Consider the following 57,671-nt stretch of genomic DNA (forward strand, 5'->3'; position numbering starts at 1 on the left):
TTTTCTTGCTTGAGCTGCCTTACCCACTTATCCATTGTCGATTTACCAACACCCATGGCTTTTGCAGCTTCAACAACGGTGTAGTTTTGATCGAGAACAAGTTGCGCTGCTTCGAGTTTGAATTCCGCACTGAAAGTGCGTCTGGTACGCTTGGTCATAGTTTCACCTGTCATGCTATGAGGTGTATTTTAACACCTCTAATCAGGTGGCCAAATTCACCGTACCACTACACATCGTTCTAATAGGTGCTTACAATGTGGTCACAAACCATCATCTATCTTCAGGAGAAACCACGCGGATTTCACCTGATTACAGACGAAGTTGTCGAACAACTCCCTCAGATTCACTCTGTTTCCGTCGGGCTGCTCCATTTGTTTATTCAGCATACATCGGCCAGTTTAAGTATTAATGAAAACGCGGATCCGACGGTTCGGCATGATATGGAAGCTCACTTTAACCGCAGCATTCCGGAAAGAGCGCCATACTATCGACACACTTATGAAGGTGATGACGATATGCCCGCTCATATTAAATCATCCACACTGGGGGCAAGCCTGACGATCCCGATTACTCAAGGAGAACTGGCAATGGGAACCTGGCAGGGAATCTATCTGGGAGAGCATAGAAATCATGGCGGGCAACGAAAGATCGTGGCAACCATTTCTGGAGAATAGCCACATTTCTACGCTAAAAAATGAACTTGATGAGTGAAATAATCACTCATCATCAAAATCAAAGGCAGGCCCGGCATAGTTATCAAAACGGGAATATTGGCCTTGGAAGGTTAAGCGTACCGAACCGATCGGACCATTCCGCTGCTTACCGAGAATAATTTCAGCGGTGCCTTTCATGGCACTATCCGGATGATAGACTTCATCACGGTAGATAAACATAATTAAGTCCGCATCCTGCTCGATAGAGCCTGATTCCCGCAGATCCGAGTTGACCGGCCGTTTGTCCGCCCGTTGCTCCAGAGAACGGTTTAACTGGGAAAGCGCGACCACCGGTACATTTAACTCTTTCGCCAGCGCTTTCAGAGAGCGCGATATTTCTGCAATTTCCAGTGTCCGGTTATCGGACATTGCCGGAACCCGCATCAATTGCAGGTAGTCCACCATGATGAGTGATAACCCACCGTGCTCCCGGGCAACCCGGCGCGCCCGAGAACGAAGTTCCGTGGGAGTCAGACCTGAACTGTCATCGATAAACATATTCTTCTTTTCCATAAGAATCCCCATGGTAGAAGAAATTCTGGCCCAATCCTCATCATCCAGATTACCGGTTCGGATTTTAGTCTGATCGACACGAGATAAAGATGCCAACATCCGCATCATGATCTGCTCGGAAGGCATCTCCAGAGAAAATATCAGTACCGGTTTATCTTGCTCCATCGCAGCATTTTCACATAAGTTCATCGCGAAGGTTGTTTTCCCCATCGATGGACGCGCAGCGACAATGATTAAATCTGAAGGCTGTAATCCTGCAGTTTTCTTATTTAAATCAGTAAAGCCGGTATTAACCCCGGTGACACCATCCTGAGGACTTTTGTACAAAATTTCGATTCTCTCCAACGTTTTCTCCAGAATCGAATCGACATTTTGTGGTCCTTCATTTTCATTGGTTCGGGACTCAGCAATTGCAAAGACTTTACTTTCAGCAAAGTCCAACAGGTCTTCTGAGCTGCGTCCTTGCGGATCATAACCGGCATCAGCGATCTCATTGGCGACACCAATCAGATTACGCACTAAAGCTCGTTCAGCAACAATATCTGCGTATGCATTGATATTCGCAGCACTTGGCGTGTTTTTAGCAAGATCGGTCAGATAGGCAAATCCACCGACATCATCCAGTTGTTCTCGTTGTTCAAGATATTCGGAGAGTGTAATCAGATCGAGAGGTTTCCCACCTTCCAGAATCGATTTAATCCCATCGAAAATCAAACGGTGTGGACGGCTGAAGAAGTCACTGGTCACAACACGTTCGGCCACAGTATCCCACCGCTCATTATCCAGCAATAACCCCCCCAGAACAGATTGCTCTGCTTCTAGTGAATGGGGAGGCATTTTGATACCTTCAACTTGCGCATCAGTTTGCTTACGATTTCTGTTTTCAAACTTGGAATCAACCATGACTTTTCTCAATACCACGACAAAGTGTGCCCATTATAACGAGAATATCGGATTTGTAATTATCTCATGCAGAATTAACCCAGAACTGACTATTGACTGGACAATTCACTCTAGTATTGTCTCTAGCTTAATGGTCATTCTTTAGAGGTTTCGTGTGTTTAGGTATTGGCTGATGACCTTCAGTCTTTGTTTTATCAGTGCTGTTCATGCAGAAGAAGAGTCAACAGAGCAAGAAATGCCTGCGCCACTACAAGGTCAGGTCGAGCTCGGCTACCAAAGACATACTGGTAATACGAATACAGAATCGCTCAATGTCAATATATTGGCTGAGTACACGTCAGGAAGACACCGGACGACAGGCAAATGGGAATTTTACCGACTGGATAAATATGGCGGTGAATACAAGAGAAAATCGACCTACACCCTACAGTCCGACTACAAAGTCAGTCCGAAAGGCTATATATATAGTAGCTTTAACGGGATTGATTCCAAATATAGCGCTTATTTTAAGGACTATACCTTCTCGGCAGGTTATGGTTATCAGTTGACACATACCGATGCACTGACCATCGAGCTTGAATTGGGTCCGGGGTATCGCTATCAGAAACCCAACCTAGATGAACTCGACGACGATGACCTGATCTTTCCTGAAACGGTGAGAGAACCCATTGCCCGGGGCAATGCCAGAATTGATTGGAGTCTGACAAAAACAGTGACGCTTGGCAGTGATATCACCGTTGTCTCCGGGGACAGTAACACACTGATGACAACCAATATCAACCTGACCAATGATATCACTCAAAATCTTGCTTTAAAGCTGGATTACTCGCGCTCCTATCACTCACGCGTTCCTGATAGCCTCAAAAAAGCAGACAGTGCGACATCAATTAATGTTGTTTACCATTTCTGAATGCTAAACAGCGTTACCGTTTCTCATAATTGCCAGACCGGCACTACCGTTAAAAACGTGGGTTAGAGATAAAAAAAACACCAGCATAAGCTGGTGTTTTTTATACTGGACTGGCCGAAAAATTATTCAGCAACAACCTGTAGTTTAACTTCTGCAAACACTTCAGAGTGAAGTTGAATGCTGATGTCATACTCACCAACGTTGCGTAGAGCACCTTCAGGAAGACGAACTTCACTTTTGCTCACTTGAACGCCAGCAGCAGTCACTGCATCAGCAATATCGCGAGTACCGATAGAACCGAAGAGTTTACCTTCTTCACCAGCTTTTGATGCAATTACAACCGCTTCCAAAGCGTTTACTTTGTCGGCGCGTGATTGTGCAGCTGCCAGTTGCTCAGCAACTTGAGCTTCTAATTCGGCACGACGGTGCTCAAACATCTCAACGTTTGCTTTAGTTGCCATAACTGCTTTACCTTGAGGGATAAGAAAGTTACGGGCATAACCAGATTTCACGTTGACTGTATCACCAAGACCACCTAGGTTACCGATTTTATCAAGTAGAATAACTTGCATTGTTTAATCCTCTTTCTTAATAAACGGTGCCGATTACTGATGTTTGTCAGTGTATGGCAGTAGAGCTAGGTAGCGAGCACGCTTAATAGCACGAGCTAGCTGACGCTGATATTTAGCGCTGGTACCAGTGATACGGCTTGGTACGATTTTACCAGCTTCAGTAATATAGTTTTTAAGAGTTGCTACATCTTTGTAATCAATCTCTTGGACGCCTTCTGCAGTAAAACGACAGAATTTACGACGACGGAAGAAACGAGCCATGGGCTATCTCCTGATCTAAATTTGAGTAATCTCTTGAGCATGAAGTACCAATTTACCGACACCATTTCGGTCGGTCTGATAAGTCACAAAGCCACTTACCTTGATACTGCTGCCCTGTACTAAATTGTGAGTGAAAGACTGTGACCGCTGACCACTGACCACGACAGGCATTCGACAATAAACCTGTCTGGATAAATCCGCTTCAACAGCAACCGAACGATGTTCTAACCAAAAGCGACAATGTTCGATACCTGACGGACTCTGGCTTCGAATGGGATGCTTGACAATCGTACCGCTAAGTTCCATTCGATTGGTCATAAAATCAATTACTCAGCAATGTCTGCACTGTTTTCTTCTGACTTCACTTCATCACGCTTAGAACGCTCTTCACGAGCTTTCAGCATGATTGATGGTTCAGTCACAGCAGACTTAGTACGCATAATCATGTTACGCAGAACTGCATCGTTAAAACGGAAAGCAGTTTCCAGTTCATCAACAACTGACTGCTCAGCTTCTACGTTCATCAGAACATAGTGAGCTTTGTGCAGTTTGTTAATTGGGTATGCAAGTTGACGACGTCCCCAATCTTCCAGACGGTGAATTGTACCGCCAGCTTCAGTGATAGAACCAGTGTAACGCTCGATCATGCCAGCAACTTGCTCGCTTTGATCTGGGTGCACCATGAATACGATTTCGTAATGACGCATGTTTGCTCCTTACGGATTATTCAGCTTCCACGTTTGGCCCGGTCGTCCAGAGGAAGCAAGGAACGGTAAAGTAAGTGACCAGGAATTTAAGAGGTCGAATAGTACAGAAAGGAAGCAGTATTAGCAAGAGAAATATAACGATGAAGCACCATAAAATAAAGGACGGGCATCTTGCTCGTCCTCTGTATCTATCACACTAATCTTCATCAACAAATTGCGCCTGAAGATAATTCTCTAATCCCGTCATTTCAATCAAACCGAGCTGGGTTTCGAGCCAGTCTACATGTTCTTCTTCATCTTCTAAGATGTCTAGAAACAGATCTCTGGAAACATAATCACGAATATCTTCAGCATAAGCAATGGCCTCTTTCAAATCAGGGATAGCTGCCATCTCTAATTTCAGGTCACATTCGAGCATTTCTTTGGTATCTTCGCCAATCAGCAGCTTTCCCAAATCCTGTAAATTGGGGAGCCCTTCTAAAAAGAGTATCCTTTCAATCAAATGGTCAGCATGTTTCATCTCATCAATTGATTCATGATATTCTTTGTCCGCCAGCTGTTTGAGCCCCCAATCTTTATACATGCGTGCATGTAAGAAATATTGGTTGATTGCAATCAGCTCATTGGCCAGAATTTTGTTCAAGTGTTGAATAATTATTGGATCGCCTTTCATGACAAAACCTCCTCGTTGGCTCTATTAACTTTAGAACCCGACAGAGAAGTGTCAAATTTAAATCTGTAAAAACAGATAATTAGTTTCAACCCACTTGCTTATATTGAGATGCAACCGTTTCGTTCAAGATCTCCTTTGCCTGACGGACACACTTTCCGCATTGAGTCCCTAATGCAGTACAGCGCCGAATTCCTTTCATATCGCTGATTCCATCTTCAAGCACGAGCTGACGCAGCTTTTTATCAGAAACAGAATGACAGAGACAAACAATCATAATGGCACACACTACATAACAACACACAATACAAATATAAACGATAATCGTTATTATTTCTATAATTAACTTTTATTTTGCATACATCATCTGTAATACCATGGCGGCTCACCTCAATCGTGGTTTCAGCGCTGTAATAAAAAAGGGAAGCCGATGGCTTCCCTTTCTCTAACTTGTGTTAGCTCAAATCATTATGCAATGATTTTTGCGACAACACCAGCGCCAACTGTACGGCCACCTTCACGGATCGCAAAACGAAGACCTTCGTCCATCGCGATTGGGGCAATCAGTTCAACTGTCATCTGAATGTTATCACCTGGCATCACCATCTCTACGCCTGCTGGCAACTCGATGCTACCTGTCACGTCCGTTGTACGGAAGTAGAACTGTGGACGGTAACCTTTGAAGAATGGCGTATGACGACCACCTTCATCTTTTGACAACACGTAAACTTCTGATTCGAACTTAGTGTGTGGCGTGATTGAACCTGGTTTTGCCAGTACCTGACCACGTTCTACTTCGTCACGCTTAGTACCACGAAGTAACACACCAACGTTCTCACCTGCACGACCTTCGTCAAGCAGCTTACGGAACATCTCTACACCTGTACAAGTTGTCTTCGTTGTGTCTTTCACACCAATGATTTCAACTTCGTCACCAACTCGGATGATTCCTTGCTCTACACGACCTGTTACAACTGTTCCACGGCCTTGGATTGAGAATACATCTTCGATTGGCAGCAGGAATGCTTGGTCAATCACACGCTCTGGCTCTGGGATGTAGCTGTCAAGAGCTTCTGCCAACTCAACAATCTTCTTCTCCCACTGCTCTTCACCGTTCAGTGCACCCAGCGCTGAACCTTGGATGACTGGTAGGTCATCTCCTGGGAAATCGTATTCTGACAGCAGTTCACGAACTTCCATTTCTACCAGCTCAAGCAGCTCTTCATCATCTACCATGTCACATTTGTTCATGAAGACGATGATGTAAGGAATACCAACCTGACGGCCTAAGAGAATGTGCTCACGAGTTTGTGGCATTGGACCATCTGTCGCAGCAACAACTAGGATACCACCGTCCATCTGTGCTGCACCGGTGATCATGTTTTTAACATAGTCCGCGTGTCCAGGACAGTCTACGTGTGCGTAGTGACGTGTCGGTGTATCGTACTCTACGTGTGAAGTAGAAATTGTAATACCGCGCTCACGCTCTTCTGGGGCGTTATCGATTGACGCAAAGTCACGTGCTGCTCCGCCGTATACTTTAGAAAGCACTGTACAGATTGCTGCTGTTAGTGTTGTTTTACCGTGGTCAACGTGGCCGATAGTACCAACGTTTACGTGCGGTTTCGTACGTTCAAATTTTTCTTTAGACACGATCGTGTTCCTTCCTAGTTATGATTCACTCTAAGTAACGTACACTTAAAGTGCGCCAGAAATTGCTATTTTATGCGTCAACGTACGTCAACGCAATAGATTCGTTATTAACCACTATTTGCGACAAATAAAGGTTAACCACGCTCAGCGACAATTGCATCAGCAATGTTTTTCGGCACTTCTGCGTATTCAGAGAATTCCATCGAATACGAAGCGCGGCCTTGAGTCGCAGAACGCAGGTCTGTTGCGTAACCAAACATCTCAGAAAGTGGTACTTTGGCATGAATAATTTTCAGTCCCGCAGGGCCATCATCCATACCTTCAATGAGACCACGACGACGGTTCAAATCACCGACCACATCACCCATCCAATCTTCCGGAGTGGTTACTTCAACTTTCATCAGCGGTTCAAGAATAACGGGGTTTGCTTGCAGCGCACCTTTCTTGAATGCCATTGAGCCAGCGATCTTAAACGCCATCTCACTTGAATCGACATCGTGGAATGAACCATCAAAGAGTGTTGCCTTGATATCCAATACCGGATAACCAGCAAGCACACCGTTGTTCATTTGCTCCTCGATACCTTTTGCGACTGGGTTAATGAATTCCTTCGGAATTGCCCCACCCACAATTTCGTCAACAAAGACAAAACCTTCACCCGGTTCTGAGGGCTCAATTTTCAGCCATACATGACCATATTGACCACGTCCACCAGACTGACGAACAAACTTGCCTTCGACTTCCGTTCGACCACGAATGGTTTCACGATAAGCAACCTGAGGTTTGCCCACGTTGCAATCCACGCTAAACTCACGCTTCATCCGGTCAACAATGATATCCAAGTGAAGTTCACCCATACCAGATATCAGAGTCTGACCCGTTTCAGCATCAGTTTCAACGCGGAATGATGGATCTTCAGCCGCCAGTTTTCCTAGCGCAATCCCCATCTTTTCCTGATCCGCTTTAGAGCGTGGCTCTACAGCGATTTGAATCACAGGTTGAGGGAACTCCATTCGTTCCAGAATAACCTTATGATTCTGATCACAAAGCGTGTCACCAGTGGTGACGTCTTTCAAGCCAATCGCGGCAGCAATATCACCGGCACGAACTTCTTTGACTTCTTCACGTTTGTTTGAATGCATCTGAACGATACGTCCAACCCGTTCACGCTTTTGTTTGACCGAGTTATAAACTGCATCACCAGAATTTAATACGCCGGAATAAACCCGAACGAAGGTCAAAGTACCCACAAATGGATCCGTTGCGATCTTAAATGCAAGTGCTGAAAACGGTTCAGTATCATCGGCATGACGCTCAATCTCATTTTCATGATCATCAACACCTTTAATTGATGGAACATCAATAGGTGATGGTAAAAATTCGATGACGGCATCCAGAACAGCCTGAACCCCTTTGTTTTTAAATGCACTACCGCAAGTCGCCAGAACAATTTCATTATTCAGAGTCCGAGTCCGCAAACCAAGTTTAATCTCGTCTTCGCTTAACTCGCCCTCTTCAAGGTATTTGTCCATCAATTCTTCATTGGCTTCAGCAGCGGATTCCACCATATGGCTACGCCATTCTTCAGCCAGCTCGAGCATATCCGCCGGGATATCCTCATAAGTGAAAGTCATGCCCTGATCTTCATCATTCCAGTTAATGGCTTTCATCTTGAATAGGTCAATAACACCTTTAAATTCATCTTCTGCACCGATATTTAACTGAATCGGTACAGGTGTTGCGCCTAGTCGATCTTTAATTTGATTTACCACACGCAAGAAATCTGCACCAGCACGGTCCATCTTGTTCACGAAAACTAATCTCGGAACATGATATTTATCCGCCTGACGCCATACTGTTTCAGACTGAGGTTCAACACCAGAGGCACCACAAAAAACGACCACAGCACCATCAAGTACACGAAGAGAACGCTCAACTTCAATCGTAAAGTCAACGTGTCCGGGAGTATCGATAATATTGATGCGATGATCGGGGAATTGCGCCTGCATACCACGCCAGAATGTGGTCGTTGCTGCAGAAGTAATGGTGATACCGCGTTCCTGCTCTTGCTCCATCCAGTCCATGGTTGCTGCACCATCGTGAACTTCGCCGATTTTATGAGACAGGCCGGTGTAGAACAGTATACGCTCAGTAGTGGTTGTCTTTCCTGCGTCTACATGAGCACATATACCGATGTTACGGTAGCGCTCGATAGGAGTTTTACGAGCCACGGTTGTATCCTCTTAACTAAGGTGGACCTTAGAAAATAGAAAAAGTACTGCGGGAACCCCGCAGTACAGAAGGTATTACCAACGGTAATGAGCAAACGCTTTGTTTGCTTCAGCCATACGGTGAACGTCTTCACGTTTCTTAACCGCAGAGCCTTTGTTTTCTGCAGCATCCAGCATTTCAGCAGCCAGACGAGCAGCCATAGATTTCTCACCACGCTTACGCGCAGCTTCAACTAACCAACGCATAGCAAGTGCGTTACGGCGAACCGGACGAACTTCTACAGGAACTTGGTAAGTTGATCCACCGACACGACGAGACTTAACCTCAACCGCTGGGCGAACATTTTCAAGAGCTTCTTCAAATACAGCTAAGTGATCTTTACCAGATTTCTCAGCCATAGAATCTAGTGCAGTATAAACAATCTTTTCTGCAACTGATTTTTTTCCGTCAACCATTAGGATGTTGACGAATTTTGCCAGCAGTTCAGACTTGAACTTCGGATCTGGAAGGATCTTACGCTGACCAATTACGCGACGACGTGGCATGGATATTCTCCGTTGTCTTCTTCAGGTTATCCAAAACTTTTCAGTTTCTTCAAAATTAATATTTAAATTAGTGTTTGGCCTTACTTAACGCTTATTTCAACAGAGAAACATTAAGATTTAGGACGTTTCACACCGTACTTAGAACGACCTTGTTTACGGTCGTTAACGCCTGCACAGTCAAGCGCACCACGAACAGTGTGGTAACGAACACCCGGAAGGTCTTTAACACGACCACCACGGATCAAAACAACACTGTGCTCTTGTAGGTTGTGACCTTCACCACCGATATATGAAGTAACTTCAAAACCGTTGGTTAAACGCACACGACATACTTTACGAAGTGCTGAGTTAGGTTTTTTTGGTGTAGTAGTGTAAACACGAGTACATACACCACGTTTTTGTGGGCACGCTTCCAGTGCTGGCACGTTGCTTTTTGCAACTTGCTTCACACGAGGTTTGCGAACCAACTGGTTAATAGTTGCCATTAACTAGCTCCTGATTTACTTAAAGTAAGCTTTGTGAAAAATCTATACCCTATACAAATAGGGACGCAAAATTCTATGCACCGCGGGTAGATGTGTCAAGAAATATACAGTTTTTTTTTAGGATGGCAGGAAAACTTATTCCCAAGTCATTGCACTGTGGTGTTGTTCGGTCAATTCAACAAACCCCAGATAATTTGTCATGACCGTCGAGGGAGCGATTCGGTGGCAAATACCGCGCGCTTTTGCATCAGCTTCCAAAACAAACACGTTTTTTCCTTTCAGCCATTCGAATGCATAGTGCAAAGGGTTTGCCGCATAAACCGCGTCTTCGATCAGTAAGATGCTATCTTGCTCAGAATAGAAAGGATGAACTTGTTTTAATGCAGCGTCTGTTTTAATCACATGTAGCATAAGGTTTCTCAAAAACTCAAAACTTTATCTGCCTGATGCAGAATCTCTATCATGGTGTCATCGTGCACAATGGTCACAGGAATGATCAAATCATCTTCCGTCACGCCCCGTTGCCCTAATGCAGTCTCAGAGACAAAGACCTGATCAATATCATACAGATCGAGGAGTTTAAGCATCGGTGCATAATTCTTGCTGAGAATATCGTCTGTTTCCTGTCCCTGTAGAAGTTGTAAAACACCATCGCCCATGAAAACAACAGCAATGTTTTCACAATAAGCAGAGGCAGCCAACAGCGCATCAACCCCTTCTCTTCCGGAGCTGCGACCATGAGGCGCATGACGAAAAACATAAATCAAACGATTCAAAACTGGATAATCCTATCTTGGGTCAACATTGCCTCGGCTAAACTCCCCAGACCGGTCTGCACAAATCCATCTGCCAGATTATCTTTAAAGACACAATGTTGAGTCGCTTCTTTTTCACTCAAAATTCCGCGTCTCAAAGACGCAGCGACACAAGTTTCAAGGCTGACACCATGTTCTTGCGCCAAATTTTGCCACGCTTTGGCCAGATCGAATTCATCATTGGCAGGAACAGACAACGAGGTGCCGTTAGTCACACCATCCTGATAGAAAAATACGCTGACAAGCGTGTGTCCTTTCTGGATCAAAGCGCGAGCGAACTGATAAGCACTCCGGGCTGACTGAGTCCCGTAGAGTGGCCCATTCACAACCAACGTGTAAGTCAGAGTACTCACTTATCATCATCCTCAGTTTTACGCTGACGAATATAGAGATATACCGTATGTTTCGATATATTCAGACGATCAGCGACGCGGTTGATCGCATCTTTAATATCGAAGATGCCTTTATCGAATAACGCCATCACTATCTGCCGGTTTTTAGTATTATTCGACACGGATTTATCCGCATTGATTTCTTCAATCGTTCGCTCGACAGTCTGATCCACCAGCTCTTCCACATCACTGGCAAAATTGACGGATGATGCTGCGTCCTGTGCATCTTGATTGGGCATAAATGACTGCAATATCTGAGAAAATGGTGCATCAAGATTGACATTAATACATAGCAACCCAATCACACGATTATCACCGTTACGGATCGCAATCGTGATGGATTTCATTAATACACCACCTTTTGCCCGGGTAAAATAAGAACGGGAAAAATTCCGTTCAGACCCTTCAATATCTTTCAGCATTTTCAATGCTAAATCCGTAATCGGTGAACCAACCTGACGGCCGGTGTTTTCACCATTGGCGATTTTGATGGCAGAAGTATTCAGATCTTCCAGTGAATGCAAGACGATTTCACAAAACGGGCCGATCAGGCTTGCCAGACCATCCACAATTGCCTCATAAGAACGGAGAATGATTTTATCATGCTCTGTAAACGGTTTTACATGCACAGATTCAATTTCCAGTAACATGTCAGCATTGAGTGTCTCTGTCGTCGCCACGTTGTTCCAGCCTTCGAAAATATCAACAAATGAATGTAAGTTTATCAGAAAATTTTAAAGTATCGCTAAGCTATCGTAGCAACAACTGATTTAAAACAAATTTATGTCACCAAACTCAAAAAAAAGGCCTGATAAATCAGGCCTTTTTGATTGGAAATAAATCGCTTAAACAGTAATGTCACTGCAACCGCTTATTATTTACTATCTTTCTTTGCAGCATCCGCTTTTTCGACTTTCAACAATTCAACTTCAAATACCAGTGTTGAATCGGCAGGAATCGACGGTGTATCTCTGTCGCCATAAGCCAGTTCAGGTGGAATGACAAACTTGTACTTCGCGCCAACTTTCATCAGCTGGACACCTTCGGTCCATCCTGGGATGACTCGATCCAGTGGGAATGTTGCCGGCTCACCACGATCATAAGAGCTATCGAACTGAGTACCATCGATCAACGTTCCTTTATAGTGAACTTGCACGGTATCGGTTGCTTTTGGTGACTCACCCGTTCCTTTCGTCATCACTTGATACAGCAGACCTGACTTGGTTTTCTTCACGCCGTCTTGTTTCTCAAACTCTGCACGGAAATCATCACCGGCTTTCTTGTTCGCTTCTGCTTTCTCTTTGGCTTTTGTTGTTGCCAGTGTATTGAGTCGCTTATCAAAATCTTCCAATGCTTTACGAGCATCTTCATCTGTCATCGCTGAATTATTCGCAAATGCATTTTGAATCCCTTGCAACACAATATCTTTGTCCAGATCAATGCCATATTCTTTTGGCTTTTCAAGGCTTGTGCTTAGGTAATTCGCGAAAGAGACACCAATCGCATAAGCTGCTTTTTCATCATCTGACTTAAACTGAACCGCTGCTGGTTTGGCAGCATCCTGAGTCGCAGCTTTAGTTTCTTGTTTTCCTTCATCCTGACAGCCTGCTGCAAGCATGACAGCGGCAGCAAGAAACGACACTTTTAACAATGATTTCATTCAATTCTCCAAATACGTGGGCAAACCTTTTGTAATTACTCATAATTTCTTGACTAAAATTGATGAGCAACACATTGTTATACAAATATAACGTGATGTGATTCGAATGTCTTTAACTCTCAATGGAAATTCAGACTGATGCGAATATTTTCCCTTTATCTATTCATGTTAATTGTCAGTGTGACGTTAAATGGGTGCTTTTTCTTCACATCTCCCATCCAGAAGTGGGAGATCACCCCAGAAGGAGCGACAGCTTTCGGCCTGAGTCGGGACGGAAGATTTGCCCTGAGCTATTCACAACAAAATCAGCTTCAGCTCTGGGATCTTTCAGAAAACAAGCGACTCGCACTACTTGGCCCCCTCGATCAACAAAATAGCACTGTGACCAAAATCAAAATTTCAGATAATGATCGCTATGCCGTAACAGCCGGGCAGAATAATTTCGCCGTCTGGGACTTAGCTTGGACACAGTCTAAAGGGCTCTGGTCTATTTCAGACGGACTCATCAGAGATATTGATCTCTCAAAAGATGGCGAACAAGTTCTCATGGGTCTATCCAATGGTAAAGCCATTTACGTGGACTTAGTCAGCGGAAGGCGTATGGAGTTCCTCGCCCATAATGAAAAAGTTAACTCTGTTGCATTATCGCCCAATGGTCGCTTTGCTCTCACTGGTGGCAACGACTATCAAGCTTATTTGTGGGACACGAAATCAGGTCAGATACTAAGAAAATTTGAGCATGAACAACGCGTCGTGCGTGTCGCATTGCAGAGAGACGGAGATTTTGCATTTACATCCGATGGCGGAAACGAGGCCCGAGTCTGGGATTTACATACTGGCGAGGAAGTCTCTCACCTCCACAGTTTTGCCAGACAACTGATTTTTTCTGCTGTGCGATTTTCTGATGATGGGTCACAACTCATTACTGGCACGCCATCTGGTTATGTCGCTGTCTGGGATACGCAAAGCGGCGAACAACTTGATAAATTTTCAACAGAGCCGCCAAAAGTAGATCCACCGCCCCGCTCTGTCGTGTATGATGTTGCCTTTAATCAACAACATCATGTCATATCAGCAAACTCTGCTGGTATTGCAGAAGCTTGGGAATTGGATGAGTAATAAAATGGCCCCAGAAGAAGCAGAACGACTAGAAGCTCGAATCAATGATTTGGAGTGCCAGTTGGCATTTCAGGAAGATACCATCGAAGCACTCAATCAAGCACTCAGTCAACAACAGCAGACCATTTCCCGGATGCAAGACCAAATGAAGTTCATGGCCGGGAAGCTTAAAAATGTTAGCGAATCACCGCTTGCCGACTCATCTCAAGAAACACCGCCGCCGCATTATTGATATGCCCCAGATGAATCGGAATCACATCTATATGAGATAAAAATAGACAATTACAATACCGGCCACAACCAGACAACCACCGATTCGCCGCAGTAGAGAATTAGGTTGCTGGCTTAACTGGGAGAGCATTCGGCGCCAGCCATTGGGTGTCAGAAGCGGACCGATTCCTTCGGCAATCAGTAATAAACCGACGGCCAACCATATTGAATGAGACATAAGATTTGATTCCAAAAATAAAGGCTCCGAAAGGAGCCTTTATACTATGCTTGCTACAGATATACTATGCTTGACACTTATTTCGTGTTTTTACCTTTTGAGTTTTTCATATAACGGAAAAACTCACTGTCCGGATCAAGCACCAGAATATCACTTTTCTGGTTGAAAGATTCTTCATAAGCCTTTAAAGAACGCAGGAAGGTAAAGAATTCCGGATCTTGGCTGTATGAATCCGCATAGATTTTAGCTGCTTTCGCATCTGCTTCACCACGCGTTACACGAGCCGTTTTATCAGCCTCAGCCAGAATCGTTGCCACCTCAAGCTCAGCCTGAGCCTTGATGATTTCCGCTTTCTCACGACCTTGTGAACGGTGTTTACGAGCGACAGACTCACGTTCCGCTCTCATCCGTTTGTAAATCGATTCGCTAATCTCATCAGGCAAGTTGATCTTTTTCATCCGAAAATCAACAACGTAGACACCTAAATCTTTCATCGCGCTTTCACGTGTGCTCAGCAATACTTCTTCCATAATCTGGTCACGCTGACCATCGATTTTCAAAGCTTCTTTTGCCGCTTCCGTTGTCACGACTTCTGAATTTTCGCTGTCAGGTAAGACATTATTATCATCCAACGGGCCGGATACGATCTGTTTAATCTCTCGAGAACCGATCTCCGAACGTAATACGTCCGTTACCTTTCTCTCCAACAGTGCTTCAGCCGTTAAAGAACTCCCGCCTCCCGTAGCCAGATAATAAGTACCGAAATTCTGAATCCGCCACTTCACATAAGAATCGATGATGACGTCTTTTTTCTCTGCGGTAACAAAGCGGTCAGAACGTCCATCCATGGTCTGGATTCGAGCTTCAAGCACTTTGACCCGGTCAAATAAAGGCATTTTAAAATGCAGACCTGGATCATAGATACGGGCAATTTCACCATCTTTTAAGACACGTCCAAAACGAACGACGATGCCGCGCTCTCCTTCATGAATGACGAATACCGACATAAGGAAAACAATCAGAAGCAGCACCAATACAGGGATTATTAACTTACGCATTCTTAGTATCTCCCTTGTCGTGATCCAGAGCGTGGCTGTGCATCATCTTGATTACTACTTTTCTGCGACTCAAGTTCGATATGGTCATAAAGTGGCGATGACTTCAAATCTCTCTTGGTTTGCGTTTCTCCCTTCCCCGACAATTTATCAATTGGCAGATAGAGCAAATTACCACTCGACTTAGAATCAATCAGAACTTTCGATGAATGAGAATAGACAGCCTGCATGGTATCGATGTACAAACGGTTTCTTGTTACTTCCGGAGCCGCCTTATATTCCGGCAGTAATTTGGCAAACTGAGCAACCTGACCAGAAGCTTCATTCAGCACTCGTTCGCTATAACCTTGCGCTTCTTTCTTCAAACGCTCAGCACGACCGGTTGCCTTAGGAAGCACCTCATTTTTATAGGCTTCTGCTTCACGAATGAAACGCTCTTCATCTTCTCGGGCTGCAATTGCGTCATCAAACGCATCTTTAACTTGCTCCGGAGGACGAGCAGACTGAAAGTTCACATCGACAATCGTTAAACCCATATCATACTTCTTAATGATGTCATTCAATGTGTTTTGAGTCGTTTCGCGGATCTGCTGACGGCCACTGGTTAAAATGCTATCCATCAACGAGTCACCAATAACGGCACGCAGTGCTGAGTCAGTGGCTTGACGTAAACTATCGTCAGCACTCGTGACTTGATAGAGATATTTATATGGATCCGCTACCCGGTACTGGATATCCATTCCGACGGTAACCACATTCTCATCTTTTGTCAGCATCAGACCCGTTGCCCGTAATGAACGGATCGCCTGAACATTGACGGGTTCTACTTCATCAATAAAGCGTGCTCGCCAGTTCAAACCGGGATTGACGATATGGTCAAACTTACCCAGTCTCAGTAAAACACCCCGCTCGGCTTCACCGATAGTATAAAATCCGGAGAAAAACCAAATTGCAACGGCGATGACAGCAATGATTCCAAATCCAATGGAACCACCGCCGGGAAAAGAGGATCCTTTATTACCGCCTCCTTTCTTACCAAACTTACCGCTAATTTTCTGGCTCAGTTTATTGAACACTTCATCCAGATCCGGTGGCCCTTGATCACGGCCGCCACGGTCACCGTGGTCCTTATTACCCCACGGATCTTTATCACGGTCATTATTACCGTTGTTATTACCAGGCTCATTCCACGCCATTAGTAATCTCCATCATTTGATATGACGTTACACTCTAGCAGTCCTTTAAGTAACTATAAAGTCAGATAAAACTGCGTGTTCTCTTTTTTCTAGTCTAGACCAATCCGCTTGTTGCATACGAATAGAAATTAATAAATTTCCTTGTTGATCATATGATTCCTGCAAAATCGATCGATTCTTGAAGAAAAAACTGCGCATACGCCCCTGGTGTTCAGGTGGGATACACAGTTGATACTGAACGATTTTTCCGGATAACCGCTCTGTCAGCGCTTGAAAAAGCAGCTCAATACCAAGACCTTCCATTGCTGAAACCCAAACGATTCGAGGGATGCCTTCATCATCTCGTTCAATTCTGGGTTGCTGACTTTCCATATTGTCGATCTTGTTCATCACCAGCAGAACCGGAACTTCATCTGCTTCAATTTCAGCAAGCACATCATCGACGGCTCTTATATTGTCACGAAAACGCTCATCACTTGCATCTACAACATGTAACAAAATGTCAGCTTCCTGAGTTTCTTGTAATGTTGCTTTAAAGGCAGCCACTAAATCATGGGGCAAGTGACGGATAAATCCCACCGTATCGGCTAAAATTGCATTCCCCACATCTTCGAGTTGAATTCTTCTCAACGTGGGATCTAATGTTGCAAATAACTGATCAGCTGCGTAAACACCAGCTTCGGTAATACGGTTAAACAGTGTTGATTTACCGGCATTGGTATATCCGACGAGCGATATCGTCGGTACTTCGGCACGGTTTCGGGCGCGACGCCCTTGTTCTCGCTGCTTGGCAACTTTTTCTAAGCGACGTAGTATCGCTTTAATCCGCTCACGCAATAAACGTCGGTCTGTTTCTAGCTGTGTTTCCCCGGGGCCCCGAAGACCAATCCCACCTTTCTGACGTTCAAGGTGTGTCCAGCCACGAACCAGTCGTGTTGACAGATGACGAAGCTGAGCAAGTTCAACTTGTAGCTTCCCTTCATGGGTTCGTGCTCGCTGAGCAAAGATATCCAGGATCAATCCAGTACGATCAATCACTCGACATTGACACAACTGTTCAAGGTTGCGCTCTTGGGCGGGAGAAAGGGCATGGTTGAAAATCACAACTTCAGCTTCAGTTTGCATTACAGCTTGTGCAATTTCCTGAGCTTTACCCTCACCGACATAATATTTGGGGTGTGGAGCCTGACGACTACCTGTTATCACTTGCAGTGTCGTGACTCCAGCGGAACTAACCAGCATTTCACATTCGCTGAGATCTTCCCACTCCCCTTCTTGCGTAAAGTTGATATGAACAAGTACGGCTCGCTCACCGGCTTCATAACGGTCAAACAAGCTATCAACTCCTTATAAGATATTGTATATGATTAATCGTCTGACTTATCTGATGCACGCTCGTTAGCAGGACGATCACCATGATGGCTGACCGCACGAGCCGGAACAACCGTTGAAATTGCGTGCTTATAGACCATTTGGTTGACTGTGTTTTTCAACAGAATGACAAACTGATCAAACGATTCGATCTGCCCCTGCAGTTTAATACCATTAACCAAATAAATGGATACAGGAATACGCTCGCGACGTAATGCATTTAAGAATGGGTCTTGTAGAGATTGCCCCTTAGCCATTTTATTTTCCTTATTTTCTATTTGTATTAATTATTTAGCTAGTGGTACACCAAGCTTTGTGCAGCCTTTGCATCCGAGCTAAACGAATAAAGTAACATCCTGAGACACCCAAGTTATGGCGCTTCTGAACCAAAATTTCAAGTGACATGTCCATAAAGGATGTACGACACAAAAACGATCACATTATACACAGCGTACTCGATAAGAAGCTATCGAATTCGATATAATTTCATACGCTTGTTCAATATTCTCGCTATCCAGCCAAGTCAGATCATTCCAGCTACGGAGCCATGTGATCTGACGTTTGGCTAATTGACGAGTGGCACATATACCACGATAAATTGCTTCATCAAGCGAACAACTTCCGTCTAAATACTCCCACATCTGCCGGTAACCGACACAACGAATAGAAGGTAAATCAGCATGGAGCTCCTGACGAGCATATAACGCTTTGACCTCATCTTCAAATCCGGCTTCGATCATCTTGTTAAAGCGAATTTCGATTCGCCGATGAAGCTCGGAGCGCTCCTGAGGTGCAATCGCGAACTGTACCACATCAAATGGTAGCACTTCTCCCTTCGTTCGCGTCAATTCCGTCAAAGTTTTTCCAGAAATTCGATAAACTTCCAATGCTCTGGATAACCTTTGCGGATCATTGGGATGGATCCGCGCAGCCGACTCAGGATCAATCTCAGCCAACTGTTGATGCAATGCCGACCACCCTGAATCGTCAGCTTCTCGTTCAATCTGCTGTCGAATCTCAGCATTGGCTGCCGGTAAAGGAGATAACCCTTCAAGTAATGCTTTAAAGTACAGCATCGTGCCACCGACCAAGAGCGGGATCTTACCGTTTTGCACGATTTCATGCATATGCTGAAGCGCATCCCGACGAAAGTCCGCAGCTGAATAGGCGGATTCCGGCTCTAAAATATCGATTAACCGATGGGGCGCCAATGCCAGCTCTGCTGCCGTAGGCTTGGCCGTCCCGATATCCATGCCCCGGTAAATCAACGCGGAATCAACGCTAATGATTTCAATCGGAAAATTCTGGCATAAACGGATTGCTAAATCAGTTTTTCCTGACGCGGTAGGCCCCATCAAAAACAGGGCCAGAGGTCGTTGTTGGCTCATGAGTAAAATGCTGTAATTGTTGCCGAAAAATCCACGGGGCGAACAAACGCCCTATCATCTAAAGGCAATTGCTCGGAATATAGCTGCTCAACTTCAGCAATGAGTTGAATCGCTTGTGACAAAGTGTAGTCACTTTGTGCGGTATTCGCATAGTCAGCGAGCCACTCAGTCACACTAGCTAACGCTGCGGATTGATCGTTCTGGTTTAAACAAGAGGTGTAAGATAACAGATCTGGAATTAATTTCTGCAAATTCTGCTGGCGCAGCGGTTGCGGGACACTCATCACCATTAAGGTATCTGCTGAACGCTTTTTCAACTCAATCCCAAGTCGCAAAAAAACATCCTGATATTGTGTCGCACAGGATAACTGTTGCTGTGACAACTTCAACGATAAGGGAACTAACAGCGGCTGCCCTTTACGGGGTTGTGATATAGCGTCAAGCTGTTTTTCCAACTTCAGGCGATTGGCTTTTTCAAGTGCGACCATACAACAGGATGTCCCGGAGCTCATTAACAGAAACTTCCCTTGAATCACCGCTACCGCTTTCCCCAGCACCATGACTTCATCAGCCACCATGTCATCATCGTACACTTGCAGGCTATCTTGCTGAACCGCGACAGAGGATTGCGCATCCGAGGTCTCATGAGAGACGTTCATTAATTGCTGATAGAGCTTCGCCTCTTGTCGTGAGGTCGATTTGGCCTGACTCCGATTCCCTGCACTGCCAAAACCGGCAGAAGAAGCCGCAGAGCCGGATTGTTGCCAAGACCGAGAAGGCACACTTTCCCGCACTTCATCTTTGGTAGCGTCTGAACGTTCCTTCTCCCTCCCCGGATAAGATGGTGTTTTATCAATCGCATCTAATAGTTGAGGTGAAATTTTAGCCGATACGGTCCCATCATCCGTCGTTTGATGGTGAAACGCAGACTGAGTAACCTCTGGCTCATCAATGTGTTGCCCCTCAACAAGTGCACTGCTGATAGCCTGATAGATAAAATCATGAACTAAACGAGCCTGATGGAAACGCACTTCATGTTTGGCCGGATGGACATTGACATCAACCTGTCTCGGATCTAACTCAATATACAGCACATAAGCTGCATACTGTTCTGGACTCAGACTTTTTTCATAACTTTGCCGGATGGCATGATTGATCAGTTTATCTTTCATCATCCGGCCGTTGACATAACAATATTGCAAGTCACTTTGTTGTCTCGCACCTTCAGGCGTTGAGATCCATCCATGCAATATCAGCCCTTGATGTTCCAGTTCAACTTTCAACATATGCCGGACAAACGGCTGACCACAGACGGCAGCAATACGTTTTTCTTTTTGCAGTTCAGTCTGAGCAGCCCGATACTGACGCACCATTTTGCCATTATGTTTCAGAAAAATAGTCACATCAAAACGGCTCAATGCAATCCGCTTGAGCACTTCCTCAATATGGGTAAATTCCGTTTTTTCTGTCCGTAAAAATTTTCTTCTGGCCGGTGTGTTAAAAAACAGATCCAAGACTTCAACCGTTGTACCAACCGGATGAGCGGCAGGCTGAAGCTGTACCGCCATATCCCGGCCTTCACTATAAGCCAGCCACGCCTCATCCTGCATTGCCGGACGCGATGTTAACGAAAGACGGGAAACCGAACTGATACTTGCCAGCGCTTCTCCCCGGAACCCCAGACTGATAATGGCTTCCAGATCATCGAGAGAATGAATTTTTGAGGTTGCGTGACGACTGAGCGCCAGCGTGAGTTGATCTTTTTCGATGCCGTGTCCGTTATCTCTGACACGGATCAGTTTTGCGCCCCCTTTTTCAATATCGACATCAATTCGGGTAGCACCTGAATCCAGACTATTTTCAACCAACTCTTTTACGACTGAGGCAGGTCTTTCAACAACTTCTCCGGCCGCAATCTGGTTTGCCAGCCGAGCAGGTAAAATCTTTATCGTCATAGGATTATCTATTGGGAATAATGAGTATCTGTTTAATCTTTAACTGATCAGAATGGAGCTGGTTTGCCTGACGGATACTGTTGATACTCACACCATAGTCTTTTGCAATCTTACTTAAATACTCACCCCGTTTGACTTGGTGTTTGCGTAACGGCCTATCTTTCAGGCTCACCGTAATTTTCAGCTTCTGACCAACATGCAACACGGATGAGCGAAGCCGGTTCTCTTTACGTATGGCAGCAACACTCACTTTATATTTATTGGCTATTGCTCCCAAGTATTCGCCTGATTTAACCGTATGCGTAATCACTTCGGTTTCAACCGGATTTTTGATTTCAGGCACCACAATCGGGTTCGTATGGCTGCTTGGTATCACGAGAACCTGTCCGACTCTCAACGTTGATGAGTTCAAATGATTCTCACGACTTAATGTTGCCGTGGTGACCCCGTACCGCTGGGCGATGACTGACAAAGACTCCCCCGCTTGAACCACATGTTTTCTGGCTTTTTTACGGCTGGCAAACAATGTTCCCTCCGGTGGTCTGTCCTCAAAGTAGTTCACAACGGCTTTTGCCATAGCTTCCGAGAGCTTATTCTGATGACTACTCTGAAATAACAGCCGCTCTTCTGTCGGGTTGGAAATAAAACCCGTTTCAATCAGAACAGACGGAATATCCGGAGATTTAAGAACTGCGAGGCTCGCATTGACCGGTGTTTTCTTATGTAGCCGAGCCACCTTTCCTAATTCTTTCAAGATGTCTCTGGCAACGGTGTAACCTTCTTTCTGCGAATGACTAAATTGTAAGTCCAATAAGGTTTGACTAATATTTTTATCGTTATTTCTTTTCGCCAAAACCTGTCCGGCACCACCAAGCAACTCAGATTGCCGTTCATGATCTTCGACCCACTTGGCAATTTCTGTATTGGCACGACGGGTATTCAGGACAAAAACAGAAGCGCCTCTGGGTTGTGGTGATGTAAACGCATCCGCATGAATGGAAATCAACAAGTGTGCTTTATTTTTTCTGGCTATCTCGGAACGCCGGTTTAAATTAACAAAATAATCCCCTTTACGGGTCAAGACTGCTTTCATTCCGGGGACAGCATTCAATTGAGCGGCCAACTTTTTCGCCACACTTAACGTCACATTTTTTTCGTATTTCCCCCCGGGTCCGATAGAACCGGGATCTTCTCCACCATGTCCGGCGTCAATCGCCACTACAATATCTGCATTCCCTTGATATTGAGACGCATCTCTCGCGACCTGAGCAGCAGAAGAGGAGGAGGACGCTCCGGAATCAGAACTTGATTCATCATGAGGCAAGTCAATTACCAGGCGATGCCCATATTCCTGTTTTGGCGTCGGCGCCAGTTTAAATATCTGTGGCGAGACTTTTTTCTTGAGTTCGAACACCAGACGATAAGTGCCTGACTTTGGCGGAGAGCTCTTTCTGATTTTTTTCAGCACATCACTATCACTGACCGAGATAGGGAGCTTAGTCCGGACGCCAGTATCCAGCAAATCAACCACCAGTCGATGAGGATGGCTCAGCGTAAAATAGCTGTAATTTGCTTCTCCGCTCAGATCGATAACAACACGAGTTTCATCAGGAGAGGGCCAGACTCGAATACCTTGAATTGAATTTGCCAGCGCAAACTGGCTGACAGATAAGGTCACTAACCCCAAAAAGACAAAAATAAAAGAATAAAGGTACTTAACGTTTCTCATAACTCCAACTGACTCAGTAACGTTCGTCCATATTCACTATTTGCAGACAGAACAACCACCCGGCTCTCTCCATCATAGCGAATATCTATCTCTATATCAGCCGAGGGTAACAGACCTGCACCTTTTTCCGGCCACTCAACCAAGCAAATTGCATCCGGAGAAAAATAATCTCGGATCCCCATAAATTCGAGTTCCTCAGGATCAGCTAATCGATAAAGATCAAAATGATAGACTTGCCATTGCGCTAGCTGATAAGGCTCGACCAAGGTATAAGTCGGGCTCTTTACATTCCCCTGATGCCCTAAAGCTTGAATAAACCCTCGACACAAAGTTGTTTTCCCGGCCCCTAAATCACCATGCAAATAAAAGGTTGTCTGACGATCGCATATCAAAGCGAGATGACTGCCCAATCTAACAGTTTCAGTCTCATCCTTTAATAAAAGTGTCTTCGTCTGCATCAATCCGATCTCTTATTGTTAATAAATTCAATTTAAGGGTCTCCGATAGTAAACTGGGTTGGAATCAAGAGACAAGTATTCTTCTGTAAGGGATTGGAAAAAACGTTTCTGAGCCCACGATGAATCCCTAAGACAGTTCACTGGATCTGCCCATATGGATCCGTTAAGATCCTTGTCCCGTTTTACCGAGTGAGCGTCATGGACTATCAGGCATTAGCAGATAAAATCAAGATCTGGGCTCAGGAACTTGGATTTGAAAAAGTTGGTATCTGTGATGTTGATCTCACCGAACATGAGGCCGAGCTGCAACGCTGGCTTGATGCCGGATATCACGGTGAGATGGACTGGATGGCGCGTCACGGTATGTTGCGGGCAAGACCGCAAGAACTTCATCCGGGAACAATACGCGTCATTAGTGTTCGCATGAATTACTTACCGCCACAAGCCCATTTTGCCAGTAATCTGGATACCCCCACCCATGCCTATATCAGCCGCTATGCCTTGGGGCGAGATTACCATAAGCTGGTCAGAAAGCAGCTGAAAAAGCTCGGAGATAAAATCAGACACGAAGTCGGAGAGCTCAATGATAGACCTTTTGTCGATTCAGCCCCGATACTAGAACGCCCGCTCGCTCAAAAAGCCGGACTCGGCTGGACAGGGAAACATTCACTCATTCTGGATCAAGACGCAGGTTCATGGTTTTTTCTCGGTGAGCTATTGGTCGATATTCCGCTGCCGGTTGATCAGCCCAGCCAAAACCAATGTGGTCAATGTCGAGCGTGTATTACTTCTTGTCCGACTGGCGCAATCGTTGCTGACGGTGTCGTTGATGCGAGACGTTGTATTTCATATCTGACCATTGAGTTTTCCGGAATCATCCCACTTGAATTTCGCAAAGCGATCGGTAATCGCATTTATGGCTGCGATGATTGTCAGTTGGTATGCCCTTGGAATCGCTCAGCCTCTCTCACCAGTCAGTCCGACTTTCATCGCCGAGATGTGTTTTCTCACCCCGATCTGGTTGAGCTCTTTGAGTGGGAGGAAGAAACTTTCTTACAAAATACTGAAGGTTCCGCTATTCGACGTATCGGCCACCAGCAATGGTTAAGAAATATTGCAGTCGCAATGGGAAATGCACCGTATTCAGAACGAATTGTGCTAGCCTTAGAAAAGCGTCTGGGAGAAACAGAGTTACTCGATGTTCATATTCGCTGGTCACTGGAACAACACCAACAGAAACAACAGCAAGCAGAAAATCGTAAACATCAACGACTGATTCGTATTATTCAGAAGGGATTACCCAGAGATGCGTAGCACGCTCTCTTGCAGCGCTTCCCCCATCAGAATGGCAACTTATTTTGACATGATGCCCAAATATTTTGATGTGGAAAAAACTTTCACTTTCACTTTTTTTGTTTGTTATCGGGAGAGTTAACCACATTACAAAGACATGACAAGGATCAATGCATTACACACGAAAGATCAATCTCAAATGGTAATAACTGATGCAAGAAATAACAAAATCACTTTAAAAACAAATAGTTATAGAAATAAGCATTTCCGACTATAACTCAGTTATTTTACAAGATCTTTTGCTGTCCCCTTTCCCTATATCGCCAAAAACAGATTACCCACCAACTTATCCACATTTTATATTCTGTGGATAACTCTGTTAACGAAAATTCGAAATCACATCTGCAGCACTGATTTCATCAGGGTTTGTCAGTGTACAGAATGGGTAAAAAACAGGAATAATCGAGTCGCCTGTTTGATTGGATATACTTGTAAGGAGTTTATGCTTCGCAGCATGAAGAAAGAGCGTGACAACTTCAGTGTCAATTGAACTGGAGCGACACACGGGGTTCGAACCCGTGACCTCAACCTTGGCAAGGTTGCGCTCTACCAACTGAGCTAGTGTCGCATATTATTTACTAAATTAAAATTGGTTGCGGGAGCCGGATTTGAACCGACGACCTTCGGGTTATGAGCCCGACGAGCTACCAAACTGCTCCATCCCGCGTCCATGATACTATCGCTTGAGCGATAATATGAATTTTGGAGCGACACACGGGGTTCGAACCCGTGACCTCAACCTTGGCAAGGTTGCGCTCTACCAACTGAGCTAGTGTCGCATATCATTTACTAAATTAAAATTGGTTGCGGGAGCCGGATTTGAACCGACGACCTTCGGGTTATGAGCCCGACGAGCTACCAAACTGCTCCATCCCGCGTCCATAATATTATTGCTTAAGCGATAATATGTACTCTGGAGCGACACACGGGGTTCGAACCCGTGACCTCAACCTTGGCAAGGTTGCGCTCTACCAACTGAGCTAGTGTCGCACAAAACAACGCTTTACGTCGTTTAGGGCTGCGAATTATAAGAGCATTTTTTTCTGATGCAAGCTTTTAATCTAAAAAAATTGAGTTTTTTTCTAGATTGCAGAAAAAGCGAGCAATCTCGCATTGTAATGCTCTCAAATCATTCAAATCGTCAATATTGTTTTGCGATAATATTGCAATTCAGCAATTGATTCCCGGATGTCATCCAACGCTAAATGACTTCCCTTTTTCTGAAATCCATCCAAAATTTCTGGCTGCCAACGTTTTGCCAGTTCTTTCAGTGTACTCACATCCAGATAGCGATAATGAAAATAAGCTTCCAACTCAGGCATATACTTCACCAGAAAACGACGATCCTGACCAATACTGTTCCCACAAATTGGCGATTTCCCCTGCGGAACCCACTGTTCTAAAAACTGAACCGTTAACCGAACGGCTTCGGCTTCGGTCACCGTGCTTTGCCGAACTCGTTCAACCAAACCACTTTGAGTGTGTGTTGTCACACACCATTCATCCATTTTGGCCAACTCTTGCTCTGACTGATGAATTGCAAGCACCGGGCCTTCAGCCAGAATATTTAATTCGCTATCTGTCACGATCGTAGCAATTTCAATAATCTTGTGTACTTCCGGATCGAGACCTGTCATCTCTAAATCAATCCAAATCAGATTCTGATCATTTAAAGCCATTACACTTACCTGTATAGGTTTGATAATAAAAAATGTACTATACCCAAATTATACGCGGTGAGATAGTTTGAACCCATGAATGCGGTGAGCAGTATCGGTGGTTCAAACAACTCAGCTTTAACACAGTGAAAGTAATATTGTGGGTAAAAAGAAAAAATTAACGAAAGGACAAGTCCGTCGTGTCCGACATAATCAGACCAAACGCTTAAAGCAAGAGACAACGGTAGAATGGGATGAATCAATGCTGGGTTCGGCCAAACAAGGGCTGGTTATCAGTCGTTTTGGCCAACATGCCGATATCGAAGATTTACAAACTCAGGAAATTCATCGCTGTAACCTGCGCCGGGGCATCGAAACCCTAGTCTCTGGCGATCGGGTTATCTGGCGCTCCGGGCTGGAAACCATGGCCGGTATCTCCGGTGTGGTTGAGGCGGTTGAACCAAGACATTCGATTCTTACCCGCCCTGATTACTATGACGGTCTCAAACCTGTTGCCGCCAATATTGATCAGATTATTATTATTTCTTCGGTGCTTCCTGAACTATCGTTGAATATCATCGATCGATACTTGATCGTCGCTGAAACACTGAACATCCAACCGCTTTTGGTTTTGAATAAAGTCGATTTACTCAGTGCTGAGCAGAAGCAGGAATTCCGGGAGTGGATGACAACGTATGAAAAACTTGGCTATGCATCTCTCTTTGTCAGTCGAAAAACAGGAGAAGGGCTGGAACAGCTAGAGGCCTGCCTGCAAGACAAAATCAATGTGTTTGTCGGTCAGTCCGGGGTCGGAAAATCCAGCCTCGTCAATGCCATTTTACCCAATCTCGAAGAGGGGATTGAAGAAGGGGATGTTTCTGCCAACTCAGGATTAGGACAACATACCACCACCGCAGCAAGGCTCTATCATATTCCGACTGGCGGTGATTTGATTGACTCTCCCGGGGTCAGAGAATTCGGGCTATGGCATTTAACTCCGGAAGAGATCACGCAAGCTTATATCGAGTTTCGCCCCTATTTAGGCGGTTGTAAATTCCGTGACTGCAAACACGATGATGACCCCGGCTGTATTATTCGTGAAGCGGTCGAAAACGGTGATATCAGTGAAATCCGCTATGAAAATTATCACCGGATTCTGGAAAGCATGACCGAAAATAAAGCCAATCGACAGTATTCAAGAAACAAAAAAGCGGATCTGTAAAATTGTAATACTGACATCCCGATGGATATTCAGTAACATGCCGCCGTTTAACTGATATGGAGTCTCTGAGACCGGATGAAAACCATGGATAAATTTAAAATTGGATTACAATACTGGTTACCTCAACACGCACTCACACGCCTGATGGGGAAACTTGCTTCCGCAAAAGCCGGAATATTAACGACGTCGGTCATCCGCTGGTTTATCAAACACTATCGAGTCAATATGCATGAGGCCTTGCATTCGGATCCGGCTCATTTTAAAACCTTTAATGACTTCTTTGTCCGTGAACTGAAGCCGCAAGCCAGACCAATCGCCGCAGGAGACGATGTATTAGTCTACCCTGCCGATGCTTGTATCAGTCAGTTTGGCCCGATGATAGACGGACAACTCATTCAGGCCAAAGGCCACACTTATTCAGCCCTTGAACTCCTTGGCGGAGATCCCGAACTGGCTGATCAGTTCGCTGGCGGCGGGTTCGCAACATTGTATTTATCGCCGCGTGATTATCACCGCGTTCACATGCCTTGTGATGGTGTCTTGCGACAAATGATTTATATCCCCGGAGATTTATTTTCGGTCAACCCGCTCACGGCCGAAAATGTCCCAAACTTATTTGCCCGCAATGAACGCGTCGTCTGTATCTTCGATACGCCATTTGGTCCCTTGGCTCAGGTTCTGGTTGGCGCAACTATCGTTGGCAGCATTGAATGTGTTTGGGATGGTTGTATCACTCCGCCACGCGGTAATTCGATTTATCGTTGGGATTATCCATCAGAGGGAGAAAAAGCGGTTCACCTGAAGAAAGGTCAGGAAATGGGACGCTTTAAACTTGGCTCTACCGTCATCAATCTATTTGCCAAAGATCAGATCCGTTTTGATGATGCAATGGACGTAACCCTACCGACATTAATGGGCGATGTGTATGCCCACCGAAAATCACAATAACCTGCCTCTGTCCCAGTTAAGTCACTTAGCTGGGACTCATAATGAAATATTTTCAAGCAACGTCACGATTCAGGTATAAACCCATCGGCGCAGCAAGCAAGCTATTTTCTCTCCTTGTTTATGTTGGATCACATCCTTAGAAACTGAGTCTCCAAAAACATTAACTCTCTCTAAGACCGATTCCCGTCTATAAATTATTCTAATGAGTAGATTTCAACTATCGGTGCTGTTTATGAAAAAAGTCGATCTCAACCAACTCGCCAAATTGTTTTTCTGCTTTCTGCCACCACTCATTCTGCTGTGGATACCGATTGATGCGATCCCTATTCCGGAAATGACCTTGATCCAACATCGGCTGCTCGCTATTTTTTTGCTGGCTGCCTTGTTATGGGTTCTGGAACCTGTGCCGGTTTTCGCCACCTCGATTCTCATCATCACCCTTGAACTGATTATGATTTCAAATAAGGGCTTACATTGGTTTCGTAAGCCACCGGAAGGCCATGCATTTGGTGAACTGATTCCTTATACCGATATATTCAGTGCTTTTTCATCACCGATTATTATTTTATTCATGGGCGGCTTTGCATTGGCGATTGCGGCCTCTAAATATGAGCTGGACAATAACCTGGCTCGTGTGCTGCTCAGACCATTCGGGACACAACCCAAATTCATCATGCTCGGGCTGATGCTGATTACCGCCTGTTTCTCGATGTTTATGTCCAATACCGCAACAACCGTCATGATGCTTGCGCTGCTAGGGCCGATCGTTGCTTCCGCCCAACCGGGAGATAAAGGTATCAAAGCGTTAGTGCTCTGTATCCCAATCGCTGCCAATACCGGTGGGATTGCCACACCAATCGGCACGCCACCCAATGCCATCGCACTCCAGTATCTCATCGGTGAACATAACATTAGTTTTTTGTCCTGGCTGCTTATGGGGCTGCCATTTGTCCTGATACAGATGACGATTGCATGGTTTTTACTCCAAAAGTTTTTTCCATCATCCCAAAGTCATCTGACTCTAAACCTAGAGGGACAATTTAAAACGACATGGCGTGCCATGACCGTTTATATCACTTTCGCTGTCACGATTTTATTGTGGATGACCACATCACTACATGGCATGAACACTTATGTCGTCGCAATTATTCCACTGGCTGTCTTCACTTTGACTGGCATCATGGGAAAAGAGGAACTGAAACAGATTAACTGGGATGTGCTCTGGCTGGTCGCCGGGGGGATCGCGATTGGCATAGGTCTGGAAGAAACAGGTCTTGCCAAAGCGTTAGCTCACTCAATCAACTATCAAAATCTATCGCCAATGTCCGTGGTGATTTCGTTATCTCTGGTCTGCTGGCTGATGGCCAATTTTATGTCCAATACGGCAACCGCAAACCTATTGATGCCTATCGCTGCGGCGATCGGGAGTTCAATGACCAGTCTGCAAGCCATCGGCGGATTACAAGGGCTTCTTGTGGTCGTTGCATTTTCCGCGTCTCTGGGCATGATTCTCCCCGTATCAACCCCGCCCAACTCATTGGCTTACTCTACCGGTTTAATCGAAAGTAAAGACATGGCGAAAATCGGGACGCTCATCGGCATCATTGGTTTACTGATCGTTTATACCGCGGTCTGGATGCTCACCTGACATATGACAATATCCGCTTGAGCATCACGATAATTGCCCTTCAAAGGCGTGTTACTTTACAGTGGAGTAACACGCCTTTGAGCAATATCTCCCACCCACGAATCCCGTAAAAACGCTTTTAAATAAACAGCATAAACTGCTTTGTTTTCATATCCGCTTCAGGCATATTGATGCGCTATTTTGCGACTTTCGATACAGAGACACATATATGGGTTACGAGTGGTTAGCACTTGCTGCTGCTTTGTTATGGGCTATCGCCAGTATACTTTCAGTCACACCGGCACGACATTTGGGCACGTTTTCCTATAGTCGCTGGCGAATGGGCTGTACTTCCCTGATGCTGGGGATGTTTGCTTGGTTCACCCAAGGGTGGGCCACCGTCGAATCTGCACACATTATCCCAATGATGCTATCCGGCTTAATCGGTATCTTCATCGGCGATACCGCACTGTTTGCCTGCCTGAACCGAATGGGTCCGAGGCAAGCCGGACTACTTTTCTCCTGTCATGCAGTGTTCTCTGCCATTCTTGGTTATTTCCTGTTTCAGGAAACCATGACCTCCGGCGAGTTTCTTGGTTCAGTACTGGTATTTAGTGGCGTTGTCATCGCCATATTTTTCCGAAAAGCTCAACCCGGCACGCTCGAAATGATCCATGGTAACGTCTGGGTAGCAGTTGCGTTGGGGCTGCTTGCAGCACTTTGTCAGGCTCTCGGTGGCATTTTGGCCAAACCGGTGATGCAGACAGCGATCGATCCGATTGCTGCTTCAGCCCTACGTATGATTTCAGCATTTATTGCACACAGTGTGTTATTGCTATCCGGTGCCCGGATCGCGAAACCCGCTCAAGCGATAAACGGTAAGATATTTGCGACAACTCTGCTGAATGCTTTTCTTGCGATGGCGCTGGGAATGACACTGATTCTATACGCGCTCCGGGAAGGTAATGTGGGGATGGTTGCGTTGCTTTCATCCACAACACCGATTATGTTATTGCCGATCTTATGGTTTTATACCAAACAGCGTCCGAATCGATTTGCCTGGGCCGGTGCCATCATCGCAGTTCTCGGGACTGGCATGTTAGTGTATTAATGCTAGCGAGCAAAACGCAGTACAAAAACAACAAAAATAAAATAGTGTGATTTCTTATCTGTAAGGTACTATGGATTGAATTGATAGGGAGAATCATTGATCTTAACCCTCATCACACTGGATAAAATGTAGTAAAATTACGTTAGTTTTTCATTTAGATTTCAATATTTGACGAGGTCATCACTATGTCATCAAAGAAGCCAATGGCTCTGGTCATTCTTGACGGTTGGGGTTACCGTGAAGACAACGCAAGTAACGCCATCAACAACGCGAAAACCCCTGTACTGGATAGTCTGGTTGCCAACAACCCGAATACACTGATCTCTGCTTCCGGTCTGGATGTCGGCCTGCCCGATGGTCAAATGGGGAATTCAGAAGTCGGTCATACCAATATTGGTGCCGGACGGATTGTTTACCAAGATTTGACGCGGATTACCAAAGCTATTGCCGATGGTGAATTCCAGACCAATGAAACACTGGTCGCTGCCATTGATAAAGCTGTTTCAGCCGGAAAAGCCGTGCACCTGATGGGTCTGATGTCTCCGGGTGGCGTTCACTCTCACGAAGATCATATTTATGCAGCCGTTGAACTGGCAGCAGAACGCGGCGCAGAAAAAATCTATCTGCACTGTTTCCTTGACGGACGCGATACACCACCACGCAGCGCTGAAGATTCACTAAAACGCTTTGACGAACTCTTCGCAAAACTCGGTAAAGGCCGTATTGCTTCGTTAGTCGGACGTTACTATGCAATGGATCGTGACAATAACTGGGATCGCGTCCAAAAAGCCTATGACCTGCTGACGCAGGCCAAAAGTGAGTTCGTTTACGACAGTGCTGTAGCTGGTCTTGAAGCAGCCTATAGCCGTGAAGAAAACGATGAGTTTGTTCAGGCGACCGTGATTCAGGCTGAAGGGGAAGCATCAGCAGCCGTAGAAGATGGTGATACAATTATCTTCATGAACTATCGTGCTGACCGTGCCCGTGAAATCACACGGACGTTCGTCGCTGACTTCGCTGGTTTTGAACGGGAAAAATTCCCGGCAGTTGAGTTTGTGATGCTGACACAATATGCGGCAGATATCCCGCTTAATTGTGCTTATCCGCCTGAGTCGTTAACCAATACCTATGGTGAGTGGTTATCTAAATCCGGAAAAACTCAGCTACGGATTTCTGAAACCGAGAAATACGCACACGTGACGTTCTTTTTCAATGGCGGTATCGAAACCGAATTCGAAGGCGAAGAACGTCAAATCGTTGCCTCACCAAAAGTCGCAACTTACGATCTTCAGCCAGAGATGAGTTCTGAAGAGCTTACCGATAAATTGGTTGCAGCAATCCGTTCCGGCAAATACGATGCGATTATTTGTAATTATCCCAATGGTGATATGGTTGGTCACACGGGTGTTTACGATGCAGCCGTTCAAGCTTGTGAAGCGGTTGATAAATGTATCGGTCGTATTGTTGAAGCCATCAAAGAAGTCGATGGTCAACTACTCATTACAGCAGACCATGGTAATGCTGAGATGATGGTTAACCCGGAAACCGGCGGAACCCATACAGCGCATACCAACCTGCCAGTGCCGCTGATCTATGTGGGTAACCAAGCAATTCAGCTCAAAGAAGGTGGTAAACTCTCTGATCTGGCGCCAACTATGCTTGCACTGACAGAGATGGACATTCCTGCCGAAATGTCCGGAAAAGTTTTGTTTTAAGATTTGATTCTCTATCAATCAAATCACACAAAATAAACACAACAGCCCTGTAGATAACCTGCAGGGCTGTTATTTTTAGAGCCAGAGAAAGTTTTTTACATTTCAGTGTCGAGGCACACCATTGTTTCTGTATACTGAGGGGCATCTTCTTCAATCAAGCATGATATAAAAGCATGGTGCCGTTTTTGACGATTCGATTTATCACACTTTCGCGTTATTTAAAGCCGCGTCATATTAGTATTTTACTCATCACGCTGTTCTTTCACCTTTACAGCTATGCTGCATCAAATCAAGAGTTGCAAGGCGTTAAAAATGAAATATCTCGCCAGCAACAATCGCTTGATTCTCAAACAAAAAAGCTCGACGACTTACAGAACACGCTGAAGAGTCAAGAACTGACGATTGTTTCATTAGAGAAGCAAATCTCTCAGACTCAAAGTCAGCTCAAACGTTCAACGCACAATTTGACCCAGTTAAAAGAGCGTATCAAAGCACTGACACAACAGAAAGAGACTCAGTCAGAACGATTGAAACAGTTGCTCCATACCTATTACATCACACGCCAGTCAAATCATCTGTCCGGTCTTCTGAAAGATGACGCCGATGAGGATCGTATCAGCCAGTACTACCAACATCTGGCACAAGCACGCTCAGAGACGATCAACAATTTAGAACAAACCAAGCAACAGCTACATCAGCACGAACAGCAACTGACACAAGAACAGGAACAGATCCAGTCGCTCCTTTCCCAGCAGACTCAAAAACGGAATCAGCTGCAAAAAACTCAACAAGAACGCAAAAATACAGTAAACAAAATTCGCTCACGAATATCCGGTGATAAAAATTATCTGGCAGAATTGCAGCGTAATGAATCGAGACTCAAAGCAGAAATTGCTAAAGCCGCTAAACGCAATCAAGTTCCTATGGATGGCTTTGCCCGGCAAAGAGGAAAACTCCCTTGGCCAATCCAGGGAAAATTATTGCACCGTTTCGGCACTCACCAAACAGGCCAGATTAATTGGAAAGGGATTGTCATCAATGCCGCCTATGGACAACCCGTCAAAGCAGTTTATCCCGGGAGGGTGGTTTTTTCTGATTATCTGCGAGGATACGGGCTCGTTGTCTTAATTGACCACGGCCAAGGCGATATGACTTTGTATGGTTTCAACCAGACCCTCCTCAAAAAGGAAGGGGATAAAGTGACAGCAGGAGAAACCATCGCACTGGCAGGTGATACCGGAGGTCAACCCGTTCCCTCACTCTATTTTGAAGTACGCAGAAACAGTAAAGCTTCAAACCCGCTGAGCTGGTTACAATAGCGCAATTTAATCCGATAAAATAAAAATCCACAGACTGCCTTTTGATTGCCAGCACTGTGGATTCTAATCTATCGGGTGAGATTTATTCCGTATGCATCGCTCTGACACCTTCTTCCAGAATCTGCAATTGCTCGGCACCACCGACTGTCGCCCTCGGTTTAACCACCGCAATCACATGTAACATACCTTGATGAATCACTTCTTCCGTCACTTGCGCTTTTTGCGACATCGCAGCGCGATAGCTCAACCAACTCGCTGTAATCATATGCAGTGTTGTGACAAATGATTCCATTTCCGAATCAGCGATCTCAATCAACTCGATCTCGATAAAACGATTGACGATGCTCACCAGATTATGTCTTAGCTTTTCCTGAACAGCGATATAAGACTTGTGTAAATCCTCATCTCTTTGCAGGATTTCCGGTAAGTTTGCGTAGAAAAAACGGTATTTCCACATCAGTGTAAAAATGGAATCTAAATAGTGTTTCAGAAGTGACAAGCTTTCTTTATGCCCATGTGGTGGCGCAAAACGTTCAAGTAATTCACTTGAGTAAAGCTCAAAAATAGCCCTGACAATTTCTTGTTTATTTCGGAAATGATAATACAGGTTTCCGGGGCTAATTTGGATATGGGCGGCAATATGGTTTGTTGTAACTGTTCGCTCACCCAGCTCGTTAAAAAGCTCCAGCGCCGCAAAAATAATTCGATCTTTCGTTTTCATACTAGACATTATCTGACCAATTTCCACATGTTTTCATTATGGTATCGGAAGAAACCGACCCATAATGAGTTGAGGTTATTTGTGGTAGGGGATCGACAATTCATGAACTGCATTCACAAAAATATCAACATTTTCAGGCGGCACATCTAAATGAATACCATGCCCTAAATTGAAGACGTGACCACTCCCCTCACCGAATCCTGCAAGAATTTGTGCCACTTCATCTCGGATTCGCTGTGCCGGTGCATAGAGCATTGAAGGATCCATATTGCCCTGCAAAGCGACTTGCCCACCAACTCGGGCTTTCGCATCTTCAATATTGATGGTCCAGTCAAGTCCAATCGCATCACAACCTGTCGCAGCAATCTGTTCCAGCCACATTCCACCATTCTTAGTGAAAAGCGTGACAGGCACTTGATTACCGTCATGTTCTTTGATCAAACCATCGACGATTTTGTGCATATACTGAAGAGAAAAATCACGATAATCACGCGGTGTCAGTACCCCTCCCCAAGTATCAAATACCATCACTGATTGAGCACCAGCCTTGATTTGAGCATTCAGGTATAAGATGACGCTGTCAGCAAGTTTATCGAGTAAGGAATGTAACGTCTCTGGCTCTGCGTACATCATCTTCTTGATTTTGGTAAACGCCTTAGAACTGCCCCCTTCGACCATATACGTTGCGAGTGTCCACGGACTACCGGAGAATCCAATTAACGGAACGCTGCCCTTTAAATCATGGCGAATCTGACGAACGGCATTCATCACATATTGCAGTTCACATTCCGGATCCGGAATCCCGATTTTGTCCACATCTGCCCGAGATTGGATCGGACGGCTAAACTTGGGGCCTTCCCCCGTTTCAAAATAAAGCCCGAGCCCCATTGCGTCAGGAATCGTCAAAATATCAGAAAACAGAATCGCAGCATCAAAAGGAAAACGACGTAACGGTTGCAACGTGACTTCTGAGGCTAGTTCAGGATTTTTGCATAAAGCCATAAAATCCCCGGCCTGAGCTCTTACTTCCCGATATTCAGGCAGGTAACGCCCTGCTTGACGCATCATCCATATCGGTGTTCTATCAACGGATTGCCTCAAAAGCGCACGCAGATAACGATCATTCTTTAATTCAGTCATTTTTAATCTTCCAAATCAGGGCTTTTATCACTTTTATATCTGATAAATTTTTTAGTTCTTTGCAAGCGAGATCATGTTCCGGACAAAAAGAGAATCAGATTGTTTGCACCAACTCAGCTTGAGTGTTAAAAAAATGTTCAATAATGAAAATTATTAATAATAATAAATAGAGTACTCGCTACTCAACATCTCATAACGACATCTTACTTACCCCTCCGTTTATTCGGAGGTTTTTTTTATTATCTTGACACACCTTCAGCTGCTCGAATATCTGTCAATGTTTGCTCTATCAATGCTCTTGCGATCGTCCCTTTCGGGGCAACCTCCGGCATATTCTGCGGAGAAAACCAGTTCGCATGGCTGATTTCATGCTCATCGATCCGAATAACCCCAGAGGCATAATCAGCCAGAAAAGCAACCATCATACTTGAAGGAAAAGCCCAAGGCTGACTACCAAAATACCGAATATTCTCCACTCGGATACCCGTTTCTTCAAACACTTCCCGGGCGACGGTCTGTTCCAATGTCTCTCCTGCCTCAACAAACCCGGCAACAACCGTATACATACCGCCCTGATGACGAGCATGTTGAGCCAGAAGAATTTCATTATCACGACGAACAGCAACAATAATACAAGGGAAAATACGTGGATAATGGATTGTCCGGCACTCCTGACATTGCATCGCTAACTCACGGTGATGGAAATAAGTTCGTCCGCCACATTGTGCACAAAACCGCTGTGTTTGTGTCATGTGACCATACTGAACTGCCTTACTTGCAGCAAGAAACAATGATTCAGAAATACTCAGTAATGTTCTCAGCGATGCCATCGGCAAACGCTGTTCCAAATCGGCTTCATTCAACCAATAAACAGGATGACCGTCACATTCTGCTATCTTGACGGCTTTCTCTTCAGGAAGAGACCAATGCTCTGCAGTTCCAAAGGGTAACATATTATCCACAGTCCAGAGTTCACTTCCAGAAACAACACACCAGTAAGCGTTTCCGACTTCACTATTTTCTAACATGATCGCTCCTATATCCTTGCAGTCTGACTATTTTACTGGCAATCTAGTTTCATACCAGAGTGGGAAGTGTACCATGTTATAACCCTCTCGTATGAATAAGATATTGTGTCTCCGACATAACTGCCACAGCAGGATCTCCCGACAACTGGGAGCAGATCATGAGGGCATGACCATGCTTAAAAAATTCAAGAGAATACAAGAGCAGTGGGGAGGTTCCAGTGATGTCATTGATCAATGGTTGGACTCCCGACAAACTTTACTCGTAAAATATTGTAAACTTGCCTCATTGCAGCCCTGTACTTCCAAAGCGGCTCTCAGTGAACTCCCGTCAGCCAATGATATTCATCAGTTTTGTCAAAAATTGGTCGATTACATTTCCACAGGTCACTTTAAGATCTACGATACCGTTAAAGCTAAATGGGAATCAACCGGGTTTACGGCGACAGACGAGATCAACCAAACTTATTTCTCAATTGTTGAGACAACCGATCCGCTACTCAACTTTGCAGATAAATATCTGGATATCAGAGATGATGAACATCTGGAAAACTTTGACCGGGATCTATCTCATTTAGGGGAAACATTAGAGGCACGATTTGAACTCGAAGACGAACTGATCCAGATGATTGCAGACAGTTTATCCGTTCCTCCCGGAGCATAACTTATCGATCGTGCGATCTCACCATGCATATAACATGCATATAAGCTGAATGCTGGTATTCAGACTGATATAAAAAAGGCGCCTTCCGGCGCCTTTTTACATATCAACAATGATTACTCATCAGACGAAAAGCCCGCATTCAGCAATGCAGCTAAGTTGTCCGTTGCTTGTTCAGCGGATGGACCTTCTTTCTGCGCATCACGTCTTGCATGACGTTCCTGATGGTAAGCAAAACCAGTACCGGCAGGAATCAATCGACCAACGATGACATTCTCTTTCAGACCACGTAAGTCATCACGCTTACCAGAAACCGCAGCTTCTGTCAGTACGCGAGTCGTTTCCTGGAACGACGCAGCAGAGATGAATGATTCTGTTGCCAAAGATGCTTTGGTAATACCCAACAGTTCACGTTCATAACGTGCAGGTTCTTTACCTTCCGCAACTAATTGGCGGTTAGCAATTTTCACCTGAGAGTACTCAACCTGTTCGCCAGCGAGGAACTCAGAATCACCGGCAAAAGTGATGGTACACTTACGTAGCATCTGACGAACGATTGTCTCAATGTGCTTGTCATTGATTTTAACGCCTTGTAAGCGATAAACTTCCTGAACTTCGTTCGCAATGTACTGTGTCACAGCATGGATACCACGCAAGCGCAAGATATCATGCGGAGACTCAGGACCATCAGCAATCACGTCACCACGTTCGACTTTCTCACCTTCAAACACGTTAAGCTGACGATGCTTAGGAACCATTTCTTCATAAGTATCCCCGCCTTCACGCGTGATGATCAGACGACGCTTACCTTTGGTTTCTTTACCGAATGACACAGTACCTGTGTGTTCAGCCAGAATCGCAGGCTCTTTTGGTTTACGAGCTTCAAACAGATCCGCAACGCGAGGCAGACCACCGGTAATATCCCGGTTACCGCCAGATTTCTGAGGAATACGAGCCAGCGTATCACCGACACCCACTTCCGCACCATCTTCCAGGTTGACAATCGCTTTACCCGGCAGGAAGTACTGAGCTGGCATATCTGTACCAGGAATCATGACATCACGACCTTGTTCATCAACCAGTTTGATTGCAGGGCGCATATCTTTACCGGCAGAAGGACGGGCAGCCGCTTCTGTTACTTCACTTGAAGACAGACCGGTTAAGTCATCCATTTGACGAGAAACCGTCACGCCATCAATCATGTCCACGTATTGAACACGACCCGATACCTCGGTGATGATTGGCATGGTGTGCGCTTCCCAGTTTGCAACAACTTCACCAGTGTCAACTAAGTCACCGTCAGCTTTGCTCAACAAGGAACCATAAGGTAGTTTGTGTTTCTCTTTCGTCCGTCCGAACTCATCGATAATGGTCAGTTCAGTGGCACGAGAAGTGATGACAAGCTTACCGTTTTTGTTCGTTACGAATTTCGCATTATTCAGTTTTACAGAACCTTTGTTCTTCGTCTGAATACTGTTCTCGGCCGCTGCTGTCGATGCTGCACCACCGATGTGGAACGTACGCATCGTTAACTGAGTACCAGGTTCACCGATAGACTGAGCGGCGATAACCCCAACCGATTCACCTTGGTTCACCAAGTGACCGCGAGCAAGATCACGACCATAACATTGAGCACAACAACCGAAGTCAGAATCACAAGTAACAACCGAACGAACTCTCAATTGGTCAACTGAGTTTTCATCGATGATCTGACACCATTTCTCGTCGATCAACGTGTTACGAGGAATCAAAATTTCTTCAGTCCCCGGCTTAAGCACATCTTCTGCAACCACACGACCCAAAGCAAGTTCAGTCAAAGCAACTTTAACATCACCACCTTCGATATGCGGCATCATCTCGACACCTTCGTGCGTACCACAGTCATGCTCAGTGACAACAACATCTTGTGCTACGTCAACAAGACGACGAGTCAGATAACCTGAGTTCGCTGTTTTCAGTGCTGTATCCGCAAGACCCTTACGAGCACCGTGCGTTGAGATAAAGTACTGAAGAACGTTCAGACCTTCTTTAAAGTTCGCCGTAATCGGTGTTTCGATGATCGAACCATCCGGACGCGCCATCAGACCACGCATACCGGCCAACTGACGAATCTGAGCAGCAGAACCCCGGGCACCGGAGTCAGCCATCATGTAAATGCTGTTAAATGACTCTTGCTTCTCTTCATCACCCTGACGGTTGATGACTGTTTCAGAAGACAGGTTTTCCATCATTGCTTTCGCAACACGATCGTTGGTTGAAGCCCAAATATCGATCACCTTGTTATACCGCTCACCGGCAGTCACAAGACCTGACTGGAATTGCTCCTGAATTTCACGAACTTCTTCTTCAGCTTCAGAGATCTCAGTATATTTCGCTGGTGGTACAACCATATCGTCGATACCAACAGAAACGCCTGACAATGCCGCGTAAGCAAAACCGGTATACATAATCTGGTCAGCGAAGATAACCGTATCTTTCAGACCCAGTTTACGATAAGCCTCATTCAACAGATTCGAAATCTGCTTTTTACCCAGTTTTTGGTTCACAAGGCTAAATGGCAGACCTCTTGGCACGATTTGCCACAACATTGCACGACCAATGGTTGTATCAACCATTTTGGTTTCTGTCGTTTCACGGCCGTCTTCATCACGAACAGTTTCAGTGATGCGGACTTTTACGCGTGCGTGAAGCGCAGCAGATTTGGTGCGATATGCTTTCTCTGCTTCAGCCGGACCAGCAAGGTACATGCCCTCACCCGGTGCATTGATCTTTTCACGCGTCATATAGTAGAGACCCAAAACAACGTCCTGTGACGGTACGATGATTGGATCACCTGATGCTGGTGACAGGATGTTGTTGGTTGACATCATCAGCGTACGCGCTTCAAGCTGTGCTTCGAGTGTCAACGGCACGTGAACCGCCATTTGGTCACCATCGAAGTCCGCGTTATACGCCGCACACACCAATGGATGCAGCTGAATCGCTTTCCCTTCGATTAGAACAGGTTCAAAAGCCTGAATCCCCAAACGGTGAAGTGTCGGTGCACGGTTCAGAAGTACAGGGTGTTCACGGATAACTTCATCCAGAATATCCCATACGACCGGCTCTTCACGTTCAACCATTTTCTTCGCAGCTTTGATCGTCGTCGCCAGACCACGAGTTTCTAACTTGCTGTAGATGAATGGTTTAAACAGCTCTAAAGCCATTTTTTTCGGCAGACCGCACTGATGCAGACGCAGGTATGGACCAACGGTGATTACAGAACGACCTGAATAGTCAACACGTTTACCCAGCAGGTTCTGACGGAAACGACCTTGTTTACCTTTGATCATATCCGCAAGCGATTTCAGCGGACGCTTGTTTGAACCGGTAATCGCACGACCACGACGTCCGTTATCCAACAACGCATCAACTGATTCCTGTAGCATCCGTTTTTCGTTACGGACAATAATATCCGGAGCAGCAAGCTCAAGCAGACGCTTCAGACGGTTGTTACGGTTAATCACACGACGATATAAGTCATTCAGATCAGAGGTTGCAAAACGACCACCATCCAAAGGAACCAAAGGACGTAAATCCGGTGGCAAAACAGGAAGCACGGTCAGAATCATCCACTCAGGATTGTTTCCGGAAGCAATAAATGCTTCAACCAGCTTCAAGCGTTTAGTCACTTTTTTACGTTTTGTTTCAGAGTTTGTTGTATTTAACTCTTCACGCATCACTTCAGCTTCATGGTGCATATCCATAGAACCCAACAGGTCCTTGATAGCTTCTGCGCCCATTTTCGCTGTAAATTCGTCACCCCACTCTTCGAGACGATCCAGATACTCTTCTTCAGTCAGTAACTGACCTTTTTCCAGATCGGTCATTCCCGGCTCGGTAACGACGTACATTTCAAAATAAAGTACACGCTCGATATCACGCAGCGGCATATCCATTAAGAGGCCGATACGAGACGGAAGCGATTTCAGAAACCAGATGTGAGCAACAGGAGACGCCAGTTCAATGTGTCCCATACGGTCACGACGAACTTTAGTCTGAGTGACTTCAACGCCACATTTTTCACAAATCACACCACGGTGTTTCAAACGCTTGTACTTTCCGCAAAGACACTCATAGTCTTTTACCGGACCAAAAATACGCGCACAAAACAAACCGTCACGCTCCGGTTTGAACGTCCGGTAGTTGATAGTTTCAGGTTTTTTCACTTCACCAAATGACCACGAACGGATCATATCAGGTGAAGAAAGACCGATTTTGATTGCATCAAATTCTTCGGTCTTGTGCTGTGCTTTCAGAAAGTTTAATAAGTCTTTCACAATCAGCTCCTGTAAGGAGTTAAAAGGCGCTAGGTCGCGCCTTTCTACCAGATAACTCTATTCTAAAACTTAGAACAGAATTACTCTTCGTCTTCTAGCTCAATGTTGATACCCAGTGAGCGAATCTCTTTCAACAATACGTTGAACGATTCTGGCATACCCGGTTCCATGCTGTGATTGCCGTCGACGATGTTTTTATACATCTTCGTCCGACCATTCACGTCATCGGATTTCACCGTCAGCATTTCTTGAAGTGTATAAGCAGCACCATAAGCTTCAAGTGCCCACACTTCCATCTCACCGAACCGCTGACCACCGAACTGAGCTTTACCACCAAGTGGTTGCTGAGTTACAAGGCTGTAAGAACCGGTTGAACGTGCATGCATCTTATCGTCAACCAAGTGGTTCAGTTTCAGCATGTACATGTAGCCGACAGTAACCGGACGCTCGAAAGCATCACCGGTACGGCCATCAAACAATGTCAACTGACCGGATTCAGGCAGATCTGCCAATTTCAGCAGTTGCTTGATTTCTGGCTCTGTTGCACCGTCGAATACTGGTGTCGCAACTGGAAGACCATTACGTAAGTTATTCGCTAAAGTGCGAACATCATCATCTGAAAGGGCGGAAATATCCACTTTCTGACGAATGTCATTACCTAATGTATAAACTTCCTGTAAGAACTCACGCAGTTTGGCAATTTCTTGCTGCTCTTTCACCATCTGGTTGATCTTGTCACCGATTCCTTTTGCAGCTGCACCTAAGTGAACTTCAAGAATCTGACCGATGTTCATCCGCGATGGTACACCGAGTGGGTTCAGTACGATATCAACAGGGCGACCGTTTTCGTCATATGGCATGTCTTCTACAGGGTTAATTTTTGAAATAACACCTTTGTTACCATGACGACCAGCCATTTTATCACCCGGCTGAATACGACGTTTGACCGCTAAATAAACTTTGACGATTTTCAGAACACCCGGGGCAAGGTCATCACCTTGTGTGATCTTGCGGCGCTTCGCTTCAAATTTCTTATCGAAATCAGCTTTTAGCTCATCCCACTGTTCTGCAAGCTGTTCAAGTTGTGACTGAAGCTCATCATCTTCCAGAGTTTGTTCCAGCCATCTCTTGCGCTCAATAGAATCAAGTTTTGCTTCAGAATAACCGCCAGACAACAGAACCGATTTAACACGGGCAAGCAAACCACCTTCCAGAATTTGGAACTCTTCTGTCAGGTCTTTTTTCGCTTCTTTTAGCTGCATATGTTCGATTTCAAGTGCACGTTTATCTTTTTCAACGCCGTCACGAGTGAAGACTTGAACATCGATAATCGTTCCTGAAACAGAGTTTGGTACACGCAGTGAAGTATCTTTAACGTCTGACGCTTTTTCACCAAAGATCGCACGGAGTAGTTTCTCTTCCGGTGTCAGTTGCGTTTCGCCTTTTGGCGTCACTTTACCAACCAGAATATCACCGCCCTTAACTTCAGCACCGATGTAGACAATACCTGACTCATCGAGTTTGGATAGTGCCGCTTCACCAACATTTGGAATATCCGCAGTGATTTCTTCAGCACCGAGCTTAGTATCACGCGCCACACAAGAAAGCTCTTGAATGTGAATGGTCGTAAACCGGTCTTCCTGAACTACACGCTCAGAAACAAGGATCGAGTCCTCGAAGTTGTAACCATTCCAAGGCATAAATGCGATACGCATATTTTGCCCAAGTGCCAGTTCACCCAAATCGGTTGAAGGACCATCAGCAAGCACATCACCACGGGCAACAGGTTCGCCCGGCATCACGCAAGGACGCTGGTTAATACATGTGTTCTGGTTAGAACGTGTGTACTTGGTCAGGTTATAGATATCAATCCCTGCTTCGCCCGGAATCAACTCATCTTCATTGACTTTGATAACGATACGAGAAGCGTCAACAGACTGAACATGACCACCACGTTTGGCAACCGCAGTTACACCTGAATCCACAGCAACATTACGCTCAATACCAGTACCGACCAACGGCTTATCAGCACGAAGGGTTGGTACTGCCTGACGTTGCATGTTCGCACCCATCAAGGCACGGTTCGCATCATCGTGCTCAAGGAATGGGATGAGCGATGCTGCAATCGATACAACTTGGTTAGTCGCAACGTCCATATAGTTGACGTGTTCACGAGGGTGCAGACCCGATTCACCTTTTTGACGAGCGGTGATCAATTCATCAGCAAACGTGCTTTCTTCAGTCAGTTTAGCGTTTGCCTGAGCAATAACGAACTGACCTTCTTCAATCGCAGACAAATATTCCACTTCATCGGTGACAACCCCGTCAACAACACGACGATATGGCGTCTCAAGGAAACCATATTCATTACAACGTGCAAACGCAGATAATGAGTTGATCAGACCGATGTTTGGACCTTCAGGTGTTTCAATCGGACATAAACGGCCATAGTGAGTTACGTGAACGTCACGCACTTCAAACCCTGCACGCTCACGCGTCAGACCACCGGGACCCAATGCAGAAATACGACGTTTATGCGTCACTTCTGACAGCGGGTTGTTCTGATCCATAAACTGAGAGAGCTGAGAAGAACCGAAGAACTCTTTCACTGCTGCCGAAATTGGCTTGGCATTGATCAGATCTTGTGGCATGACGTTGTCCAGATCACCCAGACTTAAACGCTCTTTTACTGCACGCTCAACACGAACAAGACCAACACGGAACTGGTTCTCTGCCATTTCACCGACGCTACGAATACGACGGTTACCCAAGTGGTCGATATCGTCAACTTCGCCGATCCCGTTACGGATAGCGATCAGTTTTCTCATCACTTCGATGATATCGAATTCGTCGAGTGTTCCCAGATCGCCAGCATCAGTCCGCTCAATAGAGCTGTTGAACTTCATCCGTCCAACCGTTGAAAGATCATAACGCTCTTCTGAGAAGAACAGACTTTCAAACAGTGCTTCAGCTGCTTCTTTTGTTGGTGGCTCACCAGGGCGCATCATCCGATAGATTTCAACCAGTGCTGAAATACGATCAGTTGTGCTGTCGATACGCAATGTATCTGACATAAATGAGCCGTGATCAAGGTCATTGGTATAGAGAACCTCAATCTTCTTATAACCGGCTTGAGAAAGATTGGCCAACGCTTCAAGACTTAGCTCTTGGTTCGCTGCAACAATCAGTTCTCCGGTCGATTCATTCACGTAATCTTTCGCTGCAACCTTGCCGACAATATATTCGACAGGCACTTCGATGAATTCAACCGCGTCTTTTTCCAGCTGACGAATATGACGAGCAGTAACACGACGACCTTTTTCGATATAGACCTTTCCGTTTGCTTCAACATCAAAGCTGGCTGTTTCACCACGTAAACGTTCAGGAACCAAAGCCATCATCAGCGTTTGATCTTTCACTTCGAAATGTATTTTTTCGAAGAAAATATCCAAAATCTCTTCTGTTGTTTTGCCTAACGCACGCAGAATAATAGAAGCTGGTAGTTTGCGACGACGGTCGATACGAACATACAAGTTATCTTTCGGATCGAATTCGAAATCAAGCCACGAACCACGGTAAGGAATGATACGTGCGTTATAAAGGACTTTTCCTGATGAGTGGGTCTTACCCTTATCGCTGTCGAAGAACACGCCGGGGCTTCGGTGCAGCTGGGATACGATAACCCTCTCAGTACCATTAATTACAAAAGTACCATTATCTGTCATGAGTGGGATTTCACCCATGTAGACTTCTTGTTCTTTAATATCTTTGACAGTACCCGCTGGTGCGTCTTTATCAAAAATAACCAAGCGCAGTTTAACACGCAGAGGTTTTGAATAAGTTACACCACGAATTTGACATTCTTTCACATCAAAAACTGGCTCACCAAGACGGTAGCTAACGTATTGCAGCTCAGAGTTGCCATTGTAGCTCTGGATCGGAAACACAGAACGAAAAGCAGCCTCTAGACCATATTGTCCTTCAGGATCCTGTTCGATAAATTTGTCGAACGAATCGAGCTGGATCGATAGCAGGTATGGAATGTCCAACACTTGTGGACGAGTACCAAAGTCCTTGCGGATGCGCTTTTTCTCGGTATAGGAGTAAACCATGGGGTTCCTCAGCTCGCTGATAAGTGACCCAAACTGCCCACCTTTGTTACATTAAAGGGAAACGGCAGTGACTAACTAACTGTTTACTGTAGTGACGTTTATCACGTTGAGATAAACGTTTCTTTGCACGAATGTCGAATGACTAAACAGTAGGAAAATTCATCGACACCCTACAGCGCAAAAAGGCCGGTGGTCAATAAACCACCAGCCATTAGCCTTTCGGCTAAGCGATTAAGTAAGAATTACTTAAGCTCAACAGTTGCACCAGCTTCTTCAAGTTGTGCTTTAAGAGCTTCAGCTTCTGCTTTCTCAATGCCTTCTTTGATAGGAGCAGGAGCACCGTCAACAAGTGCTTTCGCTTCTTTCAGACCCAGACCAGTTGCGCCACGAACTGCTTTGATTACAGCAACTTTGTTCGCGCCAGCAGAAGCTAGGACAACGTCGAATTCAGTTTGTTCAGCAGCAGCTTCACCACCAGCAGCAGCGCCACCAGCAACAACAGCAGCGGCAGCAGAAACACCAAATTTCTCTTCCATTGCTTCGATAAGTTCAACAACTTGCATTACAGACATTTCTGCAATAGCGTCTAGGATTTGCTCGTTAGTAATAGACATAACAATTCTCTTCTAAGTCAACAATTAGTTTAATAAGCAACCAGTAAAAAGCAAGCCTTATGCAGCTTCTTGTTTTTGGTCGCGGATAGCAGCGATAGTACGTGCCAGCTTGCCAGCAGAAGCTTCTTTCATGCACATCATCAGACGTGCAATAGCTTCGTCGTAAGTTGGTAGCGTTGCGAGTACTTCGACATCAGCGATAGAACCTTCGAATGCAGCTGCTTTGATCTCAAAATCTTTATTCTCTTTTGCAAAGTCTTTGAAAAGACGTGCTGCAGCACCTGGGTGCTCAGTAGAGAAACCAATCAAAGTAGGACCTACGAATACGTCTTTCAGACATTCGTAGTCTGTGCCTTCAACTGCGCGGCGTGCTAGTGTGTTACGAACAACTCTCATGTAAACACCGGCTTCACGAGCCTGTTTACGCAGAGAAGTCATCGCACTAACTTGAACACCACGAGAATCAGCAACAACTGCAGAAAGTGCACCACTGGCTGCTTCGTTGACTTCAGCAACAATTGCTTTTTTGTCTTGAAGATTTAAAGCCATCTTGGATTTACTCCTGGTTGTCGTTACACCACTCACTATTCTCATCAACAGTGAGAGCTTTTTAGGTGCAGTCCCAGAAGAAAGTTATAAAAATAGAGCTTTCGTCAGTTCGGGCACCATCTACGTAGGTTTGATTAAGCCATCTCAAGGACGACGCCTACGGTCTTGGACGGAGACTGGATTATAGTTCAAAGAACCAAGGTTCAGCCCCAACCACAAATATTAGGCGCAAGATTATACATAAATTTTACGCCTAAGCAAATAAATTAAGCTTGAGTGCTTAAAGTTGCCTGATCAATTGCAACACCAGCGCCCATCGTTGTAGAAAGACTTACTTTCTTCACGTAAGAGCCTTTCGATGTAGATGGTTTTGCTTTTTTCAGTGCAACAATCAGTGCTTCTAAGTTTTCTTTCAATTGTTCAGCATCGAAAGAAACCTTACCGATAGTTGTATGGATGATCCCATTTTTGTCATTACGGTAACGAACCTGACCAGCCTTCGCGTTTTTAACCGCTTCAGCAACGTTTGGTGTTACAGTACCAACTTTAGGGTTTGGCATCAGGCCACGAGGACCAAGGATAGTCCCTAACTGACCGACAACACGCATTGCATCTGGAGATGCAACAACAACGTCAAAATTCAGTTCGCCTTTCTTCACTTGTTCAGCAAGATCTTCCATACCGACAAGATCAGCACCCGCTTCTTTTGCTGCGTCAGCGTTTGCACCTTGAGTGAAAACTGCAACACGAACTTCACGACCAGTACCATGAGGCAGTACAGTTGCACCACGAACATTCTGATCAGATTTACGTGCATCGATACCCAAGTTCACAGCAACGTCGACAGACTCAACAAATTTTGCAGTCGCCAGTTCTTTCAGCAATGCAACAGCTTCGTTGATATCATATTCTTTAGTAACATCCACTTTTTCGCGGATAGTACGCATACGCTTAGTTAGTTTTGCCATGATATTAACCCTCTACCACTAGACCCATTGAACGAGCAGTACCCGCGATAGAACGCTTCATTGCTTCGATATCTGCACCAGTCATATCCGCAGCTTTAGTTTCTGCGATTTCCTGAATTTGAGCGTCAGTAATTGTGCCCACTTTCTCTGTATTAGGACGACCAGAACCAGACTTGATGCCTGCTGCTTTCTTCAGAAGCACAGCTGCTGGTGGTGTCTTCGTTTCAAAAGTGAAAGAACGGTCGCTGTATACAGTGATAACAACTGGAATCGGAAGACCTTTCTCTACAGATTCTGTTTTTGCATTAAATGCTTTACAGAATTCCATAATGTTCACACCGCGCTGACCCAGTGCTGGACCAACTGGTGGACTTGGGTTTGCCATACCTGCTGCAACTTGCAGCTTGATATAAGCTTCAACTTTCTTAGCCATGATATTTCCTACATAATGGGTAGTAACGCTAATCGACTGATCAGCTCCCCGTTTCTAGTGAAGACCTGTAAAAAGGCGCGAAATTATAGTCAAATTTCGCGCCTTAAACAAGTCTAAAAAGATGGTTTTTTAATCGAGTTTTTCAACTTGACCGAATTCAAGCTCAACCGGAGTTGCCCGACCAAATATTGAGACAGAGACTTTCAAACGGCTCTTCTCATAATCAACTTCTTCAACAGTACCGTTAAAGTCAGCAAATGGCCCGTCATTAACACGAACAACTTCACCCGCTTCAAACATGGTTTTCGGCCGTGGTGCTTCACTCGCTTTCTCCAGACGATTCAATATAGCATCTGCTTCTTTATCAGTAATCGGAGCCGGACGATCAGATGTTCCACCGATAAATCCCATAACCCGAGGAACACTACGCACTAAGTGCCAAGATTCATCATTCATGATCATCTGGACGAGTACATAGCCAGGGAAGAATTTTCTTTCACTTTTACGGCGTTGGCCAGCACGCATCTCGACAACTTCTTCCGTTGGTACTAATACTTCACCAAACAACTCTTCCATACCATGCATTTTGATATGTTCACGCAGTGACTGTGCCACTCGTCCTTCAAATCCAGAAAAGGCTTGAACAACATACCAGCGTTTTTTGGGAGCTTCACTCATGAATTAAACCCTCTTATACTCCAGTCGCAAATGCAACAAGGCGAACCATAATACCGTCAATACCCCATAGGGCCAAAGCCATCACAACACAGACAGCCAGAACAATTAAGGTGGTTTGCACGGTTTCCTGACGTGTAGGCCATATTACTTTACGAATTTCCATACGCGCTTCTCGCGCGAAGCTCACCGCTTCTTTACCTTTCACAGTGATCGCTGCAATACCTAATGCGGCAGCAATTAAGACAATAACACCAGCAGAACGAATAACGACAGAAACCGTTTCACCATAAAAGGAGTTACCCACAACAGCGGCAGCCAACAGAACAATAGCAATCAACCATTTCAGTTTATCTGCTGCATTTGAGCTCTCAGGAGTTTCAGCATGATTTGCTTTCATAACCCAACCTGTCACAAATCTAAATATAGACGACAATAAACCCCACTGTTGCAGGGCAAACTAACAAAAATAAGCGTTCGAAGCTTACTTTCAGAAACAAAGACACCTTCTCTGTCTCAAACCTTTTACTTTTGACTAACAAATCGTCAAAATAAATCTTCAGTGCAGAAAAAGGGCATCAAATGATGCCCTTTTTACTAGCGCCGAGTCAAATCATTATGCAATGATTTTTGCGACAACACCAGCGCCAACTGTACGGCCACCTTCACGGATCGCAAAACGAAGACCTTCGTCCATCGCGATTGGGGCAATCAGTTCAACTGTCATCTGAATGTTATCACCTGGCATCACCATCTCTACGCCTGCTGGCAACTCGATGCTACCTGTCACGTCCGTTGTACGGAAGTAGAACTGTGGACGGTAACCTTTGAAGAATGGCGTATGACGACCACCTTCATCTTTTGACAACACGTAAACTTCTGATTCGAACTTAGTGTGTGGCGTGATTGAACCTGGTTTTGCCAGTACCTGACCACGTTCTACTTCGTCACGCTTAGTACCACGAAGTAACACACCAACGTTCTCACCTGCACGACCTTCGTCAAGCAGCTTACGGAACATCTCTACACCTGTACAAGTTGTCTTCGTTGTGTCTTTCACACCAATGATTTCAACTTCGTCACCAACGCGGATGATTCCTTGCTCTACACGACCTGTTACGACTGTTCCACGGCCTTGGATTGAGAATACATCTTCGATTGGCAGCAGGAATGCTTGGTCAATCACACGCTCTGGCTCTGGGATGTAGCTGTCAAGAGCTTCTGCCAACTCAACAATCTTCTTCTCCCACTGCTCTTCACCGTTCAGTGCACCCAGCGCTGAACCTTGGATGACTGGTAGGTCATCTCCTGGGAAATCGTATTCTGACAGCAGTTCACGAACTTCCATTTCTACCAGCTCAAGCAGCTCTTCATCATCTACCATGTCACATTTGTTCATGAAGACGATGATGTAAGGAATACCAACCTGACGGCCTAAGAGAATGTGCTCACGAGTTTGTGGCATTGGGCCATCTGTCGCAGCAACAACTAGGATACCACCGTCCATCTGTGCTGCACCGGTGATCATGTTTTTAACATAGTCCGCGTGTCCAGGACAGTCTACGTGTGCGTAGTGACGTGTCGGTGTATCGTACTCTACGTGTGAAGTAGAAATTGTAATACCGCGCTCACGCTCTTCCGGGGCGTTATCGATTGACGCAAAGTCACGTGCTGCTCCGCCGTATACTTTAGAAAGCACTGTACAGATTGCTGCTGTTAGTGTTGTTTTACCGTGGTCAACGTGGCCGATAGTACCAACGTTTACGTGCGGTTTCGTACGTTCAAATTTTTCTTTAGACATCAGTTGTCCCTCTAGGTACGGATTAAGGTGGCTTTCATGACCACGCAACCAAAATTTACTGGTAGTAAAGTATATAACAAAAGGAAATATTTGCTTAGAGTGGTGCTGATACCCAGATTTGAACTGGGGACCTCACCCTTACCAAGGGTGCGCTCTACCGACTGAGCTATATCAGCACTCGGAAAGGTTGGAGCGGGCAGCGGGAATCGAACCCGCATCATCAGCTTGGAAGGCTGAGGTAATAGCCATTATACGATGCCCGCACACGTATTTAACCCTAAGAGCTATTTCCTTAAGAATATGGTGGAGGGGGACGGATTCGAACCATCGAAGGCAGTGCCGGCAGATTTACAGTCTGCTCCCTTTGGCCACTCGGGAACCCCTCCAAATTTTAAATCGTCTCTTTTTGTTGAAAAAAGAGATGGTGCCGACTGCCGGAATCGAACTGGCGACCTACTGATTACAAGTCAGTTGCTCTACCTACTGAGCTAAGTCGGCGCATAAGTGGGGCGAATTCTATTGAATGATTTCTTTGCTTGCAAGTATTTCCAAAAAAAAAAATACAATTTTATCTCGTTTTTATCTATTTGTTGTTTTTTCAAGCAGTTTTCGCAGTAACTGACGAAATATATCGCCATTCTTTGTTGCTTTCTCTGCTTCTTGAGGTATGTTGCTCTTTTATCCGATTTCAATCGTTGGAAAGATTATGGATCCTTATCTCTCATTCGACAGACGCCAGTGGTCGGATCTGCGTAATTCCGTTCCCATGACTTTGTCAGAAGATGATTTAGTTGAGCTGCAAGGTATCAATGAATCATTAAGTATGAAAGAAGCTGTTGAAATCTACTTACCGTTAGCTCGTTTACTCAACCTCTACGTTGCAGCCAGACAAAGCCGTAATACCGTCTTAAACCAATTTTTAGGCCATACTGACATTGCCCCCCCATTTATTATCGGCATTGCAGGCAGTGTTGCTGTCGGGAAAAGCACAACGGCAAGGTTGCTCAAAGCACTGTTGTCTCGCTGGGACAACCACCCCAAAGTTGAACTCATTACTACCGATGGATTCCTTTATCCCAATGAAGTGCTGTTAGAAAAAGGGATTATGCAGAAAAAAGGATTTCCGGAATCTTACGATATTAAATGTCTGGTGCAGTTTGTTTCTGATGTTAAATCCGGGAAGAAAAATATCTCAGCCCCGGTTTATTCTCACCTGACCTATGACATCACTGGGGAAGTAAAAACGGTTGATGCTCCCGATATTTTGCTCATTGAAGGCCTCAACGTGTTACAAAGTGGGATGGATTATCCCCATGCCCCCCATCGCGTTTTCATTTCAGATTTTCTCGATTTTTCCATCTATGTCGATGCAGAATCATCCCTGATTGAAAAATGGTATATCGAACGTTTTATGAAGTTTCGCCATGGTGCCTTTAAAAGACCGGGCTCCTATTTTAGTCACTACACAAAGCTGAATGAGTCGGAAGCCCACTCCATCGCAAAAAATATCTGGCGGGCCATCAATGGCAAGAACTTACAGGAAAATATTTTACCGACGCGAGAGAGAGCACAACTAATCCTGCGAAAAGGAATTAACCATACTGTTGAAGAAATTCTGTTGCGACAGTAATGATAATGGGGCGTATGCGCTACAGAACCCGCATACGCCCCATCATACATGCGCAATTACCGCTGCATCATTCAGGAGATCGTAGGGGTATCATTACTGCGCAGAGAGATCTCCCCACCGACATAACTTTCTATCCCTCGTTCGGTTTCCAGTAGTACAGCACCATGCGCATCAATGCCCCGTTCAATACCGGTAATCACACGCTCTCCCATTAATAGTTTAACGGGACGATTAATGAAATTATCAACCTGATTCCACCTTTCAACGAAGTTTCGCATCCCCTCTCTTTCATAGGTTTCCAGAGTCCGGGTCCAAGATTGAATCAAGGCAACGGCCAGAGCATTACGATTAATGTGATCACTGCCGATTACCTGAGCCAGACTACTCCAAGGCTGATCAATCTGCTGCGTTTGCGCTGCCATGGATAAATTCATCCCCATACCGATGACGAGATGTGCGGCTTCGCCGGCTTGCCCTGAAACTTCAACCAAAATCCCGGCCAATTTTTTATCCTGATAATACAAATCATTGGGCCATTTCAATTTGATATCATCAACACCGAGTGTTTTCATGGCATCAACAACAGCAACCCCGACAACCAGACTCAGACCCATCGCAGCGGCCATGCCCGCATCCAATTGCCAGTACATTGAGAAATACAGGTTTGCTCCAAACGGAGAAACCCACTGCCTGCCTCGCCTTCCCCGACCTTTTTGCTGATATTCAGCAAGGCAAACCGTTCCTGAGGTTAATGTGCCGACGCGATCCAATAGGTACTGGTTGGTCGAATCAATGATCGGATGTAAATGGACCGGCGTAGAAACGTGGTTCTGAATATAGTGTTGATCCAATAACTGCATCGGCTGAGCCAGTTGATAGCCTTTACCCTGGACACGAAATATATCAACCCCCCAATCCTGAATCCCACGGATATGTTTGCTGATAGCCGCTCTGGAGATCCCTAAAGCTGCGCCCAATGCTTCACCGGAGTAAAAACCACCATCGGCTAAAGTTGACAGGATCGTCAGCTTGGCATGATGTTCTTTCATGATTGCTGCTCCTTCAGCCACATATCCAAATAAACTTCGCTGCCACGCCCGATAAATCGCACCTCATGCTCCAAAGCAACACCATACTTTTCGTAGACGCTGCGATATACATGCGCTGCAAGCTGAATCACATCCAAAGCTGTCGCGTGTTGACGATTAATCACAACCAGCGCCTGCTGTTCATGAATGGCAGCCCCACCAATTTGAAAACCTTTCAGGCCACATTGATCAATGAGCCAACCGGCTGCGACTTTCACGCCTGACGAAGCAGGGTAACTCACTACATCCGGATAATTGGCTGCCAGTGTTTGAAACTGAGCCTCGGTCAGTACGGGATTTTTAAAAAAGCTACCGGCATTCCCAATGCGTGTGGGATCGGGAAGTTTACGGGTGCGGATATCACAGATACAGTCAAACACTTCAGCGGGTGAACAACTGCTTGCTAACTGCTGCAATGGGCCATACTTCAGACGAGGCTGCCATGCTTTGGTCAGCTTTAAGCCGACCCCAACCACAACCGCCCGCTGGTAAAGCTGATGTTTGAAAATCGAATCACGGTAACCAAATAAACATTCGGCACGATTCAAACGAATGACTTGAAACGTCTCGAGACAGAGATAATCAACATAGTCACACACATCCTGAAACTCGATGCCATAAGCACCAATGTTCTGGATTGGTGCACTCCCGGCACATCCGGGAATCATGGCTAAATTTTCCAGTCCGGGAATTTGCTGCGACACACACCATTCCACTAATTCAGGCCAGCCTTCACCGCCCTGAACATGCAGAAAATAGTGGTTTTCATCTTCCCTTACATCAATGCCCCGTAGCTGATTGAGAATCACAACACCTTCATAGAACTCAGTAAACAACACATTACTGCCTTTACCGAGCACCATTTTCGGTAGCGATTGCCATTGTGGATCACGATAAACATCAATGAGTTCTGCAACAGTATCAACTGTCACCAACACCTGACAGGACTGCTCAATACCAAACGTATGATAAGCACTGAGATTTTCGTTGAGATATATTTGCATGGCTTTCTTTAAATCACATAAACTACGACTATTCTATATCAGATGAAGACCATTCAGATATCCTATGGATCATTTATCTTTCGAAATGTTAGATCCACTCAAACTTCCTTTGGTGCAACGCTTTTATAAACAGCACTACCCGACAGCAAAACCCAAACGCAATGAACTGATCTATACCGCACACATTGCCGGTCAACTCTGTGCTGTGGTGCGTTTTCGTCATATCGGCACTTCATATCTGCTTTTAACCGGGATGGCTGTCGCCAAAGAGTTACGCGCTCAAGGTATCGGTCATCAACTCCTGAGTTACTGTGAAGCATATGTTCTCAAGCAACATGTTTTCTGTTTTGCTTATCGCCACTTAGAAAACTTTTATCATCAACATCATTTTGAACGTCAATCACCGCAAACACTGCCGGTCGAAATCAATCATCTCTATCAACGTTATTGCAATCAAGGCAGAGATATACTACCGATGCAGTATTCCCCGCCATTTCAGCAGTAAGGCTCTGTCATTTACTGCTTATTTATGGCTGACAAGAGGAAATGATCCGCCGGAAGTGACTTAGATATAGCCATTCATTCACCGAATTTGATAGTATCGGGGCTTTGCTATATCGCATCCACTTGAATTGAAGGTACCGCATCCACGATGATTGCTCGTAGAAATCTATTCGAACAGCTACCCACTATTGCGTTAGAGCCGAAAGATTTTCAAGTCCTGCACTCCGCAGAACAATTTCGGCATCACTTGATTCAGGCGATTCGACAAGCCAATCACAGAATTTATATTGTTGCTCTCTACCTTGAAGCTGATGACGCCGGTCAGGAAATTCTTGCTGAGCTTTATGCAGCCAAACAAAGAAATCCACAACTGGATATTGTGATCTGTGTTGACTGGCACCGAGCTCAACGAGGTCTGATCGGTGCGAAGCAGTCTCAGGGAAATGCTGTGATGTATGAGTCATTTGCCCAAGACAGTGACAATCCTATCGCCGTTTATGGCATTCCGGTCCGGGGACGAGAAGTATTCGGTGTACTCCACCTCAAAGGCTTCATTGTTGATGATGAAGTTATATATAGTGGTGCAAGCCTGAACAATATTTATCTGCATTATCAGAACCGCTATCGCTTTGACCGTTACCACTCTTTCCACAACCAATATCTTGCCGACTCGATGATCGGGTTTATCCGTGAGCACTTGCTGTCTCATCCGGCTGTGAATAACCTGGCCAATCCGTCTCGTCCTGCGACCAAAGATTTGAAAACGGTGATTCGTCAGTTCCGGACACTGTTAGCGCAAGCCAGTTATCAGGTGCCGGATCAGCCAGTCACACAGACCCAAATCGGTCTGACACCATTAGTTGGCCTTGGTAAACGCAGTAACCGACTGAATCAATATATCACTCACCTGATTGCTCAGGCGAAAGAAGAAATTATTATCTGTACACCTTATTTTAATTTCCCGAATAATATTGCTAATCAGGTGAAAAAAGCTCTCAGACGTGGGGTGAAAATTCATATTATCGTCGGTGATAAAACCGCCAATGATTTTTACATCCCACCAGAAGAAACCTTTAAAACAATTGGTGGGTTACCCTATTTATATGAATTGAATCTGCGTCGTTTTGCGAAAGCGAATGAGGCCAGAATTGCCAGTCGGCAGTTATCAATTCACTTATGGAAGCATGACGACAACAGTTTTCATTTGAAAGGGGTCTGGGTCGATAAACGTTATATGCTCATTACCGGTAGCAACCTGAATCCAAGAGCCTGGAAACTTGATCTGGAAAACGGCATTCTGATTCAGGATCACCATGGCCACCTTCAGAGTCAGTTTGAACAAGAGTTCGACAATATTCTGCAACACACACAATTAGTCTGTACCTATAAGCAGCTGGACGATTTTGAAAACTATCCGGCTGAAGTGCAGCGTCTGTTGAAACGGATTCGTCGAATCAAAGCCGACCGGATTTTAAAACAGATTCTTTAGGAGCTCAGGCATCCACACATTAAAAAGGAAAGCCTCCGGACGGAGGCTTTCCTTTTTGAGTTAACGAACAATAAATCTGATCAGATAAACGCAAATGCATCGCCGTAGATACGTTCACTTCTCGCGTGCTTATTCTGAGTAAACTGTTCCCGGGCCGCACCTGCCATGTCAAACCGACCGGCAATATAAATATCAAACGCTTCCAGCGATTCAAAATCACTACTGACCGCTTGCA

General features: G+C 45.2%; 57 protein-coding genes and 9 tRNA genes (1 of these 66 running past the window's edge). 15 read left to right on the forward strand and 51 right to left on the reverse strand.

The genetic code is table 11. The annotated features are described in order from the left end of the window. Nucleotides 1–158 (reverse strand): transposase (locus VR7878_RS14205; protein WP_077333657.1); only part of this gene is annotated, 158 nt, incomplete at its 3' end. A 96-nt stretch (nucleotides 159–254) separates the two neighbouring features. Between VR7878_RS14205 and VR7878_RS14210 the strand changes: the two genes are divergently transcribed. Continuing rightward, the gene (locus tag VR7878_RS14210) at nucleotides 255–674 is read left to right on the forward strand and encodes a secondary thiamine-phosphate synthase enzyme YjbQ (RefSeq protein WP_077336747.1); all 420 of its coding nucleotides are present in this window, start codon (nucleotides 255–257) and stop codon (nucleotides 672–674) included. A gap of 42 nt (nucleotides 675–716) precedes the next feature. On the opposite strand, the gene VR7878_RS14215 is transcribed toward VR7878_RS14210, so the two are convergent. Continuing rightward, complete coding sequence (locus VR7878_RS14215; RefSeq protein ID WP_077336748.1) at nucleotides 717–2,129, reverse strand: replicative DNA helicase; 1,413 nt, start codon at nucleotides 2,127–2,129, stop codon at nucleotides 717–719. 154 nt (nucleotides 2,130–2,283) lie between these two features. Here VR7878_RS14215 and VR7878_RS14220 point away from each other — a divergent pair, with 154 nt between their 5' ends. Continuing rightward, the gene (locus VR7878_RS14220) at nucleotides 2,284–3,039 is read left to right on the forward strand and encodes a DUF481 domain-containing protein (RefSeq protein WP_205409471.1); all 756 of its coding nucleotides are present in this window, start codon (nucleotides 2,284–2,286) and stop codon (nucleotides 3,037–3,039) included. A 122-nt stretch (nucleotides 3,040–3,161) separates the two neighbouring features. On the opposite strand, the gene rplI is transcribed toward VR7878_RS14220, so the two are convergent. The 15 genes from rplI to fkpA form a co-directional block, all read right to left on the reverse strand. Next, nucleotides 3,162–3,611, reverse strand: a complete 450-nt coding sequence (gene rplI, locus VR7878_RS14225; protein ID WP_077336750.1) for a 50S ribosomal protein L9 — start codon at nucleotides 3,609–3,611, stop codon at nucleotides 3,162–3,164. A 33-nt stretch (nucleotides 3,612–3,644) separates the two neighbouring features. After that, the gene (gene rpsR / locus VR7878_RS14230; protein WP_000090471.1) at nucleotides 3,645–3,872 is read right to left on the reverse strand and encodes a 30S ribosomal protein S18; all 228 of its coding nucleotides are present in this window, start codon (nucleotides 3,870–3,872) and stop codon (nucleotides 3,645–3,647) included. Between the two features lie 15 nt (nucleotides 3,873–3,887). After that, the gene (priB, locus tag VR7878_RS14235; RefSeq protein ID WP_072963721.1) at nucleotides 3,888–4,190 is read right to left on the reverse strand and encodes a primosomal replication protein N; all 303 of its coding nucleotides are present in this window, start codon (nucleotides 4,188–4,190) and stop codon (nucleotides 3,888–3,890) included. Nucleotides 4,191–4,198: 8 nt separating this feature from the next. After that, nucleotides 4,199–4,579, reverse strand: coding sequence for a 30S ribosomal protein S6 (gene rpsF, locus VR7878_RS14240; RefSeq protein WP_077336751.1), 381 nt, complete (start codon nucleotides 4,577–4,579; stop codon nucleotides 4,199–4,201). Between the two features lie 196 nt (nucleotides 4,580–4,775). Then, the gene (gene bfr / locus VR7878_RS14245) at nucleotides 4,776–5,252 is read right to left on the reverse strand and encodes a bacterioferritin (protein WP_077336752.1); all 477 of its coding nucleotides are present in this window, start codon (nucleotides 5,250–5,252) and stop codon (nucleotides 4,776–4,778) included. An 85-nt stretch (nucleotides 5,253–5,337) separates the two neighbouring features. Beyond that, nucleotides 5,338–5,526, reverse strand: coding sequence for a (2Fe-2S)-binding protein (locus tag VR7878_RS14250; protein WP_077336753.1), 189 nt, complete (start codon nucleotides 5,524–5,526; stop codon nucleotides 5,338–5,340). A gap of 191 nt (nucleotides 5,527–5,717) precedes the next feature. Next, nucleotides 5,718–6,902: an elongation factor Tu gene (tuf, locus tag VR7878_RS14255; protein ID WP_038181313.1), complete on the reverse strand. Its 1,185-nt coding sequence runs from the start codon at nucleotides 6,900–6,902 to the stop codon at nucleotides 5,718–5,720. 134 nt (nucleotides 6,903–7,036) lie between these two features. After that, complete coding sequence (gene fusA / locus VR7878_RS14260; protein ID WP_077336754.1) at nucleotides 7,037–9,133, reverse strand: elongation factor G; 2,097 nt, start codon at nucleotides 9,131–9,133, stop codon at nucleotides 7,037–7,039. A 75-nt stretch (nucleotides 9,134–9,208) separates the two neighbouring features. Beyond that, complete coding sequence (gene rpsG, locus VR7878_RS14265; protein WP_077336755.1) at nucleotides 9,209–9,679, reverse strand: 30S ribosomal protein S7; 471 nt, start codon at nucleotides 9,677–9,679, stop codon at nucleotides 9,209–9,211. A gap of 110 nt (nucleotides 9,680–9,789) precedes the next feature. Next, the gene (rpsL, locus tag VR7878_RS14270; RefSeq protein WP_038181303.1) at nucleotides 9,790–10,164 is read right to left on the reverse strand and encodes a 30S ribosomal protein S12; all 375 of its coding nucleotides are present in this window, start codon (nucleotides 10,162–10,164) and stop codon (nucleotides 9,790–9,792) included. 135 nt (nucleotides 10,165–10,299) lie between these two features. Continuing rightward, nucleotides 10,300–10,575 carry a sulfurtransferase complex subunit TusB gene (gene tusB / locus VR7878_RS14275; RefSeq protein ID WP_077336756.1) on the reverse strand — a complete coding sequence of 92 codons (276 nt, stop codon included), beginning with the start codon at nucleotides 10,573–10,575 and terminating at the stop codon, nucleotides 10,300–10,302. A gap of 8 nt (nucleotides 10,576–10,583) precedes the next feature. Further along, a complete protein-coding gene (gene tusC, locus VR7878_RS14280) occupies nucleotides 10,584–10,940 on the reverse strand; it encodes a sulfurtransferase complex subunit TusC (RefSeq protein WP_077336757.1) in 357 nt (118 codons plus the stop codon). Further along, the gene (gene tusD, locus VR7878_RS14285) at nucleotides 10,937–11,332 is read right to left on the reverse strand and encodes a sulfurtransferase complex subunit TusD (RefSeq protein WP_077336758.1); all 396 of its coding nucleotides are present in this window, start codon (nucleotides 11,330–11,332) and stop codon (nucleotides 10,937–10,939) included. Before tusD ends, tusC begins: the two co-directional genes overlap by 4 nt. Next, nucleotides 11,329–12,051 (reverse strand): helix-turn-helix transcriptional regulator, encoded by a 723-nt coding sequence (locus VR7878_RS14290; RefSeq protein WP_077336759.1) that lies wholly within the window; start codon nucleotides 12,049–12,051, stop codon nucleotides 11,329–11,331. Before VR7878_RS14290 ends, tusD begins: the two co-directional genes overlap by 4 nt. 194 nt (nucleotides 12,052–12,245) lie before the next feature. After that, on the reverse strand, nucleotides 12,246–13,031 hold the full coding sequence (gene fkpA, locus VR7878_RS14295; RefSeq protein WP_077336760.1) for an FKBP-type peptidyl-prolyl cis-trans isomerase: 786 nt from the start codon (nucleotides 13,029–13,031) through the stop codon (nucleotides 12,246–12,248). A gap of 138 nt (nucleotides 13,032–13,169) precedes the next feature. Between fkpA and VR7878_RS14300 the strand changes: the two genes are divergently transcribed. Both VR7878_RS14300 and VR7878_RS14305 read left to right on the forward strand, forming a co-directional pair. Further along, nucleotides 13,170–14,150 (forward strand): WD40 repeat domain-containing protein, encoded by a 981-nt coding sequence (locus VR7878_RS14300; RefSeq protein ID WP_077336761.1) that lies wholly within the window; start codon nucleotides 13,170–13,172, stop codon nucleotides 14,148–14,150. Nucleotides 14,151–14,154: 4 nt separating this feature from the next. Further along, the gene (locus VR7878_RS14305) at nucleotides 14,155–14,382 is read left to right on the forward strand and encodes a SlyX family protein (RefSeq protein ID WP_077336848.1); all 228 of its coding nucleotides are present in this window, start codon (nucleotides 14,155–14,157) and stop codon (nucleotides 14,380–14,382) included. A 27-nt stretch (nucleotides 14,383–14,409) separates the two neighbouring features. Here VR7878_RS14305 and VR7878_RS14310 read toward each other — a convergent pair whose 3' ends face one another. The 9 genes from VR7878_RS14310 to tsaE form a co-directional block, all read right to left on the reverse strand. After that, entirely contained in the window at nucleotides 14,410–14,598 is a 189-nt protein-coding gene (locus VR7878_RS14310; RefSeq protein ID WP_077336762.1) for a DUF2065 domain-containing protein, read from the reverse strand. A 77-nt stretch (nucleotides 14,599–14,675) separates the two neighbouring features. Continuing rightward, nucleotides 14,676–15,656 carry a protease modulator HflC gene (hflC, locus tag VR7878_RS14315; RefSeq protein WP_077336763.1) on the reverse strand — a complete coding sequence of 327 codons (981 nt, stop codon included), beginning with the start codon at nucleotides 15,654–15,656 and terminating at the stop codon, nucleotides 14,676–14,678. Nucleotides 15,657–15,658: 2 nt separating this feature from the next. Next, nucleotides 15,659–16,849, reverse strand: coding sequence for an FtsH protease activity modulator HflK (hflK, locus tag VR7878_RS14320; protein ID WP_077336764.1), 1,191 nt, complete (start codon nucleotides 16,847–16,849; stop codon nucleotides 15,659–15,661). A gap of 45 nt (nucleotides 16,850–16,894) precedes the next feature. Continuing rightward, complete coding sequence (gene hflX / locus VR7878_RS14325) at nucleotides 16,895–18,184, reverse strand: ribosome rescue GTPase HflX (RefSeq protein WP_077336765.1); 1,290 nt, start codon at nucleotides 18,182–18,184, stop codon at nucleotides 16,895–16,897. Nucleotides 18,185–18,216: 32 nt separating this feature from the next. Then, nucleotides 18,217–18,477 carry an RNA chaperone Hfq gene (hfq, locus tag VR7878_RS14330; protein ID WP_077336766.1) on the reverse strand — a complete coding sequence of 87 codons (261 nt, stop codon included), beginning with the start codon at nucleotides 18,475–18,477 and terminating at the stop codon, nucleotides 18,217–18,219. Nucleotides 18,478–18,660: 183 nt separating this feature from the next. Next, the gene (gene miaA / locus VR7878_RS14335; RefSeq protein ID WP_077336767.1) at nucleotides 18,661–19,608 is read right to left on the reverse strand and encodes a tRNA (adenosine(37)-N6)-dimethylallyltransferase MiaA; all 948 of its coding nucleotides are present in this window, start codon (nucleotides 19,606–19,608) and stop codon (nucleotides 18,661–18,663) included. Then, complete coding sequence (gene mutL, locus VR7878_RS14340) at nucleotides 19,605–21,563, reverse strand: DNA mismatch repair endonuclease MutL (protein WP_077336768.1); 1,959 nt, start codon at nucleotides 21,561–21,563, stop codon at nucleotides 19,605–19,607. Before mutL ends, miaA begins: the two co-directional genes overlap by 4 nt. Before the next feature lie 4 nt (nucleotides 21,564–21,567). Continuing rightward, complete coding sequence (locus VR7878_RS14345) at nucleotides 21,568–23,292, reverse strand: N-acetylmuramoyl-L-alanine amidase (protein WP_077336769.1); 1,725 nt, start codon at nucleotides 23,290–23,292, stop codon at nucleotides 21,568–21,570. Continuing rightward, the gene (gene tsaE, locus VR7878_RS14350; protein WP_077336770.1) at nucleotides 23,289–23,750 is read right to left on the reverse strand and encodes a tRNA (adenosine(37)-N6)-threonylcarbamoyltransferase complex ATPase subunit type 1 TsaE; all 462 of its coding nucleotides are present in this window, start codon (nucleotides 23,748–23,750) and stop codon (nucleotides 23,289–23,291) included. Before tsaE ends, VR7878_RS14345 begins: the two co-directional genes overlap by 4 nt. A 198-nt stretch (nucleotides 23,751–23,948) precedes the next feature. Between tsaE and queG the strand changes: the two genes are divergently transcribed. Further along, nucleotides 23,949–25,064, forward strand: coding sequence for a tRNA epoxyqueuosine(34) reductase QueG (gene queG, locus VR7878_RS14355; RefSeq protein ID WP_077336771.1), 1,116 nt, complete (start codon nucleotides 23,949–23,951; stop codon nucleotides 25,062–25,064). 531 nt (nucleotides 25,065–25,595) lie between these two features. Here the strand turns inward: queG and VR7878_RS14360 are convergent. The 6 genes from VR7878_RS14360 to orn form a co-directional block, all read right to left on the reverse strand. Beyond that, a tRNA-Gly gene (locus VR7878_RS14360) sits at nucleotides 25,596–25,671 on the reverse strand. 22 nt (nucleotides 25,672–25,693) lie between these two features. After that, nucleotides 25,694–25,770 (reverse strand) — tRNA-Met (locus VR7878_RS14365). Nucleotides 25,771–25,806: 36 nt separating this feature from the next. Then, a tRNA-Gly gene (locus VR7878_RS14370) sits at nucleotides 25,807–25,882 on the reverse strand. Between the two features lie 22 nt (nucleotides 25,883–25,904). Beyond that, nucleotides 25,905–25,981, reverse strand: a tRNA-Met gene (locus tag VR7878_RS14375). Between the two features lie 36 nt (nucleotides 25,982–26,017). Beyond that, a tRNA-Gly gene (locus VR7878_RS14380) sits at nucleotides 26,018–26,093 on the reverse strand. 143 nt (nucleotides 26,094–26,236) lie between these two features. After that, entirely contained in the window at nucleotides 26,237–26,782 is a 546-nt protein-coding gene (gene orn / locus VR7878_RS14385; protein ID WP_077336772.1) for an oligoribonuclease, read from the reverse strand. A 139-nt stretch (nucleotides 26,783–26,921) separates the two neighbouring features. Here orn and rsgA point away from each other — a divergent pair, with 139 nt between their 5' ends. The 6 genes from rsgA to VR7878_RS14415 all read left to right on the forward strand — a co-directional run bounded on the left by rsgA (nucleotide 26,922) and on the right by VR7878_RS14415 (nucleotide 34,703). Beyond that, nucleotides 26,922–27,983: a small ribosomal subunit biogenesis GTPase RsgA gene (gene rsgA / locus VR7878_RS14390; RefSeq protein WP_077336773.1), complete on the forward strand. Its 1,062-nt coding sequence runs from the start codon at nucleotides 26,922–26,924 to the stop codon at nucleotides 27,981–27,983. A gap of 84 nt (nucleotides 27,984–28,067) precedes the next feature. Then, nucleotides 28,068–28,931, forward strand: a complete 864-nt coding sequence (gene asd, locus VR7878_RS14395) for an archaetidylserine decarboxylase (protein ID WP_077336849.1) — start codon at nucleotides 28,068–28,070, stop codon at nucleotides 28,929–28,931. Nucleotides 28,932–29,163: 232 nt separating this feature from the next. Next, complete coding sequence (locus tag VR7878_RS14400; RefSeq protein ID WP_077336774.1) at nucleotides 29,164–30,579, forward strand: SLC13 family permease; 1,416 nt, start codon at nucleotides 29,164–29,166, stop codon at nucleotides 30,577–30,579. Between the two features lie 208 nt (nucleotides 30,580–30,787). After that, entirely contained in the window at nucleotides 30,788–31,669 is an 882-nt protein-coding gene (locus tag VR7878_RS14405) for a DMT family transporter (RefSeq protein ID WP_077336775.1), read from the forward strand. 185 nt (nucleotides 31,670–31,854) lie between these two features. Further along, the gene (gene gpmM, locus VR7878_RS14410) at nucleotides 31,855–33,384 is read left to right on the forward strand and encodes a 2,3-bisphosphoglycerate-independent phosphoglycerate mutase (protein ID WP_077336776.1); all 1,530 of its coding nucleotides are present in this window, start codon (nucleotides 31,855–31,857) and stop codon (nucleotides 33,382–33,384) included. A gap of 185 nt (nucleotides 33,385–33,569) precedes the next feature. Further along, on the forward strand, nucleotides 33,570–34,703 hold the full coding sequence (locus VR7878_RS14415) for a murein hydrolase activator EnvC family protein (RefSeq protein ID WP_370737091.1): 1,134 nt from the start codon (nucleotides 33,570–33,572) through the stop codon (nucleotides 34,701–34,703). 82 nt (nucleotides 34,704–34,785) lie between these two features. Here VR7878_RS14415 and VR7878_RS14420 read toward each other — a convergent pair whose 3' ends face one another. The 3 genes from VR7878_RS14420 to nudC form a co-directional block, all read right to left on the reverse strand. After that, complete coding sequence (locus VR7878_RS14420) at nucleotides 34,786–35,424, reverse strand: TetR/AcrR family transcriptional regulator (protein ID WP_077336778.1); 639 nt, start codon at nucleotides 35,422–35,424, stop codon at nucleotides 34,786–34,788. 75 nt (nucleotides 35,425–35,499) lie between these two features. Continuing rightward, nucleotides 35,500–36,564: a uroporphyrinogen decarboxylase gene (gene hemE / locus VR7878_RS14425; RefSeq protein ID WP_077336779.1), complete on the reverse strand. Its 1,065-nt coding sequence runs from the start codon at nucleotides 36,562–36,564 to the stop codon at nucleotides 35,500–35,502. Nucleotides 36,565–36,803: 239 nt separating this feature from the next. Further along, nucleotides 36,804–37,592 carry an NAD(+) diphosphatase gene (gene nudC / locus VR7878_RS14430; RefSeq protein ID WP_077336780.1) on the reverse strand — a complete coding sequence of 263 codons (789 nt, stop codon included), beginning with the start codon at nucleotides 37,590–37,592 and terminating at the stop codon, nucleotides 36,804–36,806. A gap of 166 nt (nucleotides 37,593–37,758) precedes the next feature. Between nudC and VR7878_RS14435 the strand changes: the two genes are divergently transcribed. Further along, nucleotides 37,759–38,253 (forward strand): Rsd/AlgQ family anti-sigma factor, encoded by a 495-nt coding sequence (locus VR7878_RS14435; protein WP_077336781.1) that lies wholly within the window; start codon nucleotides 37,759–37,761, stop codon nucleotides 38,251–38,253. Nucleotides 38,254–38,366: 113 nt separating this feature from the next. Here the strand turns inward: VR7878_RS14435 and rpoC are convergent, their stop codons facing one another. From rpoC to VR7878_RS14500, 13 genes are all read right to left on the reverse strand, one after another. Further along, on the reverse strand, nucleotides 38,367–42,569 hold the full coding sequence (gene rpoC, locus VR7878_RS14440; RefSeq protein ID WP_077336782.1) for a DNA-directed RNA polymerase subunit beta': 4,203 nt from the start codon (nucleotides 42,567–42,569) through the stop codon (nucleotides 38,367–38,369). Between the two features lie 80 nt (nucleotides 42,570–42,649). Continuing rightward, the gene (rpoB, locus tag VR7878_RS14445) at nucleotides 42,650–46,681 is read right to left on the reverse strand and encodes a DNA-directed RNA polymerase subunit beta (RefSeq protein WP_077336783.1); all 4,032 of its coding nucleotides are present in this window, start codon (nucleotides 46,679–46,681) and stop codon (nucleotides 42,650–42,652) included. Between the two features lie 242 nt (nucleotides 46,682–46,923). Beyond that, on the reverse strand, nucleotides 46,924–47,295 hold the full coding sequence (rplL, locus tag VR7878_RS14450) for a 50S ribosomal protein L7/L12 (protein ID WP_077336784.1): 372 nt from the start codon (nucleotides 47,293–47,295) through the stop codon (nucleotides 46,924–46,926). 57 nt (nucleotides 47,296–47,352) lie between these two features. Continuing rightward, nucleotides 47,353–47,844, reverse strand: a complete 492-nt coding sequence (rplJ, locus tag VR7878_RS14455; RefSeq protein WP_077336785.1) for a 50S ribosomal protein L10 — start codon at nucleotides 47,842–47,844, stop codon at nucleotides 47,353–47,355. A 266-nt stretch (nucleotides 47,845–48,110) separates the two neighbouring features. Next, nucleotides 48,111–48,812 carry a 50S ribosomal protein L1 gene (gene rplA, locus VR7878_RS14460; protein WP_038181321.1) on the reverse strand — a complete coding sequence of 234 codons (702 nt, stop codon included), beginning with the start codon at nucleotides 48,810–48,812 and terminating at the stop codon, nucleotides 48,111–48,113. 4 nt (nucleotides 48,813–48,816) lie between these two features. Beyond that, entirely contained in the window at nucleotides 48,817–49,245 is a 429-nt protein-coding gene (gene rplK, locus VR7878_RS14465; protein WP_038181318.1) for a 50S ribosomal protein L11, read from the reverse strand. Nucleotides 49,246–49,374: 129 nt separating this feature from the next. Beyond that, a complete protein-coding gene (gene nusG, locus VR7878_RS14470; protein WP_001287510.1) occupies nucleotides 49,375–49,923 on the reverse strand; it encodes a transcription termination/antitermination protein NusG in 549 nt (182 codons plus the stop codon). A gap of 13 nt (nucleotides 49,924–49,936) precedes the next feature. Further along, entirely contained in the window at nucleotides 49,937–50,320 is a 384-nt protein-coding gene (gene secE / locus VR7878_RS14475; RefSeq protein WP_021021756.1) for a preprotein translocase subunit SecE, read from the reverse strand. 216 nt (nucleotides 50,321–50,536) lie between these two features. Further along, on the reverse strand, nucleotides 50,537–51,721 hold the full coding sequence (gene tuf, locus VR7878_RS14480) for an elongation factor Tu (protein ID WP_038181313.1): 1,185 nt from the start codon (nucleotides 51,719–51,721) through the stop codon (nucleotides 50,537–50,539). A 100-nt stretch (nucleotides 51,722–51,821) separates the two neighbouring features. Next, a tRNA-Thr gene (locus VR7878_RS14485) sits at nucleotides 51,822–51,897 on the reverse strand. Nucleotides 51,898–51,909: 12 nt separating this feature from the next. Continuing rightward, nucleotides 51,910–51,984, reverse strand: a tRNA-Gly gene (locus VR7878_RS14490). A gap of 38 nt (nucleotides 51,985–52,022) precedes the next feature. After that, nucleotides 52,023–52,107 (reverse strand) — tRNA-Tyr (locus VR7878_RS14495). A gap of 36 nt (nucleotides 52,108–52,143) precedes the next feature. Next, nucleotides 52,144–52,219 (reverse strand) — tRNA-Thr (locus VR7878_RS14500). Between the two features lie 208 nt (nucleotides 52,220–52,427). On the opposite strand from VR7878_RS14500, the gene coaA reads away from it, so the two are divergent. Then, a complete protein-coding gene (gene coaA / locus VR7878_RS14505) occupies nucleotides 52,428–53,351 on the forward strand; it encodes a type I pantothenate kinase (protein ID WP_077336850.1) in 924 nt (307 codons plus the stop codon). A 71-nt stretch (nucleotides 53,352–53,422) separates the two neighbouring features. On the opposite strand, the gene birA is transcribed toward coaA, so the two are convergent. After that, nucleotides 53,423–54,400: a bifunctional biotin--[acetyl-CoA-carboxylase] ligase/biotin operon repressor BirA gene (birA, locus tag VR7878_RS14510; protein ID WP_077336786.1), complete on the reverse strand. Its 978-nt coding sequence runs from the start codon at nucleotides 54,398–54,400 to the stop codon at nucleotides 53,423–53,425. Next, nucleotides 54,397–55,443, reverse strand: a complete 1,047-nt coding sequence (gene murB / locus VR7878_RS14515) for a UDP-N-acetylmuramate dehydrogenase (RefSeq protein ID WP_077336787.1) — start codon at nucleotides 55,441–55,443, stop codon at nucleotides 54,397–54,399. Before murB ends, birA begins: the two co-directional genes overlap by 4 nt. 64 nt (nucleotides 55,444–55,507) lie before the next feature. Here murB and VR7878_RS14520 point away from each other — a divergent pair, with 64 nt between their 5' ends. Beyond that, nucleotides 55,508–55,948 carry a GNAT family N-acetyltransferase gene (locus VR7878_RS14520; protein WP_077336788.1) on the forward strand — a complete coding sequence of 147 codons (441 nt, stop codon included), beginning with the start codon at nucleotides 55,508–55,510 and terminating at the stop codon, nucleotides 55,946–55,948. A 147-nt stretch (nucleotides 55,949–56,095) separates the two neighbouring features. Next, complete coding sequence (gene pssA / locus VR7878_RS14525; RefSeq protein ID WP_077336789.1) at nucleotides 56,096–57,436, forward strand: CDP-diacylglycerol--serine O-phosphatidyltransferase; 1,341 nt, start codon at nucleotides 56,096–56,098, stop codon at nucleotides 57,434–57,436. An 80-nt stretch (nucleotides 57,437–57,516) separates the two neighbouring features. Here the strand turns inward: pssA and fre are convergent, their stop codons facing one another. Further along, a protein-coding gene (fre, locus tag VR7878_RS14530) for an NAD(P)H-flavin reductase (RefSeq protein ID WP_077336790.1) crosses the window boundary here: on the reverse strand, nucleotides 57,517–57,671 show its 3' portion. 562 nt of this gene lie beyond the right edge of the window; 155 of the gene's 717 nt are visible here — the last part of the coding sequence; the start codon falls outside the window, past its right edge — the gene reads right to left on this strand; its stop codon occupies nucleotides 57,517–57,519.

This window comes from Vibrio ruber DSM 16370 (assembly GCF_900163965.1).
Classification (GTDB): Bacteria; Pseudomonadota; Gammaproteobacteria; order Enterobacterales; family Vibrionaceae; genus Vibrio; species Vibrio ruber.

Bases quoted from the DNA above. Each gene is read 5' to 3' on its own strand.
- VR7878_RS14210 (WP_077336747.1), top strand. From the start codon at position 255: ATGTGGTCACAAACCATCATCTATCTTCAGGAGAAACCACGCGGATTT.
- VR7878_RS14215 (WP_077336748.1), bottom strand. From the start codon at position 2,129: ATGGTTGATTCCAAGTTTGAAAACAGAAATCGTAAGCAAACTGATGCG.
- rplI (WP_077336750.1), bottom strand. From the start codon at position 3,611: ATGCAAGTTATTCTACTTGATAAAATCGGTAACCTAGGTGGTCTTGGT.
- rpsR (WP_000090471.1), bottom strand. From the start codon at position 3,872: ATGGCTCGTTTCTTCCGTCGTCGTAAATTCTGTCGTTTTACTGCAGAA.
- priB (WP_072963721.1), bottom strand. From the start codon at position 4,190: ATGACCAATCGAATGGAACTTAGCGGTACGATTGTCAAGCATCCCATT.
- rpsF (WP_077336751.1), bottom strand. From the start codon at position 4,579: ATGCGTCATTACGAAATCGTATTCATGGTGCACCCAGATCAAAGCGAG.
- bfr (WP_077336752.1), bottom strand. From the start codon at position 5,252: ATGAAAGGCGATCCAATAATTATTCAACACTTGAACAAAATTCTGGCC.
- VR7878_RS14250 (WP_077336753.1), bottom strand. From the start codon at position 5,526: ATGATTGTTTGTCTCTGTCATTCTGTTTCTGATAAAAAGCTGCGTCAG.
- rpsG (WP_077336755.1), bottom strand. From the start codon at position 9,679: ATGCCACGTCGTCGCGTAATTGGTCAGCGTAAGATCCTTCCAGATCCG.
- rpsL (WP_038181303.1), bottom strand. From the start codon at position 10,164: ATGGCAACTATTAACCAGTTGGTTCGCAAACCTCGTGTGAAGCAAGTT.
- tusB (WP_077336756.1), bottom strand. From the start codon at position 10,575: ATGCTACATGTGATTAAAACAGACGCTGCATTAAAACAAGTTCATCCT.
- fkpA (WP_077336760.1), bottom strand. From the start codon at position 13,031: ATGAAATCATTGTTAAAAGTGTCGTTTCTTGCTGCCGCTGTCATGCTT.
- VR7878_RS14300 (WP_077336761.1), top strand. From the start codon at position 13,170: ATGCGAATATTTTCCCTTTATCTATTCATGTTAATTGTCAGTGTGACG.
- VR7878_RS14305 (WP_077336848.1), top strand. From the start codon at position 14,155: ATGGCCCCAGAAGAAGCAGAACGACTAGAAGCTCGAATCAATGATTTG.
- VR7878_RS14310 (WP_077336762.1), bottom strand. From the start codon at position 14,598: ATGTCTCATTCAATATGGTTGGCCGTCGGTTTATTACTGATTGCCGAA.
- hflC (WP_077336763.1), bottom strand. From the start codon at position 15,656: ATGCGTAAGTTAATAATCCCTGTATTGGTGCTGCTTCTGATTGTTTTC.
- hflK (WP_077336764.1), bottom strand. From the start codon at position 16,849: ATGGCGTGGAATGAGCCTGGTAATAACAACGGTAATAATGACCGTGAT.
- hfq (WP_077336766.1), bottom strand. From the start codon at position 18,477: ATGGCTAAGGGGCAATCTCTACAAGACCCATTCTTAAATGCATTACGT.
- miaA (WP_077336767.1), bottom strand. From the start codon at position 19,608: ATGAGCCAACAACGACCTCTGGCCCTGTTTTTGATGGGGCCTACCGCG.
- mutL (WP_077336768.1), bottom strand. From the start codon at position 21,563: ATGACGATAAAGATTTTACCTGCTCGGCTGGCAAACCAGATTGCGGCC.
- VR7878_RS14345 (WP_077336769.1), bottom strand. From the start codon at position 23,292: ATGAGAAACGTTAAGTACCTTTATTCTTTTATTTTTGTCTTTTTGGGG.
- tsaE (WP_077336770.1), bottom strand. From the start codon at position 23,750: ATGCAGACGAAGACACTTTTATTAAAGGATGAGACTGAAACTGTTAGA.
- queG (WP_077336771.1), top strand. From the start codon at position 23,949: ATGGACTATCAGGCATTAGCAGATAAAATCAAGATCTGGGCTCAGGAA.
- orn (WP_077336772.1), bottom strand. From the start codon at position 26,782: ATGGCTTTAAATGATCAGAATCTGATTTGGATTGATTTAGAGATGACA.
- asd (WP_077336849.1), top strand. From the start codon at position 28,068: ATGGATAAATTTAAAATTGGATTACAATACTGGTTACCTCAACACGCA.
- VR7878_RS14400 (WP_077336774.1), top strand. From the start codon at position 29,164: ATGAAAAAAGTCGATCTCAACCAACTCGCCAAATTGTTTTTCTGCTTT.
- VR7878_RS14405 (WP_077336775.1), top strand. From the start codon at position 30,788: ATGGGTTACGAGTGGTTAGCACTTGCTGCTGCTTTGTTATGGGCTATC.
- gpmM (WP_077336776.1), top strand. From the start codon at position 31,855: ATGTCATCAAAGAAGCCAATGGCTCTGGTCATTCTTGACGGTTGGGGT.
- VR7878_RS14420 (WP_077336778.1), bottom strand. From the start codon at position 35,424: ATGAAAACGAAAGATCGAATTATTTTTGCGGCGCTGGAGCTTTTTAAC.
- hemE (WP_077336779.1), bottom strand. From the start codon at position 36,564: ATGACTGAATTAAAGAATGATCGTTATCTGCGTGCGCTTTTGAGGCAA.
- nudC (WP_077336780.1), bottom strand. From the start codon at position 37,592: ATGTTAGAAAATAGTGAAGTCGGAAACGCTTACTGGTGTGTTGTTTCT.
- VR7878_RS14435 (WP_077336781.1), top strand. From the start codon at position 37,759: ATGACCATGCTTAAAAAATTCAAGAGAATACAAGAGCAGTGGGGAGGT.
- rpoB (WP_077336783.1), bottom strand. From the start codon at position 46,681: ATGGTTTACTCCTATACCGAGAAAAAGCGCATCCGCAAGGACTTTGGT.
- rplL (WP_077336784.1), bottom strand. From the start codon at position 47,295: ATGTCTATTACTAACGAGCAAATCCTAGACGCTATTGCAGAAATGTCT.
- rplJ (WP_077336785.1), bottom strand. From the start codon at position 47,844: ATGGCTTTAAATCTTCAAGACAAAAAAGCAATTGTTGCTGAAGTCAAC.
- rplA (WP_038181321.1), bottom strand. From the start codon at position 48,812: ATGGCAAAACTAACTAAGCGTATGCGTACTATCCGCGAAAAAGTGGAT.
- rplK (WP_038181318.1), bottom strand. From the start codon at position 49,245: ATGGCTAAGAAAGTTGAAGCTTATATCAAGCTGCAAGTTGCAGCAGGT.
- nusG (WP_001287510.1), bottom strand. From the start codon at position 49,923: ATGAGTGAAGCTCCCAAAAAACGCTGGTATGTTGTTCAAGCCTTTTCT.
- secE (WP_021021756.1), bottom strand. From the start codon at position 50,320: ATGAAAGCAAATCATGCTGAAACTCCTGAGAGCTCAAATGCAGCAGAT.
- tuf (WP_038181313.1), bottom strand. From the start codon at position 51,721: ATGTCTAAAGAAAAATTTGAACGTACGAAACCGCACGTAAACGTTGGT.
- coaA (WP_077336850.1), top strand. From the start codon at position 52,428: ATGGATCCTTATCTCTCATTCGACAGACGCCAGTGGTCGGATCTGCGT.
- birA (WP_077336786.1), bottom strand. From the start codon at position 54,400: ATGAAAGAACATCATGCCAAGCTGACGATCCTGTCAACTTTAGCCGAT.
- murB (WP_077336787.1), bottom strand. From the start codon at position 55,443: ATGCAAATATATCTCAACGAAAATCTCAGTGCTTATCATACGTTTGGT.
- VR7878_RS14520 (WP_077336788.1), top strand. From the start codon at position 55,508: ATGGATCATTTATCTTTCGAAATGTTAGATCCACTCAAACTTCCTTTG.
- pssA (WP_077336789.1), top strand. From the start codon at position 56,096: ATGATTGCTCGTAGAAATCTATTCGAACAGCTACCCACTATTGCGTTA.